Source organism: Gemmatimonadota bacterium, assembly GCA_009841265.1.
In the GTDB taxonomy this organism is placed as follows: Bacteria; JAAXHH01; JAAXHH01; order JAAXHH01; family JAAXHH01; genus JAAXHH01.
The window spans coordinates 1-57,671 of the sequence record VXMB01000007.1; the positions used below are offsets into that span (position 1 = coordinate 1).

At 61.6% G+C, this 57,671-nt stretch carries 54 protein-coding genes and 3 tRNA genes (1 of these 57 running past the window's edge); 9 read left to right on the forward strand and 48 right to left on the reverse strand.

All coding sequences use genetic code 11. The features are described from left to right. From F4X08_01640 to F4X08_01660, 5 genes are all read right to left on the reverse strand, one after another. The coding region (locus tag F4X08_01640; protein ID MYD24504.1) for an ABC transporter ATP-binding protein at window positions 1-116 on the reverse strand (116 nt) is incomplete at its 3' end. Window positions 117-278: 162 nt separating this feature from the next. Beyond that, window positions 279-2,684 (reverse strand): FtsX-like permease family protein, encoded by a 2,406-nt coding sequence (locus F4X08_01645; GenBank protein MYD24505.1) that lies wholly within the window; start codon window positions 2,682-2,684, stop codon window positions 279-281. 241 nt (window positions 2,685-2,925) lie between these two features. Beyond that, window positions 2,926-3,579 (reverse strand): response regulator transcription factor, encoded by a 654-nt coding sequence (locus F4X08_01650; GenBank protein ID MYD24506.1) that lies wholly within the window; start codon window positions 3,577-3,579, stop codon window positions 2,926-2,928. Further along, window positions 3,576-6,239, reverse strand: coding sequence for a PDZ domain-containing protein (locus F4X08_01655; protein ID MYD24507.1), 2,664 nt, complete (start codon window positions 6,237-6,239; stop codon window positions 3,576-3,578). The genes F4X08_01650 and F4X08_01655 overlap by 4 nt, the downstream gene beginning before the upstream one ends. A gap of 272 nt (window positions 6,240-6,511) precedes the next feature. Then, window positions 6,512-9,262: a hypothetical protein gene (locus tag F4X08_01660; protein MYD24508.1), complete on the reverse strand. Its 2,751-nt coding sequence runs from the start codon at window positions 9,260-9,262 to the stop codon at window positions 6,512-6,514. Between the two features lie 127 nt (window positions 9,263-9,389). On the opposite strand from F4X08_01660, the gene F4X08_01665 reads away from it, so the two are divergent. Next, window positions 9,390-10,289 (forward strand): succinylglutamate desuccinylase, encoded by a 900-nt coding sequence (locus F4X08_01665; GenBank protein MYD24509.1) that lies wholly within the window; start codon window positions 9,390-9,392, stop codon window positions 10,287-10,289. Window positions 10,290-10,315: 26 nt separating this feature from the next. On the opposite strand, the gene F4X08_01670 is transcribed toward F4X08_01665, so the two are convergent. Both F4X08_01670 and F4X08_01675 read right to left on the reverse strand, forming a co-directional pair. Beyond that, window positions 10,316-10,552: a hypothetical protein gene (locus F4X08_01670; protein ID MYD24510.1), complete on the reverse strand. Its 237-nt coding sequence runs from the start codon at window positions 10,550-10,552 to the stop codon at window positions 10,316-10,318. Then, a complete protein-coding gene (locus tag F4X08_01675) occupies window positions 10,549-10,743 on the reverse strand; it encodes an addiction module toxin, HicA family (protein MYD24511.1) in 195 nt (64 codons plus the stop codon). Before F4X08_01675 ends, F4X08_01670 begins: the two co-directional genes overlap by 4 nt. Window positions 10,744-10,986: 243 nt before the next feature. On the opposite strand from F4X08_01675, the gene F4X08_01680 reads away from it, so the two are divergent. Continuing rightward, window positions 10,987-12,339, forward strand: a complete 1,353-nt coding sequence (locus F4X08_01680; GenBank protein ID MYD24512.1) for an FAD-binding oxidoreductase — start codon at window positions 10,987-10,989, stop codon at window positions 12,337-12,339. A gap of 31 nt (window positions 12,340-12,370) precedes the next feature. Here the strand turns inward: F4X08_01680 and F4X08_01685 are convergent, their stop codons facing one another. The 13 genes from F4X08_01685 to F4X08_01745 all read right to left on the reverse strand — a co-directional run bounded on the left by F4X08_01685 (window position 12,371) and on the right by F4X08_01745 (window position 27,570). Beyond that, a complete protein-coding gene (locus tag F4X08_01685; GenBank protein MYD24513.1) occupies window positions 12,371-13,270 on the reverse strand; it encodes an amino acid ABC transporter permease in 900 nt (299 codons plus the stop codon). Further along, window positions 13,270-13,974: an amino acid ABC transporter permease gene (locus F4X08_01690; GenBank protein MYD24514.1), complete on the reverse strand. Its 705-nt coding sequence runs from the start codon at window positions 13,972-13,974 to the stop codon at window positions 13,270-13,272. Before F4X08_01690 ends, F4X08_01685 begins: the two co-directional genes overlap by 1 nt. Window positions 13,975-14,063: 89 nt before the next feature. Next, window positions 14,064-14,804, reverse strand: coding sequence for an amino acid ABC transporter ATP-binding protein (locus F4X08_01695; GenBank protein MYD24515.1), 741 nt, complete (start codon window positions 14,802-14,804; stop codon window positions 14,064-14,066). 24 nt (window positions 14,805-14,828) lie between these two features. Beyond that, window positions 14,829-15,578, reverse strand: coding sequence for a creatininase family protein (locus F4X08_01700; protein MYD24516.1), 750 nt, complete (start codon window positions 15,576-15,578; stop codon window positions 14,829-14,831). 76 nt (window positions 15,579-15,654) lie between these two features. Then, complete coding sequence (locus F4X08_01705; GenBank protein ID MYD24517.1) at window positions 15,655-15,978, reverse strand: cupin domain-containing protein; 324 nt, start codon at window positions 15,976-15,978, stop codon at window positions 15,655-15,657. A gap of 74 nt (window positions 15,979-16,052) precedes the next feature. Beyond that, a complete protein-coding gene (locus F4X08_01710; GenBank protein ID MYD24518.1) occupies window positions 16,053-17,249 on the reverse strand; it encodes an alanine--glyoxylate aminotransferase family protein in 1,197 nt (398 codons plus the stop codon). A 19-nt stretch (window positions 17,250-17,268) separates the two neighbouring features. Then, entirely contained in the window at window positions 17,269-17,889 is a 621-nt protein-coding gene (locus tag F4X08_01715; GenBank protein MYD24519.1) for an SPOR domain-containing protein, read from the reverse strand. 40 nt (window positions 17,890-17,929) lie between these two features. Continuing rightward, window positions 17,930-19,165: a tetratricopeptide repeat protein gene (locus tag F4X08_01720; GenBank protein ID MYD24520.1), complete on the reverse strand. Its 1,236-nt coding sequence runs from the start codon at window positions 19,163-19,165 to the stop codon at window positions 17,930-17,932. Window positions 19,166-19,259: 94 nt separating this feature from the next. Continuing rightward, a complete protein-coding gene (locus F4X08_01725; protein MYD24521.1) occupies window positions 19,260-20,597 on the reverse strand; it encodes a dihydroorotase in 1,338 nt (445 codons plus the stop codon). After that, window positions 20,587-21,543, reverse strand: a complete 957-nt coding sequence (locus F4X08_01730) for an aspartate carbamoyltransferase catalytic subunit (GenBank protein MYD24522.1) — start codon at window positions 21,541-21,543, stop codon at window positions 20,587-20,589. Before F4X08_01730 ends, F4X08_01725 begins: the two co-directional genes overlap by 11 nt. Further along, entirely contained in the window at window positions 21,543-22,076 is a 534-nt protein-coding gene (gene pyrR / locus F4X08_01735) for a bifunctional pyr operon transcriptional regulator/uracil phosphoribosyltransferase PyrR (protein MYD24523.1), read from the reverse strand. The genes F4X08_01730 and pyrR overlap by 1 nt, the downstream gene beginning before the upstream one ends. After that, window positions 22,073-22,945, reverse strand: a complete 873-nt coding sequence (locus F4X08_01740; protein MYD24524.1) for a sugar phosphate isomerase/epimerase — start codon at window positions 22,943-22,945, stop codon at window positions 22,073-22,075. Before F4X08_01740 ends, pyrR begins: the two co-directional genes overlap by 4 nt. Then, window positions 22,942-27,570 carry an FtsX-like permease family protein gene (locus F4X08_01745; GenBank protein MYD24525.1) on the reverse strand — a complete coding sequence of 1,543 codons (4,629 nt, stop codon included), beginning with the start codon at window positions 27,568-27,570 and terminating at the stop codon, window positions 22,942-22,944. The genes F4X08_01740 and F4X08_01745 overlap by 4 nt, the downstream gene beginning before the upstream one ends. A gap of 500 nt (window positions 27,571-28,070) precedes the next feature. Between F4X08_01745 and F4X08_01750 the strand changes: the two genes are divergently transcribed. Continuing rightward, on the forward strand, window positions 28,071-30,056 hold the full coding sequence (locus F4X08_01750; GenBank protein MYD24526.1) for a hypothetical protein: 1,986 nt from the start codon (window positions 28,071-28,073) through the stop codon (window positions 30,054-30,056). Window positions 30,057-30,134: 78 nt separating this feature from the next. Here F4X08_01750 and F4X08_01755 read toward each other — a convergent pair whose 3' ends face one another. After that, on the reverse strand, window positions 30,135-31,043 hold the full coding sequence (locus F4X08_01755; GenBank protein MYD24527.1) for a dihydrodipicolinate synthase family protein: 909 nt from the start codon (window positions 31,041-31,043) through the stop codon (window positions 30,135-30,137). 208 nt (window positions 31,044-31,251) lie between these two features. On the opposite strand from F4X08_01755, the gene aceE reads away from it, so the two are divergent. Beyond that, complete coding sequence (aceE, locus tag F4X08_01760) at window positions 31,252-33,924, forward strand: pyruvate dehydrogenase (acetyl-transferring), homodimeric type (protein ID MYD24528.1); 2,673 nt, start codon at window positions 31,252-31,254, stop codon at window positions 33,922-33,924. 86 nt (window positions 33,925-34,010) lie between these two features. Then, the gene (locus F4X08_01765) at window positions 34,011-35,462 is read left to right on the forward strand and encodes a branched-chain alpha-keto acid dehydrogenase subunit E2 (protein ID MYD24529.1); all 1,452 of its coding nucleotides are present in this window, start codon (window positions 34,011-34,013) and stop codon (window positions 35,460-35,462) included. A gap of 185 nt (window positions 35,463-35,647) precedes the next feature. On the opposite strand, the gene F4X08_01770 is transcribed toward F4X08_01765, so the two are convergent. The 4 genes from F4X08_01770 to F4X08_01785 form a co-directional block, all read right to left on the reverse strand. Next, on the reverse strand, window positions 35,648-35,989 hold the full coding sequence (locus F4X08_01770; protein MYD24530.1) for a hypothetical protein: 342 nt from the start codon (window positions 35,987-35,989) through the stop codon (window positions 35,648-35,650). A gap of 42 nt (window positions 35,990-36,031) precedes the next feature. Continuing rightward, a complete protein-coding gene (locus F4X08_01775; protein ID MYD24531.1) occupies window positions 36,032-36,223 on the reverse strand; it encodes a hypothetical protein in 192 nt (63 codons plus the stop codon). Between the two features lie 202 nt (window positions 36,224-36,425). After that, window positions 36,426-37,499, reverse strand: a complete 1,074-nt coding sequence (ychF, locus tag F4X08_01780) for a redox-regulated ATPase YchF (GenBank protein MYD24532.1) — start codon at window positions 37,497-37,499, stop codon at window positions 36,426-36,428. A 15-nt stretch (window positions 37,500-37,514) separates the two neighbouring features. Next, window positions 37,515-38,630: a M20 family metallopeptidase gene (locus tag F4X08_01785; protein MYD24533.1), complete on the reverse strand. Its 1,116-nt coding sequence runs from the start codon at window positions 38,628-38,630 to the stop codon at window positions 37,515-37,517. Window positions 38,631-38,914: 284 nt separating this feature from the next. Between F4X08_01785 and F4X08_01790 the strand changes: the two genes are divergently transcribed. The 4 genes from F4X08_01790 to F4X08_01805 all read left to right on the forward strand — a co-directional run bounded on the left by F4X08_01790 (window position 38,915) and on the right by F4X08_01805 (window position 41,272). Further along, a complete protein-coding gene (locus F4X08_01790; GenBank protein MYD24534.1) occupies window positions 38,915-39,286 on the forward strand; it encodes a hypothetical protein in 372 nt (123 codons plus the stop codon). A gap of 87 nt (window positions 39,287-39,373) precedes the next feature. Beyond that, window positions 39,374-39,583, forward strand: coding sequence for a hypothetical protein (locus F4X08_01795; GenBank protein MYD24535.1), 210 nt, complete (start codon window positions 39,374-39,376; stop codon window positions 39,581-39,583). Window positions 39,584-39,607: 24 nt separating this feature from the next. Further along, window positions 39,608-39,835: a hypothetical protein gene (locus F4X08_01800; GenBank protein ID MYD24536.1), complete on the forward strand. Its 228-nt coding sequence runs from the start codon at window positions 39,608-39,610 to the stop codon at window positions 39,833-39,835. Window positions 39,836-40,969: 1,134 nt separating this feature from the next. Beyond that, window positions 40,970-41,272, forward strand: coding sequence for a hypothetical protein (locus F4X08_01805; protein MYD24537.1), 303 nt, complete (start codon window positions 40,970-40,972; stop codon window positions 41,270-41,272). 445 nt (window positions 41,273-41,717) lie between these two features. Here F4X08_01805 and F4X08_01810 read toward each other — a convergent pair. The 23 genes from F4X08_01810 to dnaX form a co-directional block, all read right to left on the reverse strand. Continuing rightward, window positions 41,718-41,801 (reverse strand) — tRNA-Leu (locus F4X08_01810). 59 nt (window positions 41,802-41,860) lie between these two features. After that, window positions 41,861-41,935, reverse strand: a tRNA-Asp gene (locus F4X08_01815). 11 nt (window positions 41,936-41,946) lie between these two features. Continuing rightward, window positions 41,947-42,021: transfer RNA gene (locus F4X08_01820), tRNA-Val, on the reverse strand. Between the two features lie 15 nt (window positions 42,022-42,036). After that, window positions 42,037-42,327, reverse strand: a complete 291-nt coding sequence (locus F4X08_01825) for a hypothetical protein (protein MYD24538.1) — start codon at window positions 42,325-42,327, stop codon at window positions 42,037-42,039. Window positions 42,328-42,406: 79 nt separating this feature from the next. Then, on the reverse strand, window positions 42,407-42,850 hold the full coding sequence (locus tag F4X08_01830) for a 50S ribosomal protein L9 (GenBank protein ID MYD24539.1): 444 nt from the start codon (window positions 42,848-42,850) through the stop codon (window positions 42,407-42,409). A gap of 32 nt (window positions 42,851-42,882) precedes the next feature. After that, window positions 42,883-43,116: a 30S ribosomal protein S18 gene (rpsR, locus tag F4X08_01835; GenBank protein MYD24540.1), complete on the reverse strand. Its 234-nt coding sequence runs from the start codon at window positions 43,114-43,116 to the stop codon at window positions 42,883-42,885. After that, window positions 43,113-43,532 (reverse strand): 30S ribosomal protein S6, encoded by a 420-nt coding sequence (gene rpsF / locus F4X08_01840; protein ID MYD24541.1) that lies wholly within the window; start codon window positions 43,530-43,532, stop codon window positions 43,113-43,115. Before rpsF ends, rpsR begins: the two co-directional genes overlap by 4 nt. Before the next feature lie 31 nt (window positions 43,533-43,563). Next, window positions 43,564-44,199, reverse strand: a complete 636-nt coding sequence (locus F4X08_01845) for an aminoacyl-tRNA hydrolase (protein ID MYD24542.1) — start codon at window positions 44,197-44,199, stop codon at window positions 43,564-43,566. 12 nt (window positions 44,200-44,211) lie between these two features. Continuing rightward, a complete protein-coding gene (locus F4X08_01850; protein MYD24543.1) occupies window positions 44,212-44,883 on the reverse strand; it encodes a 50S ribosomal protein L25 in 672 nt (223 codons plus the stop codon). Between the two features lie 14 nt (window positions 44,884-44,897). Further along, complete coding sequence (locus F4X08_01855; protein ID MYD24544.1) at window positions 44,898-45,851, reverse strand: ribose-phosphate pyrophosphokinase; 954 nt, start codon at window positions 45,849-45,851, stop codon at window positions 44,898-44,900. A gap of 25 nt (window positions 45,852-45,876) precedes the next feature. Next, window positions 45,877-46,752 carry a 4-(cytidine 5'-diphospho)-2-C-methyl-D-erythritol kinase gene (gene ispE, locus F4X08_01860; GenBank protein MYD24545.1) on the reverse strand — a complete coding sequence of 292 codons (876 nt, stop codon included), beginning with the start codon at window positions 46,750-46,752 and terminating at the stop codon, window positions 45,877-45,879. Next, on the reverse strand, window positions 46,749-47,333 hold the full coding sequence (locus F4X08_01865; protein ID MYD24546.1) for an SIS domain-containing protein: 585 nt from the start codon (window positions 47,331-47,333) through the stop codon (window positions 46,749-46,751). Before F4X08_01865 ends, ispE begins: the two co-directional genes overlap by 4 nt. Window positions 47,334-47,349: 16 nt before the next feature. Continuing rightward, complete coding sequence (locus tag F4X08_01870; GenBank protein ID MYD24547.1) at window positions 47,350-48,336, reverse strand: GHMP kinase; 987 nt, start codon at window positions 48,334-48,336, stop codon at window positions 47,350-47,352. Further along, the gene (gene rfbD, locus F4X08_01875; GenBank protein ID MYD24548.1) at window positions 48,333-49,271 is read right to left on the reverse strand and encodes a dTDP-4-dehydrorhamnose reductase; all 939 of its coding nucleotides are present in this window, start codon (window positions 49,269-49,271) and stop codon (window positions 48,333-48,335) included. Before rfbD ends, F4X08_01870 begins: the two co-directional genes overlap by 4 nt. A 105-nt stretch (window positions 49,272-49,376) precedes the next feature. Further along, on the reverse strand, window positions 49,377-52,013 hold the full coding sequence (gene alaS, locus F4X08_01880; GenBank protein ID MYD24549.1) for an alanine--tRNA ligase: 2,637 nt from the start codon (window positions 52,011-52,013) through the stop codon (window positions 49,377-49,379). Next, window positions 52,010-52,666, reverse strand: coding sequence for a regulatory protein RecX (locus tag F4X08_01885; GenBank protein ID MYD24550.1), 657 nt, complete (start codon window positions 52,664-52,666; stop codon window positions 52,010-52,012). The genes alaS and F4X08_01885 overlap by 4 nt, the downstream gene beginning before the upstream one ends. Further along, on the reverse strand, window positions 52,663-53,217 hold the full coding sequence (thpR, locus tag F4X08_01890; GenBank protein ID MYD24551.1) for an RNA 2',3'-cyclic phosphodiesterase: 555 nt from the start codon (window positions 53,215-53,217) through the stop codon (window positions 52,663-52,665). The genes F4X08_01885 and thpR overlap by 4 nt, the downstream gene beginning before the upstream one ends. 31 nt (window positions 53,218-53,248) lie before the next feature. After that, on the reverse strand, window positions 53,249-54,535 hold the full coding sequence (locus F4X08_01895; protein ID MYD24552.1) for a competence/damage-inducible protein A: 1,287 nt from the start codon (window positions 54,533-54,535) through the stop codon (window positions 53,249-53,251). After that, entirely contained in the window at window positions 54,532-55,098 is a 567-nt protein-coding gene (locus F4X08_01900) for a phosphatidylglycerophosphatase A (protein ID MYD24553.1), read from the reverse strand. Before F4X08_01900 ends, F4X08_01895 begins: the two co-directional genes overlap by 4 nt. Beyond that, window positions 54,990-55,574 carry a CDP-diacylglycerol--glycerol-3-phosphate 3-phosphatidyltransferase gene (pgsA, locus tag F4X08_01905; GenBank protein ID MYD24554.1) on the reverse strand — a complete coding sequence of 195 codons (585 nt, stop codon included), beginning with the start codon at window positions 55,572-55,574 and terminating at the stop codon, window positions 54,990-54,992. Before pgsA ends, F4X08_01900 begins: the two co-directional genes overlap by 109 nt. Window positions 55,575-55,625: 51 nt before the next feature. After that, window positions 55,626-56,228: a recombination protein RecR gene (gene recR, locus F4X08_01910; protein MYD24555.1), complete on the reverse strand. Its 603-nt coding sequence runs from the start codon at window positions 56,226-56,228 to the stop codon at window positions 55,626-55,628. Window positions 56,229-56,310: 82 nt separating this feature from the next. Then, the gene (locus F4X08_01915) at window positions 56,311-56,628 is read right to left on the reverse strand and encodes a YbaB/EbfC family nucleoid-associated protein (protein ID MYD24556.1); all 318 of its coding nucleotides are present in this window, start codon (window positions 56,626-56,628) and stop codon (window positions 56,311-56,313) included. 44 nt (window positions 56,629-56,672) lie between these two features. Beyond that, window positions 56,673-57,671, reverse strand: the 3' portion of a protein-coding gene (gene dnaX / locus F4X08_01920; protein ID MYD24557.1) for a DNA polymerase III subunit gamma/tau. 1,140 nt of this gene lie beyond the right edge of the window; only the last 999 of its 2,139 coding nucleotides appear in the window; its start codon lies beyond the right edge, outside the window; it ends in the stop codon at window positions 56,673-56,675.

Consider the following 57,671-nt stretch of genomic DNA (forward strand, 5'->3'; position numbering starts at 1 on the left):
GGCCCCATGACCGCCACGAACTCGCCCTGGTCCACGGCCATGGTCACGTCGTTCAGCGCCGTCGTCTCCACCTCTTCCGTCGTGTAGAGCTTATTGAGGTTGCTGGTCGTTATCATCATATGCCCCTTTGCGATTCAGATCGGTACTCACTGCTTCTCAATCGTTCGACCTACGAACAATGCGCATTGTTTCGTCCCGACTTTGTGAGCGCTGGTATTGGAAGAACTGGCCGTTCCGCAGTCCGAACTGAGCTGGATTGCACGCCCGGTATCGCCACCTCACTCGTACATCAGCGACTCCACCAGCGGACTCGCGTTTTTCCTGCAAACCTGAAAGGCCACCGTGCCCAGCACAAGTACCAGGGCCGCCGAACCAGCCAATATGAATTCGCCAACGCCCAGAGCGGCATTGAACTCATACATCCCGAGCCAGAAGCTCAGCAGCATATAGGCGGGCGGGCAGGCCAGCAGGATCGCGACCGCCAGGGGCAGCGCGAACTGCCTGCCGATCAGGGCCGTCGTGTCGATCGTCGATGCGCCCAGTACGCTTCGGATACCGATTTCCTTCGTTCTCCGGTTGATGTGCAACAAGCTCAGGCTGTATACGCCCAGCAGGGCGACCAACAGCGTGATGATGGAGATGTATAGCGCCACATCTCCCAGCAACCGTTCTCTTTGATAGAACCGGCCGATATCATCTTCCAGGTAGTAGTACTCAAAGGGCAACCCCCCGGCGATTTGCTCCCAGACCGATTTAACGGTCGACAGGGTCTGCGGCAATCCCTCCGGCCTCGTTCTGATCAGGAGAAACCGGATTCTGTCGGGCACTAGACGCAGGACCACCGGCTCCAATTCGTATTGCAACGACCGGTAATGGTAATCTTCCGTCACGCCGATCACGCGGGCCTCGCCGCCGGGAACAACCGCTCCGATCGGATCTTCCCACCCCATTTGCCTTACCAGCGCTTCATTTACGATCACGCCTTCGGCCTCATCCGTGGCGTGTGTAATTGAAAAGTCGCGTCCTTCCGCCAACGCTATGCCCAGCGTGGACAGATAGTCATAATCCACGAGGTATTCGTAGGCCGAAAACCGCTTCCCCGACCTGTCGGTGTGGCCTATCTGTCCCAAACCCCTCTTCGGTCCGAATGAGCTCGACGCCGCCGAGACATGGGTGATCTGAGGGTAATCGTCCAGCGCCTCTCTCATGGGTGCGAGCAACCCGGCGTCTGGCATGCTTACGACAAGTACATTCGACGTGTCGAAGCCGAGATCCTGGTTGGCGAAGTAATCAAGCTGACGAAGTATGGCAAACAGGCAGATCATCAGGAAGATCGAAAGCGTAAACTGCATGGTGATAAGCACTTTGCTAAGGACCGTCAATGCCCCGGCCTTTACATGATGCGCAAGGATGGAGGTGGGATCGAGGCGGGACATGTAGAGCGCGGGATAGCTTCCGGATACGAGGACGACCAGACCCGTCAGGCCGATCAGTGCCAGGAGGAGCGTCGACCCGTTGTCGAAGTAATCGATTTTGAGGTCTTTGGCGAACAGGCCGTTGAATCCTGGAAGGAGCAGATGGGCTAACGACAAACCCAGTATCAGCGCGGCCACACCCACCAGCAACGCCTCCCCCCAGAATTGACTGATAAGCTGAGCGCGGGTTCCGCCCAGCGTCTTGCGCACGCCGACTTCCTTTCCTCGAAGCGCCGACCTGCCCAGCGTCACGTTGATGAAGTTGATGCACGCGATGAACAGAAGGAGGAAGCCCAGCGTTCCCAGCACATACGAAACGAGAACGTCGCTCTTTGGAAAGAGGTCGAACAATATCGAAGAATCCAGATAGATGCCGGCCAACGGCTGAAGTCCCATTACGCTGGCATCTATCCCCCGAAACCTGGGGAAGTGATTTTCAACGAAGTCCGGAAACTGGGCCTCCAGGGTCCCGGCGACCTCCGGGGTGGTCAATTCCACGAGGGTAGCCGCAACAGACTGGCTCCAGTTCCGATTCCAGTTGTCGCCGGTCTCCGTCAGGGTCTTTATCGAAATCAGAAAGTCGAACTGAAAGATGGTATTGGCGGGAACGCGGACCACGCCGGCCACCTGGTGTCTCCGGTCGTCCATGGTCAGCCAATTTCCTACGGGGTCGGCGTTTCCGAAGTACTTCTCTACGATTTTCTCATTCAGTATTACCTGGGAACTGCTTTCGAGAGCACCTTCGAGATAGCCGGATACGGCCTGAAAGGTAAGTATCTCGAAAAACCCGGGGTCGGCACGGAACACCGTTTCTTCGCGGACGGTCACGTCTCCATGACTCACCAGAACCGGCCCGGTATTGGCATATCGAACGGTTCGGACGATGCCCGCATAGGCGTCTTCCAGCGCTGGTCCAAGGGGAACGGGCGTAATCCCGATCGTGCGATACTCCCCCATGAAGGCCGTTTGGGTGACGCGAAATACGTTAGCGCCCTTTTCATGGAAGCCATCGTAACTCAGTTCCTGCCTGACGAGCAGGAAGATCAGGATGCACAAGGCCATGGCCACGGACAGGCCGAGTACGTTAATGACGCTGTGCCCTTTGCCCCGCATGATGTTTCTCAGGGCGGTTTTCAGGTAGTTCCCGATCATCGTTCTGCTCCTTTCGGCTTCACGCAGGTTGTTTCTGAAGCACAGAGAATGGGCCATGCGATTGTGCAGACGACCCGGCTCGTACCTGCAGCTGTGCCTTCTACCTGCTAAACAATAGGAAGATCAGACCGATTGCCTATAGGGTGATTACCTGATTTGGCGCGGGATTTACCCTTAAACCTCGGAAAAACCGGATATTCGTCGGAATTGACGGGAGGGGATAACAGATCCTGCGGAGGACTTTACTTCAGATCGATCAGGCCCTGTCTGATTGGCAGCGCGTCGGCTATCTTCAGATTCACTCATCGAGGAAAGTAAGGCGGTATTTCAGGGCAATACGGACGAGGTCCGGCAGATTGCGGGCTTCAAGCTTTTTCACCAGATTGGTCCGATGTGTTTCGACTGTTTTGGCGCTGATGTTCAGGATGTTAGCTGCGGCCTGATTTGTATGGCCTTCGGCAATCAATTGCAGAACTTCTCTTTCTCGGGATGAGAGTCGATCTACGGGGCTAAGCGTCCGATCGCCTGTTTCATTCTGAAGGTATCCAGTCAATACGGATCGAGCAACCGCGGGAGACAGGTATACTTCGTCAATGTTGGCAGACCGGATAGCGAGAAGTAGTTCTTCGACTAAAGATCTTTTAAGGAGATACCCTTTCGCACCATTCTTAAGCGCCTGGCGTACCATATCTTCGTCGGAGTACATGGACAGGATGACAACGCGCGTCTCAACTTCCAATGATTGTATTCGGTATGTGGTTTCTATGCCGTTCAATAAAGGCATGGCTATGTCCACCAATGCTACGGCAGGCCTTTTTCGCTGAATCAATTTCAGTGTTTCCTGGCCATCCGACGCTTCGCCGACGACTTCGATATCATCCGTCGTTTCAAGTAATGATTTGATGCTTTCGCGAAACAGATGATGATCGTCGGCAATGACGACTTTAATCATATTTCCTCCAGAGGTATTGAAGCGATCAACCGTGTACCGGTACCTGTATCTGAATGGATATCCAGAACGCCCCCAAACGGTTCCAGGCGTTCCTTCATGTCGATTAAACCGATACCCGGGGCAACCTGGTCCTCGGGTGTCGAATCAGGATCGAATCCCCGGCCGTTATCGAGAATCGACAGTTGTATGGTCCGGTCTGTCTGTTTCAATCCCACTTCGACGTGGGTGGCGTGACCATGTTTAGCGCAATTCGCAAGCCCTTCCTGCAAAATACGATACAGGCAGATATCAATTGTGTTGGAGAACCTGGGACAATCCATGCCATTATACACAACCGTGATACGGGTCCGATGAGCGAAGCTCTTGCACAATCCGTCCAGCGCCGCGTTCAATCCGACCGTATCGAGAATCGGCGGGCGCAGATCGTGGGCGATTGTTCGCAGTTTTTCCAGGGTTTCGTCGGTCATCGTTACCACATCTCGAAGTCGTTCCCGCGTATCTTCGGAAACACCGGTCAGATCTTTCTGCGTAAGTTCCAGACTTGTCTTTAATGCCAAAAGATCCTGACCGGTATCGTCATGCAGGTCTCGTGCTATGCGACGGCGCTCGGATTCCTGCGCGTCGACGAGTCGACGTGAAAGCGCCCTCATTCTATCGGCCTGCACCTTCAGCGATGCGCCCATTTCCAGGTTTTCCATTGCCAGTTCCAGCTCCCCAGCCAGGACAAGCAACTGTTCTTTTTCGTCGTTGCTAAACGGTTCTTCCGACCGCTTTGCTCCCAGTGCCAATGCCCCTTTGTAGCCGGACTCGCCACCCAGTAAGATGATCAGCTCGAAGGGCGGTTCGCCGGGTATCCCACTGGAAACGATATCTCCATATTCGATTGGGGTTCTATCGGCAGCCGTAGTCTTCAAGAGGTGCTCGACTGTACCGGTGGTCTCGATGAAAAAGGATCTGTTGCGGGCCGTGTTTTGCTCGGAACCCTCCTCAACGCCGTACCACGAAAGCGACAGTGGTTTCTCCGAATTTTCCTTGAGATAAATCGCCATGCAGGATAGGTCCAGTCCCTCCAATAGTTCCCGTCCGGTTTTTTCTAGCAGGGAATCCGAATCCTGACACCTCGACAGGGCTCGTCCCAGTTCGAGCAGTCGCTGCCGATTCAGAAGTTCATTTCGTAGGAAGTATCGGTCCAATACCTGGATGACCGGTGTCTTCACCCAGTTCCACCCTCCCATGAGTATCAAAATGAGCCCTGCGACGGCACTCGCTACAACGAGGTCGGAGGCTCTGACAACGAACTCTTCTGATGAAATCATGTAATAGAGTATGACAAACATCGCAATGCTCAGTATGAGAAACACACCCTGATTGGTGATCAGGTACCTAATGCTCTTTCCGAAGACGAATCTCAGGCCGAACACCCGATGTGCAAGAATCGCGTAGGCAAATGCGAGCGCCAACAGACACTGCATTCCCGCCGGGATAATCCGGTCAATGAACCATACGATCAACGGCAGCATCTGACCGTGATCGGGAATCAGCCCCCATGAAGCCAGCATTCTGCCGGGTTGTGCGATCAACCAGGACGGTGCAAGTATGAGTGCCAGGAAGAATCCGGCTTCAATGATGTGCAGCCGTATTCGTTGTTGCCGGCGTGCGACGTAATGTTGTACGATCAGAAGGCATCCAGCCGTCGCCATTAAGACAATCGCCGGAACGGGTGCGGGTACCAGTTGTGCAAAACTGTCAACTACTCCAACCCAATCGTGAGCCCAGTCATAGATCAAACCCAAAAAACTGATGAGCCCCATTACCCCAAAGACAAACATGGGAATGAGGATGAACCAGATCCTCCTTCGGATCCATGATCCGATCTTTGTGGTGGTGGGATAGACGGTTAAAATCAACAGGATCAGGATGGATTGCAGATTAACCGCCGCAAATACAACGCCTAGACTAAGTGGGATCGTCCAGGCCGGCCATGCGGCAATCAGATAGAAGACAGCCGGCGATACCATAGCCATTGTGAGGACAAGCAACGCGCACTGGAATGCCACCGTATTCTTCATACCGTGGTATCCCAACCAGGTGCCAAAGCCCAGAAGGACAATCGAGAAGATCAGGAACGGGCCACGCTGAAGCCAACTCATTAGCTCGCTGCTGATCACTATATCTTGTTGATCACTCCCGCGGGTGTCGCGTGCGTAGTTATTCGGCTCGAGTGTGAGGATGGCCGCGTGTACCTGGTCATCCCGAATCCATGTGAAATTGAGACGGTCTCCGGGTCTGTTCTCCGAGTGCGCCTGAAAGTAGGATGAAGGATTCGACTCCAGGTCCATGCTGTCGATGGACAAAAGTCTATCGCCTGCCCGCAGGCCCGCTTGGTCGGCCGGGCTGTTGGGCGTAACGCGTTCGACGAGAAAACCTCCTGCCCACTTTATGAACATGAGTTGTAACCAGGTGCCTTCGTGAAGACGGCTGACCGCACCTCTCGACGATCCTCCCGTAGGAATCGTCTCACTTCCCCAAAGATGGATACCGGACGACCAGCGGTCGATCTTGGCCAGTCGAATCGTCGACCAGGTAACCATGCCGATGTGTAAACACAACAACATGATCAGCGTACTCAGTATCAGATAACGGTATATAAGCGATTTCAAACAATGCCATCCCGAGATATGATCTCTGAATAAAACCGGCCAGGTGATCGTCAGTCGAAATACAGGATATAAAGGTATACCGGGCAGGGTGGGGTTTTACCAAAAAAGTGCCGCTGAATCGCAGGCGTCAAGGAGAGTTCAGTCAATGCGAGTTCAAGAAAACCGGTGGGTCTTGCAGACACAGTCATAGGCCGAACCGTCACAGTTCAGTCCGCACCCTTGTTCCGGATCCCTGGTCGGGCGAGTTGTCAATGGGGTGCCGACCCGGCCAATCACGAATCGGTTCGCGTCCGCAGTGCCGCCAGCAGGCCCGGCACTCCGAAGAACAGCAGGCTGAAGGTCGAGGGGTTCATGTCGATGGATCCGCGCTTGCGGGGATCGTCGCTCCAGTCCTGCGCGTCGATGAGTTGTTCCAGAATTTCCAAACCAGTCTCCAGGTAGCGGTGGTCGCCCGTCAGGCGATGGGCGTAGCCCAGGTGCCGGCAGAGGATGCCGCCGTAATGTTCCTTGAGTGGCCGGTCGGACGCGAAAGTGTCCGGAAAGCCGCAGAACCAGTCCACAGCCCGGCGGTAAGTCTCGGCAACGTCCTTCCTGCCGGTCATCCGGTGCATCAACTCCAGGCCGATCATCAGGTAATGGGTCTGGTAACCCTTCTGTTCCTCGTAGGGCAGGTCGCGGATCATGCGGGAGAACGGGCCGCCGAGACCCTTGAACTCGTCGTCGGTAAAGGGGTCGGCCGTACCCGTTTCAACGGCCAGCGTCGTGCCTTCCGTGGTCATGCCGTAGGGTAGTTGTTTCGGCAGCCGGTCCGGTGTCGCGACCTGGAATCGCTTGTGCCAGCTCCCGTCCTCGTTCTGGCCCCGAGCGACGATGGCGTACACTTCCTCGGCTCGGTGCAGGAAGCGGTCCTCGCCGGTCGCCTCGTATACGTGAAGCAGTCCGCGCAACACATTGGCGATGGACCGCAGGCTGAAGCTGAAGGCGGAGTCTTCCGTCCACCTGTAACGCAGGAAGAACGCGCCGGCCTCGCGCAGGACTTCCAGCGTCCTGCCGTCGCCGGTGAGATAGTAGTGGTCGATCCAGTTGTCGATGAAGGTATGGGAAGCGCAGGGCTCGTCGCCGAAATGATCGACGCCGTGGCGGTAGCAGCCGCCGACCATGTACGGCCGAAAGGGATGCCAGTGGCACGTATCCACGTCCATCGAATGACGGGTCATGGCCTCGGCCAGCGCGAAGTAACGCGGATCAGCCGTGCGCTGGTACTGGATCCAAACGGCGTGGCGGGGGTCCCACTCGCTGTTGCACCAGCCCCAGCGGCCCTGGTGCTTCCAGTCGTCCTCGGCCTCGTCCCAAGTGGCCCGGACATCGCCGTAGTCGAGGTAACCGTACCAGCGTCCGAGTCGGATGTTACGCGCCAGCCAATCCGCGAAACCGGTCAGCATGCGCTCCGCGGACCGGATCATCTCCGGCGAGATTTGTGGCGTCTGGTCGGATTCCGGTCGACCTTCCCGCTCCGGACTCGACGTCGATCGACTTTCCTGAACGGAACGCGACTCCAGCCGACTTTCCCGCTTACCCTTCGAATCCGCAGGAATGCCCTGTCTACCGCCGTCAACCGTCGTGGAAGCCGCGTAGCCTCCCGCGGCCCCGCATCGGTCCATCCACTCTGGCGAGACCGATACGTGGGGCTGCGACAGAGCGCATCGAAGCGTCTCGACCGCCACTTCGCGGCGATCTTCTTCGAAGTACAGGACGTAGCAATCGGTGGTTTTCGCTATACCGGTCCCGTCGGCATACATCCCTTCTCCCTCGTGCCAGGCGACTTCTTCGGCGTACCGGGCCAGGGAAAGGCGGCCGCCGTCCGGGTCGTGGCGCGCGTACACGGTCAACCGTCCGTCACCGGTCAATTCGATTGCGCGCGGGTATTCCTCGGCCATGTTCCGGTATGCGACGCCCACGCCGGACTTCCCGTCACTGAGGGTCGCCCACCCTTCGCACGCGTCATCTTCGGCGATGATGCTTTCTATCCCCGGCCGACCGTGCATCACCTGCACCTGGTTATCCTTCTTCTGCGAAACGCACAGACGCTCGCCCTGATCGAGCATTCCCGTACCGATCCCGTTCAGTCCGAAGGCGTAGACCGGACTGAATCCTTCGAACAGGGTGGAAACATCCAGGGCGAGGTCTTCGATTTCCACTTCCCGCGGATTGCAGGTGAAGACGTGGGTCTGAAGAATCCGTATAAACGCCTGTCCGGCATAGGTGTAAATCCGGGTGATACACCGTACCGGCCGGTAGCCGCCGTAATGATGCATGGGGATGTCGGCCTCCAGTGCACTTTCCAGCCGGATCACGGTGCGCAGCGGACCGCGTTCTTCGACGGCTACTGAATAGGCGTCGCCGGCCAGCGAGGCTCGGCACAGGCCTCCTGGACCGTACAATCGCCGTGCCAGCCGCCCGTCTGAAGCGCTTTCACTGATCCGGGCCCAGGCATCGCCGGCCTTGCCCCGGCCGCATTCCGCGTGGACCGGCTCGCCGCGCCGCGCATCGCCGCGCCGCGCATCAGCGAGTTGCACATCGCCGAGCGAGACGGCATGGAAAAGCCGGTATCGATGGCGGTCGACACTGAATCGCAGGACGCCCGTGTCCACGTGGAGGTCGTTTTCGGTTTCTTCGACCCGTACGGAAGGGTTGGTGGTGGAATTGCAGGTGGCGGGTTGCCGGGGTGCCGGAGCTTCATCGCCCGTATCATCCGTAAGGTGGTAGATCGCTCTCCCGGCTGAGCCGGTATTCGCCTGGAAATCAACGAGCACCCACTTTACCGATCCGTCCACCCAGCGGCCGAGTACCCGGAACTGGGCCGGGACGCGATCGCCATTGGGATCCAAGACGGCCAGACCTTCCGTTCCGCGCAGCATGCCCTCGGGCATGGGCACGCCTCGCGTAACCGGCCAGTGCGCCGGGTGCCGTTCCGGGTCATGGGAATACGAAAGGGGGATCGATATCATGCCGATTGTGGGCATCGCTTGATCAGGACCTGCCTCATCTCTATATTCTGGCGCACCGAGACGCACCGAGACGCACCGAATTTGGGAAGCCGTCGCGGTCAGGAAACCGGGTTACACTCGAATATAATCCAAGGAGAACGCCATGTCAGGCCCCGTAAAGTTGAAGTCCGTTGCCATATCCGGGAAGGCGCCCGGTCCGAAACTCCTCATACTCGGGGGTATACACGGCGACGAGTTCGAATCCATGTGGGCCATACGGCGGCTGAAGGAGGCCCTGGATCCCGGTGAACTCCGCGGCACGGTCACCCTGGTCCCCGTCGTCAACGAGGCGGCTTACTGGCGCGGCCAGCGTACCGCGGAGGACGGCCTGGACCTGGCCCGGACCTGCCCCGGACGGGCAGACGGCACCATCAGCGAACGGATCGCACACGCGGTCAGCGCGATGATCCGCGAGGCCGACTACCTGATCGACCTGCACAGCGGCGGACTGATCTCGAGGTTTTACCCGACGGTGGGTTACATGCTGCACGCCGACGCCGACGTCCTGGCGCGACAGCGGGAGATGGCCCGGGCTTTCAACATGCCGGTCGTCTGGGGCACCTACGCGGGACACGATGGCCGCACGCTCTCCATCGCCCGGGACGCCGGCATTCCCGCGATCTATTCGGAATGGATGGGTGCGGGGGACTGCGACCCCGAGGGCGTCGACGGTTATTACGAAGGTTGCCTGAACGTCATGGGCGTGCTGGGCATGATCGAACGCGACCAACCGCCGTCGATCATACAGCACACGGTGGAGGACGACCGTAAAGGCGCGGGACACATCCAGCTGAACTACCCGGCGCCCTTTTCAGGCTTCTTCGAACCCTGGGTCGAACTGATGGACCGCGTCGAGCCCGGTGATGGATTCGGGGTGGTTACCGACCTTCTGGGGGACCGGCGGGAAGAGATCGTTTCCACACAATCCGGCCACGTGCTGGTGCTGCGCACCTTCAACCGCGTCCACGAGGGCGAGACGATCGCGGCGGTGCTGGAGGTTTGAGCGATCAGATTAGAGGAGAGATTGAGTCAAACAGCCATCAATAGCTCAGTAAGGTTACGCCCTATTGTAGGGGGAGGCAGTTCCTTGTTTTCTTGCTGTGCGATCTCAAGCCATTCGTCGACGATTTGGCAGAGTTGGCGGTAAACTTCGGTTTCTTCCTCACCGTGGCAGCAGGGACCAATGATTCCAGGGCAATAGCCGACAAAACACTCATCCTCATTCGACCACTCGACGATTTTGATGTAGCGCGCGCTCTTAGTCATTTGAGCGACTCCTCGATGTTTCTCATTACCACCTTTTCCTGGTAGGGTTTGACGTCATCGCCCGGATTCCCTGAAACTACCACTCTCATCCCTCTAGGATGTTCGAAATTCCTGTGGTTACCTTTCCCGCCTCTGTCGATGAATCCAGCCTTTTCCAGGTCTCGGATTAGTTCCCTGATCTTTCTCGGCATGAGTGGAAACCAATTCTGTTGAGTAACGTAGCGTAGACTGCCGCCACATGTCAATATCAATCCAAACGGCTTGAAATCGTGTTCCTACGAGCGTATACCATTCGTCGTGCTTGACGCGTTACACATCGTAGTCATATCCTTAGTAGTCTGGATACAATGAAGATTCTCGACGGTACTCCCTTGTTTTGCGGACTTGATTTCTGATACGAACTGCCTTGGCATCGACTCATACTGGAAAACTCCATGATCCGTGACTCCTACTGGCTGGACATGCCCTACACACCCTCCGATCCCCTGTCCGGGGACCTGGACGTGGACGTCGTCGTGATCGGCGGCGGCGTGACGGGGGTGACCGGCGCCCTGTTCCTGGCCGAGGGCGGCGCGCGCGTGGCGGTACTCGAGCGGCGCGAGATCGCCTCGGGAGCGACGGGCCGCAACGGCGGGTTCATGCTGGCCGGGACCCACGAGTACTACGCCGAGGCTGTGGAGGAACTGACGGACCTGTACGGTCCGGACGGCAGGAGGCTGGCCCGGGAGGCGTGGACCATCGCCCTCGAGAACCACGATCTCATGGCCGGTCTCATGAAGAAGTACGAGATACAATGCGACTACTTCCGGCACGGCAGTTACGTGATTGCGATGAAACGGCCGGACCGCGGTTCTCACAAGAACCCGCTGGAACGCATCGCCCAGTCGTACCGCCTACTCCTGGAGGATGGATTCGAGGTCGCGTACCTGGGCGAGGAGGAACTCTACGAGATCAAGCGAAGTCCGATCCTGGCAGGCGCCTTCTGCAACAAGTTCGACGGCGAACTACACCCGGTAAAATACGTGCGCGGTCTCGCGGCCGCCGCGCGGGGGCTGGGCGTCCAATTCTTCGAAAACACGCCGGTCACCGGGATCGAGCGGAAAGACCGCGGGCTGCTCGTGCAGACGCCGGGTGGAAGGATCCGGACACAGCAGGTACTCCTCGGGATGAATGCCTACACACCACAACTCGATGCGCGGTACGAGCGGCGCATCATCCCCCACCGGGGGCAGGTCTTCACGACGGAACCCGTTTCCGAGCGGCTGTTCAACGGCGTCTTCTACGCCAACGATGGCTGGGAATTCTGGCGGCAGCTGCACGACGGGCCCGGGGAGGGCGGCCGACTGCTGTTCGGCGGGGGCCGGAATCACCACATCCGCGCCGAGCGGGGATTCCACTTCCTGAGGCGCCGAAGCCGGCCGGGCCGCCCGGTCCGGACGTACCGGGGGTACAAGGAGCGTCCCACGCGGGCGGTGCAGCGGACGAACGACCGGGCGTTCAACGGGGCCTTCCCGCACCTGGCCAACCTCGGACGCTCCCACCGCTGGGGCGGCGTCATGGGCTTCTCCTACGACAGCAGCCCCTTCGTCGGCGAGACGGAAACGCCGGGCGTCCACATCGTCGCCGGATTCACGGGCCGGGGCAACGCCTACGCCACGGTAGCGGCGCGCATGCTCAGCGACCGGCTGCTGGGCAGGCTCCCAACCCTGGAACGCCGGTTCGAGACGGTGAAGCGGGTTTTCGATCCATTGCGCGGAGGGATCGACGCGGAAAACCGGCGCCGGTAAGCCCCGGCCGGGCATCAGCGTAAGCCTGCGGTTACGCGAACTGGTGAAAATGCCGGGTCATGCGCCGTTCCACCTGTCTGAGCAGGATGGAGAGGGACAGGCAGAGCAGGAAGTACACGAAGGCCACCAGCAGCCATACCTCGAAGAGCAGCCCACTCGAATTGGCGATTTCCGAGCCGACGAAGGTCAGTTCCTGGACGGAGATGAGGGAGACGATGGACGAATCCTTCACCAGGGAGATGTACTGGCCCGTCAGCGGCGGCGCGATGCGGGCCAGCGCCTGGGGGAAGATGACGAACCGGTAGCGGTCCAGCACCGGTATGCCCAGACTCTCCCCGGCCTCCCACTGGCCGCGGGGTATGGCGGCCAGGCCGGCGCGGACGACTTCGGCGATGTACGCGGCGCTGATGAAGGATATGCACAGCACGCCCGAGACCAGGTTCTCCCAGAGCTCCGGGGGGCCGAAGAGGAAACGCTGCCATCCCGAAGCTTCCTCCGCGGGGCGGCTGAACAAGGCGTCCAGGCCCAGGAGGGGCATCAGCTGACTGCTGATGAAGAAGTAGAATATGAAGATGAACACCAGGGGCGGGATGTTGCGCAGGATCTGGATGTAGGTCCCGCAGAACATGCGCAGCGTGCGCCCTCCGGCGTACCTGCCCACACCGATCAGCACGCCCAGTATGCTGGCCAGCACCGCCCCCCACAGGCTGAGCCGCAGGGTCGCGTAGATCCCTGTCAGGAAAAAGGGCGTTTCGCCGGCGTCGCCGGCGGCAAAGACCGTCGAAAGCGCCTGGGGCCAGTCCCAGCGGTACGCCACGCCGATGGCCGAACGGTACCACATCCAGCCGGCCGCCGCGACCAATCCTACCAGTAGTATCCCGTCGAGCCGGGTGGGCCGGAACCGGCCTGTCCTTTGACGGATCGTCGACATCAAGCACCCGCCCTTCGCCGTTCGGCCATGGCCGCCGCGGTGGAAAGGGCCAGGGTCACGGCCAGGTAGATCGCGGCCACGGTGAGCCAGATCTCGAAGGTCAGGAAGGTGTCCGCGATGAGGTTCCGGCTCTGCGTGGTGAGGTCGAAGATGGCGATGACGCTGACGATCGAGGAGTTCTTCACGAGCGATACCGCCTCGTTGGTGAGCGGCGGCAGCATGTTCCGGAGCACCTGTGGCAAGATGACGTACCGGTAGTTGTCGAGGCGCTTCAGGCCCAGGCTCTCCCCCGCCTCGACCTGCCCCCGTGGGATGGCCCGCAGGCCGGCCCGGAAGATCTCCGACGTATAGGCGCCCTGAAACGCGGCAAGACACGCGATCGCCGTCGTGGTCTGTCCCCAGCCGAGGATCGGGCCGAGAACGAAGTAAATCACGTAGAGCTGGATCAACAGGGGGGTGTTGCGGATCAGTTCCAGGTACCCGCGGGCGAGTCCGCGCCCGACCATGGAGGAAGACAGCCGCAGGAGCGCGGTCGCGAGCCCGATGACGAGGGTCAGGAATAGGCTGAGGACGGATATTTCGAGGGTGACGAAGAGGCCCTGCACCAGCGGGCCGGCGGCCCAGGCGCCGTTTTCGGACGTGAACAGGAAGTCGTCCACCCGGTACCACTGCCACCGGTAGTTGATGTTCTCGGCGCCGCGCATGACCGCGAAGACGAGGATGCCGGCGATGGCCGCCGGCTGGATCCAGTTCGACAGCGCACGCCTGACCCAAGGCCTGCGGAATAGCCTGATCACGCCGAAGCCTCGTAATGGAGGATCTGGTTGAGGAAGGCCCGGGTCCGTTCTTCCCTGGGCGCGTCGAAGAAGGCGTCCGGCGCGGCGCTCTCGACGATCTCGCCGTGGTCCATGAAGACGACCCGGTCGGACACCTTGCGGGCGAAACCCATTTCGTGGGTCACGCAGACCATGGTGATGCCGCTGTCCGTGAGTTCGAAGATCACGTCGAGGACCTCCCGGATCATCTCCGGATCGAGCGACGACGTGGGTTCGTCGAAGAGCAGGATATCGGGCCGCATGCACAGCGCCCGGGCGATCGCCACGCGTTGCTGCTGCCCGCCGGAGAGCTGGTCGGGGTACTTCTCGGCCTGGTCCCCGATGTGCACACGCTCGAGATAGGACAGGGCGGTTTCTTCCGCCTTCTCCTTGTCCATCCCGAGATTGCGCATGGGGGCGAGGGCCAGGTTCCGCAGGACGGTCATGTGGGGGAACAGGTTGAAGCTCTGGAACACCATGCCGATCTTCCCGCGCAGTTCGCGGGGAAGCCGCTCACCCGGTCCCAGCGGGACGCCGTGGACCCGGACCACGCCCCGGTCGTGGGTTTCCAGCCGGTTGATGCAGCGGATCAGCGTGGACTTGCCCGAACCGGACGGACCGCAGACGACGACGCACTCGCCTTCGCCGATGCTCAGGTCCACGTCCCGGAGCACCTGGAACGTCCCGAACCACTTGCTTACGTCTTCAAACGCGATAATGGATGGGGTATCGTCAGACACGGATCAGGTGCCCTCGATCATCGCTTTCATCCTGGCCGCGACCCAGTCGACCGCCACGTCGATCATGCCTTGGCCCTTCACGGCGTCTGCGAGCTTGGCCTCGTGGTGGAATTCCCGGTCCTGGGCCGCCCGGTCGGCCTGGGAAATGGTCAGCCTGGCCGAGTCGTAGTCGACGCCTTCCCAGTGGACATGCCGGGGGAAGGCCGCGTAGGCGAAGGAGGTCTCGAATTCGCTGGCGTGACCGGGACAGTTGTTCGAGTCCATGTACTTCCGGACGATTTCCGGGGTATAGGCTTCCCAGTAGCTGCAAAAGGCGAAATTGACGCCCAGGCGGGACCGGATGTCCTCCAGTGCGGCGTTGACGGGACCGGCGTTCCCGGCGTGGCCGTTGACGGCCAGGATATGGTCGATCCCGCCCCTCTTCATGCTGTCGGCCACGTCGTAGAGCAGCTCCGTGAAGATCTCGGGCCGGGTCGTCAGCGTACCCTTGTGGTCCATCCAGTGCTCCGACACGCCGATGGCCAGCGGCGTGGTGACGACGACCTCGGGATAGAGTGCCTGCGCGGCGCGTTCGGACACGTGGACGGCGCTGGCGGTATCGTGGGACATCTCCAGGTGCTCGTTGTGCTGTTCCGTACTGCCCGTGGGAATGATCGCTCCCTTGAGGTTGCCGTCGTAGATCCCCTCTCGGAACTGCCTTCGGGTCATTTTCCAGAGTTGTACGGGCCGGTCTTGGGGTAGGGCGTCGGACATGGAAGACTCCTGACTGGATGGATATTGACCGCGTCGGGTCTCGCGGGTTGATCGGCGCGGATGCGGTTTTTCTCGTCTAGGCGTAATCCTCCCGGGGCGGGCTGAATATGTCCAGGGCGACGGATCGGGTTATGACCTCGGTCACGCCGTGCTGGACCCCGCCGGGAATCACGTACTTGTCGCCCGTCCGGATGGTCCGGCTTTCCCCGCCGATGACCATGACGAATTCACCTTCCAGCACCACGCCCAGCTGTTCGTGGGGATGGTCGTGCATCGGCACCTGCGATCCCGGCGTAAGCGTTACGAAGGACATCTGGGCCCGGTCGCCTCCAGCCACGGCGATGCTGACGCCCGGGGCGATGGACTTTTGGGACATGTTTTCCTCTTCGACGAAATACATATGCTCCTCCGGCTATGGGCAGGATGCCCGGTGAAAACGGTCGTGCGCAATCCGGTCGGGCCAGGCCGTCCCGGCTATGCCGTCCCGGCGTCGGCGTATACGGCACTCGCCGCCGCCACGCCGCTCCCGGAGACCGCGTGGCCTTCCGCGCGCAAAGCCTGTTCGAGGGCGCCCAGGCACAGGATGACGTGATCGCGCTGGGAGGACTGGCCCATGAGCCCCACGCGCCAGGCCTTGCCCTTCAACGCGCCGAGGCCGCCGCCGAGTTCGAGGCCGTAGTCCTTCAGCAGCCGGCTTCGCACGCCGGCCTCGTCGATCCCTTCCGGGGCCAGGACGGGGTTGATGGTCGGGGCGCGGTGCGGCGGATCGACGAAGAACGCGAGGTCCATGGCGTCGATCCCCGCCCTGAACGCTTCGTAGTTCACGGCATGCCGCCGGTGGCCGTTTTCCAGCCCCTCCTCGTGGATGAGCACAAGGGCTTCCCGCAAGGCGTAGAACAGGCTCACCGGCGCGGTATGGTGATAGGTCCGGTCGCCGTCCCAGTACGCGTTGATCAGAGAGAGATCCATATACCAGTTGTCGACCGGTGTCTTGCGTGCGGCAATGGCCTCGAGCGCGCGATCGTTGAGCGTAAGGGGCGCCAGGCCCGGCGGGGCGCTCAGGCACTTCTGGCTGCCGGTATAGCAGACGTCGATGCCCCATGTGTCGACCTCGACCGGCGTACCACCCAGGGAGGCCACGGTGTCGACGAGGACGAGGGCGCCGTGCTCGTGGATGACGGGGATGATTTCCTCGAGGGGTTGCAGCACGCCCGTGGACGTTTCCGCATGTACCAGGCCCACGACCTTGGGACGGCATCCATCCAGCGCCTGCCGGACCTGTTCCGCCGTGAACGGCCGCCCCGGTTCGCCTTCGAGACGTATCAACCTCCCGCCGTGGCGCTCGGCCATCTGGGCCATGCGGTCTCCGAAGACGCCGCCCACGCAGATGAGTACCTCGTCACCCGGCTCCACGAGATTGCAGATGCAGGTCTCCATGCCGGCGGAACCCGTGGCGGAGATGGCCAGCGTCATGGCGTTTTCGGTCTGGAACACGTACCGCAGCAGCGTCTTGGTATCGTCCATGACCCCGATGAAATACGGGTCCAGGTGTCCGGTCAGCGGAGCCCCCATGGCCTGGTAGATCCTGGGGTGCATGTCGCTCGGTCCGGGCCCCATGAGGACGCGCCGGCCGGGGTCCAGGGGTGCGAATGAGTCATGATACGGAGGCATGCGGTGGTGTTCCCTTCGGTCAGCGTGTCTGAATCAAGGTCTCGGCCGTCCAGGCGTCGACAAAACCTCTGTTTCTCAGCCAGTCGCGCAAGATGTCGGCATCGGCCTTTTCCTTGAAGTCGCCCACGCGCACCTTGAAGCTGTTGGATTCCTCTTCCACGTAGATGCGATACGACCATTCCGACAGCGTTCGCTCCACCTGCAGCAACGCGGCTTCGGCCGCTTCTCGCCTCGTAAACGAATAGAGCTGGACTCTGTATCCCGGGGTGGGCTCCGCTACCGTGGCGGGGACGGGGGTATCGGAAGCCGATTCGGCCGGATCATCGATCAACGCCTCATCGGATCGTGACGCGTCGTCTTCGAGCGCCGGAGCTTCGGGCGCCGGAGCTTCGGGTTGAGGCGCCGGTGGTACCGCGGCGGGTGCCCGCTTCCCGAGCAGCCACGTGCAGCCCGTCGCATTGATGCCGAACAGGAGACAACATACTATCAACGCAATCTGGAACGGCATTTTCAGCGGAAATCCATATCGCATGATCGGCACCCATATGGCAACGGCGCCAGGCGGAAGGCATGGGTCAGGGCAACGGTAACAAAAGAGGATTCCGAAAAATCCCGGAATCCTCTTCATAACCACTTGCATTTCTCTTCGGCCGACCACCGTCAGGAACCATCCCCGGAACCTACATGCCTGCTCCCGAGGTGATCAGTTCCATCTTCTTCTTCTGGAGTTCGTCTCCCTTGGTAAACAACTCCATCTTCCTGGCATCGTCCGTTTCGATACTGGCCAGTCCGACGTAGGTATCGCCGAGTATATCGTGGCCTTCGATACTGTTCGGCTCTAAAGCCAGCAGCTTGTTCATGCTCTCGACAGCGCCATTGAACGCCGCCGAGGCCGCTTCCACGTTTCCGGCATCCCGGTCGGACAGACCCTTGTTGTAGTAGTAAGTTCCCAGGTATCGCAGCAGATCCTGGTCCTCCGGGAGGGCGGCGTGTCCCTTTTCCAACGCTTCGATCGCCATACCCAGGTTATCCCTGGAGGCCTGGATGGAACTGAGGTCGCGGTACAGCACCTTTTCAGCCGGAAACGCTTCGATCGCCCGCTCGTACGTGGTGATCACGCCGGCCGTGTCGGCGACTTCGGAGTACGCCTGGCGCATGATGAGGTAGGTGTTGAGATCGACCTCTTCCGACAGTTCGATGATCCTGTCGCAGGCCATGATCGCCTTGTCCCAGGCCTGGGTGTAGTAGTACACGTTGACCAGGCCGTCCCAGGCTTCGAATCTGTCCGGATCCGCTTCGATGAGCGTCTCGAGGGCCATCCTGGAATTTTCATAATCTTCCGAGTTCAGGGCGGCGTAACCCCAGTACAGGTACCCCTGCTGCTTGGCGGCTTCCAATTCGTCCGCCTCCCTGGCCTCGTTCTTCTTGCCGATGGAGCGCAGTATGTCCTGGAGCAACGAGGTCGCGTTGACGGAGCGGTCGTAGAATTGGGCGGCGTCCGCGTACTTCTCTTGTTCATAGCTTTGCTGGCCCCTCTGGTAGTTCTGACGGATCATGGAGCCCAGGGTGTTCCTGAACTGTTCCTTGTCCTTCTTGTCCAGGTCATTGAAGGTAACCGCTTCCCAGTTCTGGAACATCAGGTCGAAGTTGCCCTTGCGGTAATGAATGAGCCCGAGGAGATAGTGGGCGTCGTTGTTGCCCGGGTCCTTCTCCAGGGCGGTCTCGAGCAGCGCCATGGCCTTGTCGGTCTGAGGCGGGATTTCGCGGATGTAGATCTTCGCGGAACGAAGCTCGATTTTCTGCGCGTCTGCGGCGACCGGTATCAACATGGCGAAGCCGAGGGCAAACAATACGCAGACGGCAACCTTTCTTAAAAACATTACGGACTCCTTTCGACAGGTACGCCGATGACGCATCTACAGGACCTGTCATGGCTATGCATCTTCATGATCGCGTCCGATGGATCCTTTTTAGACAGTCACGTAAAACTAAGTGATTCGCACCGGTCCGTCAAGGTGATTCGGGCGCGTCGCGCCGGTAGCTGACCCGGCCGCCGGCGATGGTCATGGTAACACATCCTTCCAGCGTGCGGCCGGTGAATGGCGAGTTTGCGGATCTTGACCTGAAGGACGCGGGATCCACGGTCCAGGTTCCATCCGGATCGAAGAGAAAGAGGTCGGCGGGGCCGCCGGATGCCAGGCTGCCTCCTTCTACCCCCAGGATGCCCGCGGGGGATGCGGACAGGACCTTTACCGCGTCGCCCAGGGATAGCAGGCCGGGCCTGACCAGCTCGGTATACACGACGGCCAGCATGGTCTCGAGACCCGTTGCGCCGGGCAGCGCTTCCTGGAACTCCGTGTTTTTCTCGTCCACGGACCGCGGCGTGTGATCCGAAGCGACGGCGTCGATCGTTCCGTCCGCCAGGCCCGCGCGAAGCGCCTCCACGTCCACTTTGCTGCGCAGGGGCGGATTGGTCTTCAGGTGCGTATCGTAGGTTGAAAGGGATTCGTCGGTCAACACCAGGTGGTGGGGACTGGCATCGGCGGTTACCCGCACGCCCCGCTGCTTCGCCGACCGGATGAGATCCACCGTCACGGCCGTGCTGGCGTGGATGACGTGGATCCGTCCGCCCGTCCACTCGGCCAGCATGAGGTCCCGGGCGGCGACGGTTTCTTCCGCGATGGAGGGTATGCCCTTCAGGCCCAGCCGTGTGGCGTGGCTTCCCTCGTGCATGTGTCCGCCGGCAGATAGCGACGGGTCTTCGCAGTGCACGAAAATGGGCAGGTCGAACATCCGGCTGTATTCGAGGGCGCGGCGCAGGATGGCCGGATTCCGGATGGACCGGCCGGCATCGGACAGCGCCACGGCGCCGGCCTCGGCCAGTTCGCCGGCCTCGGTCAGACGTTCGCCCCGGCATCCCTCGGTGACCGCGGCGATGGGATGGATCTTCGCCGCCGCGCCGGCCGCCCTTTCCCGTACGAATTCCACCGTAGGCGCGTCGTCGATGACCGGGTCGGTGTCCGGCATGCACGCCACGGCGGTGACACCGCCCACGGCGGCGGCGAGCGCGCCGCTCTCAAGAGTCTCCCTGTACTCGAACCCGGGTTCGCAGAGATGGGCGTGCAGATCGACCAGGCCCGGCAGGACGAGCAGACCGGCCGCATCGATGACCACGGCGCCTTTCGCCTCGTCGTCCGCCGGCCGGTCGATGATCCGCCCGTCGCGCATCCAGAGATCGCCCTGCTCGTCGCGGCCGGAAGAGGGGTCGACGATGCGTCCGTTGCGGACCACCGCAAGCCCGGCGATTCCAGTTGCGCCGCCGATGGTATCCGGTCCGTCAGGCCGCATCGCGCTCACCTCCGCCGTTGAGGAGATAGAGGACTGCCATGCGCACCGCGACGCCGTTGGTCACCTGGTCCAGAATGACCGATCTCCCGCTGTCCGCCACGCGGCTGTCGAGTTCTACGCCGCGGTTGATGGGGCCGGGGTGCATGACGATGGCTTCGGGTTTGGCGAGTTCCAGCCGTTCTGGGTCGATGCCGAACAGCCGCGTGTACTCGCGCTGGGACGGAAAGAAGGCTTCCTGTTGCCGTTCAAGCTGTATCCGCAGAGCGTAGATTACGTCGGCGTCGCGGAGGGCGTCGCCGATCCGGTAGCTGACCTCCACGCCCATCTCCTCGATGTCGACGGGAATCAGCGTGGGCGGCCCGCATACGACCACGTCGGCGCCCATTTTCCGGAGTCCCCAGATATTGGAGCGTGCCACCCGGCTGTGGGCGATGTCGCCGATGAGCGCCACCTTCAGACCCTCCAGCTGGCCCAGTGCGTCCCGCATGGTGAGGAGGTCCAGCAGTCCCTGCGTGGGATGTTCGTGGGCGCCGTCGCCCGCGTTGATGACGACCGCGCTCGACAGGCACTGCGAGAGGAAGAGGGGCGCGCCGGCGGCGGCATGGCGCACCACCACGCAGTCCACCTGCATGGCTTCGATGTTCCGCGCCGTGTCGCTCAAGGATTCTCCCTTGGACACGCTGCTGCCGGTGGACGCGAAGTTCAGGGTGTCTGCGGAGAGTTGCTTCTCGGCGAGTTCGAAGGAAAGCCGCGTGCGGGTGCTCGATTCGAAGAAGAGATTTACGACGTTCTTCCCGCGGAGGGCGGGGACCTTGCGGATGGGCCGCCGGATCACTTCCTTGAAGGAGTCCGCCGTATCCAGGATCAGTCCGACCTCCTCGCGGGAGTAGTCCTCGAGGCCGATCAGGTGGCGGTGGCGCAGCGCGCGAAGCCTGTTCTTCGCCATCAGGCCACCTCCTCCACCGCGACGTTGTCGTCCCGGTCCAGCTCATGGACGTGGACGACGACGGTCCGGCCGGGACCCACTTCGATGGTCTCCCCGATGTAATCCGCCTGGATGGGCAGTTCCCGTCCCTCCCGCTCGATCAGGACGGCGAGTTCGATCCGCCTTGCCCGGCCGAAATCCCTCAATTCGTCCAGCGCCGCGCGGATCGTGCGGCCCGTGTAAAGGACGTCGTCCACCAGGATGACGGTGCGCCCCTCGATGTCGAAGGGGATGTCGGTCGTGCGGACGACGGGGTAGTCCGCGCGGACCTGGAGGTCGTCGCGGTACAGGTTGATGTCCAGCACGCCCACGGGTACGGCCGTGTCTTCCGCCTCCCGTATGGCCTCGGCCAGCCGCCGCGCCAGCCAGTCGCCGCGTCGCTGGATACCAACGATGGCGATGCCGGAAGCACCCTGGTTGCGTTCCAGGATCTGGCGGGCGATGCGGGACAGCGCCCGGGCGATGCCTTCCCTGTCGAGGACCTGCTCGCTCATCCGGCCGCCCCCTCACGAGGCGCGCCAGTCGCCGCCCCCTCGCCCGCCGCGCTCGCCGCCGACCAGGCCGCCTTCAGCGTCTCCAGGCTCTTCCGGGCGATGTGCTCCGCACCGTGCGAATAGTCGAACACCTCCACCGATCCGTATCCGTCGTATCCGGTTTCCCGGAGCGCCCGCAGGATGGGGACGAAATCGGTATCTCCGAATCCCGGCCCGTTGCCGGTGGCGTCGTTGAAGTGGATGTAGGCCGTGATATCCCGGTGTTCGTGGATCGCCGCCGCGACGTCCAGCCCCTGGCACAGGGTCGCCCGGACGTCGATGATCAGGCGGAAATTGGGATGGTCGATCTCACGGACCATCCGCGCGGCTTCGTCCGGGGTGTTGATGAAGTTGGTCTGGGCGCTGTCCAGGGGCTCGAGGCAGATGGTGACCCCGTTTTCCTCCGCCGTGGGCAGGCATTCCTGGTACGCCTGGCGGGTACGGTCCCACGTCGCCTCGTAGGTCTGGTCCGGCAGCACGTTGCGTTGCTTCGGCGAACCGGCCACCATGACCCGGCCGCCGATGTCGCCGCAGAACCGGATCAGGTCGCAGAGGTACAAGCGGGTGCAGTACCGGATGCCGTCGTCGGGGTGGTTGAGGTAGAGGCCTTCAGGGCTGAGCAGAAGCCAGTGCAGCCCGGTGATTTCGAGGCCGTATTCCGCCGCGTCGTCGCGTATCGCCTTCCGGGCGTCGGGACCGACCTCGTTCACCGATCGCGCCACCGTAAAGGGGGCGATTTCCACGCCGTCATATCCGATTTCCGCGGCGGTCTGGAAGATCCGCCGGAGGGGGACGTCCTGGAACATCTCGTTGCAGAAGGCGAACTTCATACGGGTTGTCCCGCCTCTTCCATCCTTTCCGTCATTTCCCGGCCGGTCGCGGCGTAATCGTTCTTGAGATCCTGCGGGAGGGTGCGCCAGACCAGGAAGCGCTTGCGCAGCACGCTCAGGAAGCGCCGGTTGATGCGCTGCCAGGACGCCACGTCGCCGCTCTCGCGGTGGATGTCCACCCACACGGCGTAGAGGTCTCTTTCATTCTCCGCCGGCGCGGCGCTGAGCGAGACCTTCTGGCTGATGCCCAGGTCGTAGGGGGCGAGCCAGGTCATCATCGAGATATGGTACATGGGCTGCTCCGTGGCGCCTTCCACGGCTGTAAGCTGGACATTCTCCGTGACGAAGGCGCCCAGTGAACCCTCCTCGTAGGATTCGAAGACCCGCGTGAGATAGGCGTACATGCCCAGCACCTCGACGCTGCCGATGGTGAAGGGGAAATCGAAGCTCCAGTCGTCCCCGTCGGGCTCGGGGAACTTCCACTCCCGGCCCACGTCAGGCACGGCCATGTCCGCCGCCTTCTTGGCCGGGTAGGCCGTCGACAGGAACACCGTGGCCATGACCACGACCACCGACCAGACGGCCGACAGGGAGGAATAGTTCAGCGACAGGCCCGCGAGGATGTCGTAATTCGACAGCACGAGGGTGATGGTCTGTCCGCCCAGGTAGCCCAGCACGGCGCCCACCGTGGCGAAGACGGAGGACTCGGCCAGGAACAGCGCCGCGATGTGGCTCGGTGCCAGGCCGACCGAGCTGTAGACGCCGATTTCCCGGAAGCGCTCGTGGACCGCGCCCATCATCGTGTTCAGGACGATCATGGCGGCGACGAGGATGGGAATCAGGAAGTTGCCGAGGCCCCCGATGGAGGTGGAACCGATGGAACTGTAGACGTTGACCGTGCCGTCCTTCCCCACGAACATGGTCATGGCGACCCGGGACAGGAAGTCCTCGATATCGCGGTCGAAGGCGGGGTTCGGCTGTCCGCTTTCGTCCACGAAGTCCGCGATGGCGACCGAATACATCTTCCCGTCGAGGTCCATGACCGTCTCGTAGGGCAGGATCATGACGTTGTTGGACTCGAGATGGATGAAGGCCTCCGGCGGCGACTCGGCCTGCAGCCGGGGGTCTTCGCCGATACGCTGCGCGATCTTGCCCTTTTCCTGGACCAGGTCGACCGGCGTGAGCTTCTCGTCGTCCAGGTCCTTGAGCTGGTTGAACCGTCTTGAATCGATCACGCCGACGACCTGCAGCCGCATGCCGAACATGTCGATGTAGGCGGAACCGGCGTCTTCGGGACTGATGCCCACCACCGCGGCCACGTCGTCGGGCAGGATGGCCGCGTCCCGTTCCCCGGGCTCGAACCACCTGCCGCCGAGGAGGTATTCGTCGAGGCGGGTCGCCCTGGGCTCGTCCGGGGTCAGGCCCAGAATGCTGTTCACGTAGCTTTCATGGGAAGACCGGGGCGACGAGAAAGAGAAGAACCCCTTTTCGCCCTTGACCTGGGACATGTACCAGGCCCGCGGAATCAGCGTGGCCTTGTCCTCGAAGGTGCTCTTGAGATAGTCGTAGACGGAGGGCTGCAATCCTTTCCAGTTACGGTCCCGGACCAGCGTTCCCTCGTAGGTCGGTTCGTTGTACCGCTCCAGCTTGTAGTACCTGAGGGACGTGGTGATGGACGTGAAGGACAGCACGGTGAAGGTCAGCAAGGTGATGGTCGCCGCCGTGAGGGCCGTGCGAACTTTACGTTTCCTCAGGTTGGAAACACCCAGCGAAAGGGCGACGGCCGTGGCGCTCAACCGGCCGATGTCGGCCTCGTGCATGCCGGTCTGCGCCCGCTTGATCTTCTGCACTTCCTGGTTGAACTTGGACAGGACGATGATCAGCACGGTCGTACCCAGCGCGAAGATGACGAAAGCCAGGAAGATCACGTAGGGCGACGTGCTGAGCTTGAAGGCGGGATGCACCTGCTGCAGCACGAGGAAGACTGCGATGAAGAAGGTGGCGAACCCGAAGATCCGCTTGTTGATCGTCGGAAACCCGAAGACCAGGCGCTCCATGAAGAAGGAGAAGGGGATGAGCAGGATGAAATAGAAGATCACGCCCTTGACCGTGTCGTCCGCCGTGGACTTGACCTCCGGGTATCCCCGCGCTTCGAGACCCCAGGCTTCCCGAGACTTGGAAATGAAGGCGTCGTATTCCCGGTTCGCCAGGTGCTCCTCCGCCTCGAGGAGCGTGACGCGCGCCTGTTCGTGGAGTTGCTCGATGCGCTGGTTCTCCACGCCGAAGCGGGCGAGTTGCTTGAGCCTTACGTCATCCACGACCCACATGTCCCGCGTGCCCTGGTAGGACGGATTCACGATGAGGCCCATATCGACCGGGTAGCCCTGGCCCTGGGCCTCTTCCAGAAGTTCCAGGGTCACCTCGTTCGGTTCGACGGGATCCTTCAGGAAGGTATCCGGCGCGTTGGTCAGCAGGTACTTGACGCCGAAGAGGCTGGTACTCATGAGCAGCTTGACGCGCTGGCCCGGTTTGGCAAAGACGACCGCCGCGGGTATGGTGCGGCCCTCCGAGCCGCTTTGCTTTTCTATGTAGCTGTGGCCGTACCACTGGGGTTCGGCGTCGTTTTGCGCCAGGACGGTCAACTGGTCCAGCGCCGTGAGGTACCGGGAGTCGATGATCTCGTACACGTCCAGGGCTTCGGCCCGGAACACGATCTGCAGGGTGGTGTTTTCATTCGCGCCGCTCGCGGCGTCCAGCGGGAAGGTCTTGTCGCCCTCCTGGCCCAGGTCGGGCGCGTAGATGATTTCGCCATCCTCGTCCAGCGCGTACGTCCGCAACTTGATCGGCCCTTTCTGCTGTTTCAACGGACGGAATTCGAAGCGTCCCAGGGAATCGGCCTTGGTGATGAGGATGCCGCGCACGCCTGTATTGGTCAGCCCCTTGTAATAGGTGACCAGCGCGCCGGGGATGGGCTTCTTGGGCACGAAGAAGTTGACGTCCCGGTCGAACTCGTAGACCGTGCCCGACAAGTCGTGTGCCGTGTCCTGGATCTTGAGCTTAGTCTCTTCGAAGAGCTCGCCGTCGGTGGTGGCCCGGGCGAGCATGACCGCGAGCGACCGCGCCTGCTCGGTGACATTGGCGATGTTGACCGATTCGAAGCGGTCGTTGGGCGTGTCCACCAGTCCCCGCGTCCCGTTCGGCGTGACGAAGGACATGCCCTTCTTGCCCATGTAGGTGACGGCCTCGCTGTCCAGTCCGATCTTGACGGGCATGAAGTCCTTCCAGGTCCGCTGCGGCGGCACGATGGCGTTGACATACCGGGCTGAATCGGCGCCGGCGCCGAAGGCTTCCTGGATATAGCTTGCGAATTTCCGTGAATAGGGGGCGAAGATGTTTTTGATGTAGTGGTTGGTCGCCCAGGCGGCGTTGTCGAAGGTGCCGAAGGCGAAGCTGCCGACGCGGGACTCGTGGCTGGAGAGGTCGATGCCGAAGAACATGTCGAAATCGATCTTGTCCGCCTCGGGGATCCTCGACATGAAGTAACCACTCGCCCGGCCGTGCCGGTACAGCCAGTTGTGCGCCCCTTCCAGGCCGATGAAGTGGGCGGAAGTGGCCAGGATGACCACGGAGTACTTCGGGTTATAGCGCTTGACCGCCCGGGCGACCTCGAGCAGCGCGGCGACGCCCGAGGCGCTTTCGGCTCCGGGCGCGACGCCCGGGACCACCGACATGGCGTCGTAGAAGGACGAAATGACGATCGTGTAGTCTTTCCACTTCGTGCGGGTCTCGTCCCTGGCGTTCGGCATTTCCTCGTCGAGGCCGGGTATCCACCCGAAGATGTTCTTCCCTTCCACCTCCTCCCAGTCCATGCGGGCCTGGACGTTCACGTGGTTCGTACCTGGTTCGGCCAGGGCCATCAGGCCAGGCGCGTGCGTCTTATCGACCCAGTAACGGGGCACGTTGAGCGGAAGCCCCATGAATTTGAGTTCCGCCTCACTCCGGGTCACCCGCCCGTTGTCGAAGAAGATGACCGCACTGGCGCCGAGCATCCGGGCATTGATGAAACGGTCCTGGGAGTCGAAGTCCATGAGCACGACGCTGCCCTGCATCTCGTACCCGTTGAAGTCGGCGAATTCCCCCTTGCCGCCATAGACGATCGGACCTGAAATACCCTCGCCGGGCGTGGTGGGCGTGCGCACGTGGTTGGGCCAGAGGGCATGGAGGGGGATCTCCTCGCCCGTCTCCATCACCGTCAGTTTCGATCCCTTGTCGATGGGCACCGTAACCGGGAACGTCTCGGTACGGATGTCCTGCAGGCCGATCTCTTCGAACTGATCCCGTACGTACGCGTAGGCCGAATCGGCGCCGGCGTAGCCCACCACACGGGAAGGATGGGAGGACAGGGTACGCACCGTGTTTTCGATCGACTCCGCGCTGACCGACTCCAGGGCTTCCTCGAGGTCGCGGTCGTGGCCCAGGAAAGGCTGAACCTCCTGAGGTTCCGGCAGCGAGATCAGCTTCATCAGGATATTTTCGGTAATATCCTCGGGATGGAAGATGGTGACCGAGGACAGCATCAGCACCGCGATGGTGATGCCTATGCCCGTTTTTATCTTCGACCACATGTGCGTTTATCCCTGATTTACGGCCGCGCAGTCATGCCGCGCCGCAGTTCTTCCGCCGCTGCCGCAGTCCGAATGCGGAATGCATTCCGAATGTGGAAGCGGCGGTTTCGTACGCTGGAAGCCGCGCAGAACCGCCGCCTCCGCGTCATTCATTGCCGGGGAACATGGGTATGCCCGGGACTGCCGAGAGGCCCTTCCAGTCGCATTCATCCCGAGCGTAGTGAGTTGTCGCATACTTGAACAAAGCAATATAAAAAAGATGATACGACGGTTCAAGCAAAAACCTGACGGCCCCTTGACGGCCTCAGGGTCGCGCGCTCGGGACGTAATACGGGTGCACGAACCGGCACATGGTTACGCGCTCATGGTTGCACGATGGTAACACGCCGGTTAAAACTAGGGTTGTGCCACCTGACGGAGACCGGATATATTGATTGGCGTACAGTATCCAGATCTTTTCCCCCTATAAAACCTGTTTTCCTGTTTCGGCGCACCGAATCATGACATCCCTTACGCGAATCGGTATACCGCGACCCGGCATACTGCGATCGGCCGGCATTTCCCGCCGCGCCGTGGTCCTGGGGCTGGCACTCGCCGTCCTGATCAACATCTGGGTGCCCTTCGGTTCCTTCATCCTGCAGTCCTCCCGCATGACGGTAGGACACCTGCCGATCTCGGTCCTCATACCTTTCTTCTTCCTGCTCTTCATCGTCAACCCCGCCCTGCGAACGTGGCGGCCGACCTGGGTGCTGACCGGAAACGAACTGGCCCTGGTCTTCGTGATGATGTTCGTTTCCTCCCTCGTGCCGGGCAAGGTACTGGTCGCCTATCTCATGGGGGTCATCGCGACGCCGTACTATTTCGCGCGGCCCGAAAACCAGTGGGCGGTCACCTTTTTCGAGTACCTGCCCGACTGGCTGCTGGTGAGCGGCCAGGGCAATACGCTGGTGTGGTTCTACGAAGGGATCCCGGAGGGGGCCGGCGACGTCATCTGGGGACCCTGGCTCCCGCCCCTCTTCTGGTGGCTGACCTTCTTCGTGATGCTCTTCTTCATGGGCGCCTGCATGTCCACCATCATGCGGAGGACGTGGGTGGCCCACGAGCGACTGACCTTTCCGCTCGTCCGGATGGCGGTCGACCTGATCCGCCACGACGACCGGACGGAACGGACTTTTCCGGGTTTCGCCTACGACCGATTGTTCCAGATGGGCTTCGGCCTCACGCTGGCCCTCATGATCTGGAACATCGCCGCGTTCTGGGGGGCCATCTCGCCCATTCCCATCGGGGCACTTTACCGAACCACGATGATACTGGTGGAAGGCACCGATGCCATCCGGGTCAGCGTCAACATATATGCCCTGTGCTTCGCCTTCCTGGCGCCGCTCGAGATTACCTTCAGCCTGTGGTTCTTCGCCCTGTGCGGCGTGCTGGAAGGCGGCCTGCTCGACCGCGTCGGACTCCAGTTTTCCGACAGCCCGGTGGGGGTGAACGCCGTGGTGAAGGCCCAGTTCTTCGGCGGGTTCATCGTCTTCGTCTTCTGGCACCTGTGGACGGCCCGCGCGCAGATCGCCGACGTCTTTCGGCAGGCCCTGCGTGGCGGTGAGCAACCGCCCACGGAGTTGATGTCCTATCGCGTCGCCGTGCTCGGCCTGGCGGGCAGCGTAGTGTACCTGGTGGCCTGGCTGGTGGGTTCGGGGCTGTCCTGGCAGGTGGTGCCCGTATTCCTGTTTTTCCTCTTCGTGCTGTACCTGGGCACGGCGCGGATCATCGCCCAGACGGGCCTGGCCTTCCTGGATCTGCCGGTCAACGCCCACCATTTCACCATTCTGACCCTGGGATCGGGGAACATCGACCACCAGAGTCTCACCACCCTCGGCCTGGGATCCGCCTATGCCCGAAACTGGCGGGGCATGGGCATCGGCACCATCGCCCAGTCGGACAAGGTGATGTCCGACCTGCGGCAGGACAAGCGGGGGATCCTCGCCCTCATGATCGCCACCTTCGTTATCAGCCTGCTCACCTCCGTGCTGTACACGGTCTACATCGGGAATACGACCGTAGGCGCGTACAACTTCGGCGAGCGCGACGCCTTCGGCGGCATCAACGAGACCTACTACGACGACATTGTGCGCTGGATCCGGAACGCCAGCCAGCTGCAGCCGCCCGAGTTCCTGTTCATGGCCCTCGGCGGCGTCATCATGCTCGTCATGACGGCCCTGACCTACCGGTTTCCCGGCTGGCCCCTGGCGCCGGTGGGTTTCACCGTGGCCTTCGCCGACGTGACCCGGCTCCTCATGTTCTCGCTGTTCCTGGCCTGGCTGATCAAGATGCTGCTGCTGCGGATCGGCGGGGTGACGTTCTACCGCCGGGCCCAGCCCTTTGCCTGGGGCGTGCTCGTGGGGTACACTACGGGGGTTTTTCTCGGGTTCGTCGTGGACTGGATCTGGTTTCCTGGGCAGGGGCACGCCCTGCATGAATGGACGTAGCCTTGCGCGGGCTCCCGGTCAGGGGCACGCCCTGCACGAATGGACGTAGCCGGGGCCGACTGCGGTCAGTGATTACATTTAGCGTATATACAATGGCTCTACGTCCCGCAAGAGCCGGTCGATCTCGGCGAGGTCGTGCCGGTCCAGCCTCCCAGGCGCCCGCGTGAACGTCGATGCGATCAGGCCCCGCCGTTTCAGGATCTCCTTGCAGAAGATCACGCCTTGCAGGCTTTCGATGTTGATGAGCGGCAATAGCCGGGTGTGGATCTCCCGCGCGCCTTCCACGTCGTCGGACCGGTAACGCTCGTAGAGGCGGACCAGTACGTCGGTGAACTCGCAGGCCGGCATGGTGCCGCTCGCACCGCGGTTCAGCTCGTCGATGAACCAGCGTCCGCCGAACCCGGTGAAGACGCCGTGCAGTTCGTCCCCGCAGGTCTCCAGCAGCGCCGTCACCGAATGGCCCGGCGGCATCATCTCTTCCTTGATGTACTTCACGTGCGGAATGTCCAGCAGCAACTCACGGATGACGGCCGGTGGGAGGCTGGAACCCAGTGGCGGATCGAAGTTCTGGATGAAAACGGGTTTCCCCATGGCTTCCGCGACCCGGCGGTAGTAGTCGACCAGGCCGTCCAGCCCGGGCTTGAGCACGTAGGGCGGCAGGGCGATGGCGCCGTCGGCGCCGGCCTCGCGCGCGTGGCGGCTGAACATCACGGCGACCTCGGTACTCACCCCGGCCACGCCCGCGATCATGGGGATGCGCCCGTCCACCTGCTCCACGGCCACGTCCACGACCCGCTTCCGCTCGTCGTCCGAGAGCAGCCAGAACTCGCTCACCATGACGGGATAGACGATGCCGTGGGTGCCTGTATCCACGCAGAAATCGATTTGCCTCCGCAGTCCCTCCTCGTCCAGTGCGCCGTCGTCGGTAAAGGGCGTCTGCGGTATGGTGAATATGCCGTGCCAGCCATGCCGGCCGTCGCTTGTCATGCCAACCTCCCGTGATCGCTAAGGTTTAATCCGTGATTGTGCGGCGCTTCCAGGGGCATCCCGGACGCCTTTGCGGAAGGGGTCCGGGTCGGGTCCGTAAACCAATATAATGATTGACAGAAAGGGTGCCACGCCCCTATTTTGTGTCGTTGTTTTTGAATGGATAAAAGGCTCGCAGCCGACGTGCAGAATACCCCGGGGAAGCTTGATGACAACGGACGTGGAACCCGATGTAGCATCGCTGGAACTTCACGAATGGCTCGAATCGATTGAGTACGTCATTTCGCAGGGCGACCCGGAACGCACCCGCCGCATCCTGGCGGCGCTGGAGTCCCGGGCCGCCGAGTCCGGCGTACGCCTTCCCTTCTCCGCCAACACGCCCTACGTCAACACCTTTCCCGTCGAACTGCAGGAACCTTATCCCGGCGACCGCGACCTGGAACGGCGCATCAAGAACATCGTGCGCTGGAACGCCCTCGCCATGGTGGTCCGCGCCAACCGGGCCGACGCATCCATCGGCGGGCACATCTCCACCTACGCGTCTTCCGCGACGCTCTACGAGGTGGGGTTCAATCACTTTTTCCGCAACCGGAACGGAAGCCACGAGGGCGACCTCCTCTTCGTCCAGGGCCACGCCGCGCCCGGCATCTACGCGCGGGCCTACCTGGAAGGCCGCGTCACCGAAGAGCAGCTCAAGCACTTCCGCCACGAGGTGAATACGCCCGGCCTGTCGTCCTATCCCCACCCCTGGCTGATGCCGGACTTCTGGGAGTTCCCCACGGTGTCCATGGGCCTCGGCGCCATCACCGGCATCTACCAGGCCCGTTTCATGAAATACCTCGAAAACCGGGGGATCAAGAATCCGAGCGACTCCAAGGTGTGGGTCATGATGGGCGACGGGGAGATGGACGAGCCCGAGTCCCTCGGCGCCATTACCGTGCCGGTCGTCGAAAACCTCGACAACCTCATCTTCGTAATCAACTGCAACCTGCAGCGGCTCGACGGCCCCGTCCGGGGCAATCACAAGATCATCCAGGAACTCGAGGCCATCTTCCGGGGCGCGGGATGGAACGTCATCAAGTGCATCTGGGGCAGCGACTGGGATCCCCTCCTGGAAAAGGACGGCGACGGACTCCTCGTGAACCGCATGCACGAGACGGTGGACGGCCAGTACCAGAAGTACAGCATGGCGTCCGGCGAATACATCCGGAACAAGTTCTTCGGCGTCCATCCGGATTTGAAGAAGATGGTGGAACACCTGTCCGATTCGCAGCTGCAGCACCTGCGGCGCGGCGGCCACGATCCGCTCAAGGTCTACCACGCGTACAAGGCGGCCGTGGAAACCGAAGGGGCACCGACGGTCATCCTGATGAAGACGATCAAGGGATACGGCATGGGCGACAGCGGGCAGGGCGCCAACAGCACCCACCAGATCAAGAAGATGGAGGACAGCGACCTGCTGGCCTTCCGGGACCGGTTTCGGATCCCGATTTCCGATGAAGACGTGGCCGAAGTGCCCTTCTACAAGCCGCCCGAGGACAGCGAGGAGATCCAGTATCTTCACGAGCGGCGCAGGGCCCTCGGCGGCTACGTGCCCTCCCGGCGGACGACCTTCACGCCGCTGCACGCGCCGAAGCAGGACAAGTACCGCAAGTACTACGAGGGGACCGACCGGCAGGTGTCGACGACCATGGCCTTCGTCAACATCCTGTCGGACCTGATGCGCGACAAGGAAATCGGCAACCTGATCGTGCCCATCGTCCCCGACGAGGCCCGGACTTTCGGCATGGAGGCCCTGTTCCGGCAGTCCGGCATCTACTCCCCGGTGGGGCAGCTCTACGACCCGGTGGACAGCGAAACGCTCCTGTATTACCGCGAATCGAAAGACGGCCAGTTGCTGGAAGAAGGCATTTCGGAAGCGGGCGCCATGTCGTCCTTCATCGCCGCCGGCACGGCCTACGCCACCTACGACATCAACACCATCCCCTTCTTCATCTACTATTCCATGTTCGGCCTGCAGCGCGTCGGCGACCTGGTGTGGTCCGCGGGCGACATGCGCTGCAAGGGATTCCTCGTCGGCGCCACGTCGGGGCGGACCACGCTGGCAGGCGAAGGACTTCAGCACCAGGACGGCAACAGCCACCTGCTGGCCTACCCGGTTCCGAACCTGCTGGCCTACGATCCGGCCTACGGCTACGAACTGGCGGTGATCATCGAAGAAGGCATCCGGCGCATGTACGAGGATCAGGAGGACGTGTTCTACTACCTGACCGTGCACAACGAGAACTACGCCATGCCGCCCATGCCCGGCGACCCCGAGGCGACCCGGGAGGGCATCCTCAAGGGGATGTACCTCTTCCGCGAATCGGAAATGGAGGACGGCGACCTGCGCGTCCAGCTCTTCGGAAGCGGCGCCATCCTGAACGAAGTGCTCAAGGCCGGCCGGATCCTGGAGGAACAGTACGGCGTGGCCGCGGACGTCTGGAGCATCACCAGCTACAAGGCGCTGCACAACGAGGCGGTGGACGTGGAGCGGTGGAACATCATGCACCCCGAGGAAACGCCGCGCGTGCCCTACGTGACCTCCTGCGTGGCCGACGTGCCGGGACCCTACGTGGCGGCCTGCGATTACGTGAAAGCGCTGCCGGACACGGTATCCGCCTGGTTCCCGGGCCACCTGATCACGCTCGGGGCCGATGGATTCGGACGCAGCGACAGCCGCGCCGCCCTGCGGGATTTTTTCGAAGTGGACGCCCGGTATATCGCGCTGTCCGCGCTCTACGGCCTGATGCGCGACGGCAAACTGCCGGCTTCCACACTGAAGCAGGCGATGGCCGACCTGGAGATCGACGCCGACAAGCCGAATCCGCTCATGCTGTGACGGGCCGAAGCAGGCGATGGCCGATCCGGAGATCGACGCCGACAGGCCGACTCCACACAAACTAATGGCAGAGGGACGCAAGACCTATGGCGACGCCTTTCAATCTTCCGGCGCTGGGTGAGAACGTCGACGCGGGCACCGTGGTAGGTATCCTGGTGGCCGTCGGAGATCAAGTCGAAGAAAACCAGCCCGTCCTGGAGATCGAGACCGACAAGGCCAACCTCGAGGTGCCGTCGGGATTCAGCGGAGTGGTGACTGAAATCCTCGTGGAGAACGGCGCGACGGCCGAGGTAGGCGCGCCCGTGCTCATGTATGAAGAAGGGGCGGGAGAGGGTGCGGCAGCCGGCGGGGACGCGGCAGTCGTCGAGGCCGAGATCGAGGACGCCAGCGAGGCCGACGCTGCAGAAGCGGAAGTAGAGGCGGAGGCTGTAGCGCCTGCTGCCGGTGCGCCTGACGCCGAAACCCGGGAGCCGGCCCCACAGGCCCCACAGACGCCGCCGCCGCCGGAACCGAGTGTTTCGCAAGAACCGAGCGCGCCACCTGCCGCGGACGCTGGTCCAGCGGAGATAACCGCAGCTCCACCACCCCCTTCGCCGCCGGCCCCGGTCGTTCCCGCAGCTACTTCCACTTCAGGCGCGCCTGTACCGGCAGCGCCTTCCGTACGCCGCTTCGCCCGGGAGATCGGGCTCGACATCGGCCAGGTACCGGGAACCGGTCCCGACGGCCGCATATCCGTCGAAGACGTCAAGTCTCATTCCAGGCAGTTGAGCGCCGGTCAAGGGGCTGCCGGTCCCAGACCATCCGCTCCGGCTTCTCTGCCGGACTTCGCGAAATGGGGTCCGGTGGAGACCGAGCCCATGAGCAACCTGCGCCGCGCCGCCGCGGAACACCTGTCCGCCGCGTGGTCGAACATCCCCCACGTCACCTATGCCGACAAGGCCGACGTCACCGACATGGAAGCCCTGCGCAAGCAGTTCGGCCCCGCGGCCGAAGCCGCCGGCGGCAAGCTGACCATGACGGCCATCGCACTGAAGATCGTGGCCGCGGCGCTCAAGCGATTTCCGCTCTTCAACGCCAGCGTCGACATGGCCGGGCAGGAGATCATCCACAAGAAGTACTACCACGTGGGCGTGGCGGTCGATACGGACCGCGGCCTGGTCGTGCCGGTCATCCGGGACGTGGACCGGAAGAACATGGTCGAGTTGTCTGTCGAACTTTCCGAGGTCGCCGCCCGGGCGCGGGACAGGAAGCTCTCGCCGGACGACATGCAGGGGAACACCTTCACGATCTCAAATCTGGGCGGGTTCGGCGGTACCTTCTTCGCGCCGATCATCAATGCGCCCGACGTGGCCATCCTGGGGCTGGCGCGAAGCCGCATGGAACAGATATACGTGGATGGCGCGTTCCAGCCGCGCCTCATGCTGCCGCTGATGATTTCCTACGACCACCGGCTCATAGACGGCGCGGACGGCGCCCGCTTCACGCAGTGGCTGGTCCAGGCCTTCGAGGAACCCTTCCTGCTCAGCCTGGAGGGTTGACGTACCGGACCAGACTTGCCGGATCGTACCTGCCGAATCCCCCAGTCCGGACTGAAGCCTGACGTGCCAGCCGGACCACATCCCCAAAAGAAAACGAGGCGGTCCTTGTCGAACCGCCCCGTCCAATTGATCTTCGTCGTACTGTAGTTGAACCCTGAATTCCAGGGTGCCCCGCTACCGGGAGATCAGTCCACGGTCTCCATCGTCGTTGCCACCGATTTCAAGAGCCTGTCTTTCATATTCCACACCGTGTAACCGGTGTCGATCAGCCCGGTAGGCGCGTCCTTCCACTCGGCATCCTTGCCGTAGAGGAAATAGGCGTCCCAGACCATGGGGTCCTTGTGTTCCAGTTCCCCCGACTTCTTGTACCAGAATCCCAGTGCGTTCGCGGGGTCCCACATCTGGCTGACCCGTTTGTCGCTGAACACCTGCTCCGCCGCGATCTTGGCCGTATTGACCGCGTCGTTTCGGAGTATACGCTGCCAGACCACGTAGACCCGGAGGTCATCGGAGGGAAACTTATTCAATATCTCTTGCTGCACCGCCCCGGCGCCGCTTATGCAGTGGCCTCAGGTAGGCGAGAACATCACGACGAGGCGGACTTTTCCGGTATCGCCGTTGAACGCCTTCTTGAAATCCACGAGGCTGAGCGGTTCCGGGTTGAAGCTGGTGTTGGTGTTGAGTTGAGCGCCGGCCTGCGAAGCCCACGACAGGGCTCCGGCCAAGATCAGCGCGGTGACCAAGCGAATTCGGTTTGTCATTTGCATCGATCCATTTTCAGGTGGTGGACTAAAACCCCGGTCGTCCCGGGCCGGTCGGGTTAACTATGATATCGACTATGCGTATAGATTGACAAGTGAAATCTTAAGCCTTTTGGACGGCGCAACTAGACCGGGACGATGCGACTAGACCGGGACGGCGTGGTCAGATCAGGTCCGCACTGTCAGACGTTGAAGCGTGCTTTCAGACGCTGAACCGGACGTTGATCACGTCCCCGTCCGCGACGACGTACTGCTTGCCTTCCACGCGCAGCGTGCCTTTCTCCTTCGCGGCCTGCCATCCACCGAGATCGAGCATCGCCTGCCAGTCCAGCGTTTCCGCCCGGATGAATCCCCGTTCCATGTCCGAGTGCACCGTCCCGGCCGCTTCGGGCGCCGTAACGCCCCTTGTGACGGTCCAGGCCCTGACTTCGTTTTCGCCCACGGTAAAGAACGAGATCAGGTTAAGGAGCCGGTACGATGCGGTGATCATGCGGTTCAGGGCCGATTCCTCGATGCCCAGATCGTCCAAGAAAGCGCCGGCGTCGTCCTCGTCGAGCTGGGCGATCTCCATTTCGACCTTCGCACAGAACGCCAGCGAATCCAGCCCTTCGGTAATTTCATCCAACTCTTCCAGTCTGCTCGCTTCCTTGCCCAGATCTTCTTCGGGGATATTCAGCGCAAGTAGCACCGGCTTCTGCGAGAGGAACCGGTAGCCTCGAAGTCTCTTCTCGTCCTCCGGCGAAAACTGGAGATTCCGGATCAACCCACCGCCCTCGATCTCCTGCTTGCACTGTTCGAGCAACTCCCATTCCCGCACCAGGTCGGGCTGTTTCGTGGACCGGGCCTCTTTGGAGAGGCGGGTCAGCCGGCGCTCGATGATCTCGAGGTCGGCGATGGCGAGTTCCAACTCCACCGTCTCGAAATCCGCGCCCGGTGTAACGGACGTACCGGCCAGATCCGGGAAGCCACGGAGGACGTGCACGAGTACGTCCATAGTGCGCAGGTCGGCGAGTCCTCCGGCACCCTGCTGTTCCTCCTGCCTTCCCGAACCGGACGTGATGCCGCCTACATCGAGGTATTCAACGGTGGCGAAAGTGGTCTTGCGTGGATTGAACAGACTGGAAAGGCGTTCCAGTCGCGGGTCCGGGACCCGGATCGTCCCCCGGTTGGCCGTGTTCTGCCCACCGTAACCGCCGGTATCCGCGTTGGCCCTGACCAGCGCGTTGAACAACGTGGTCTTCCCGGAACCGGGCAGCCCGACGAGGCCGATCTGCAAAGCGGTGTCCTCCCATCAAACACAAAACGCGCGGATCATCGCCTTGTACGCGTCGATCGCAAGGTCGAACTGGTCCAGGGCCATCCATTCGTCCACCGTGTGGGCCTGGCGGATGTCTCCGGGACCGAGCAGGATCAGCTCCATTGTCCTGCCAAAGACCAGTCCGTCGGTGCCGTAGGGAACCGTGTGGGCCTTCTCCGTGCCGGTGATCCCCAGGGCCGTCCGGACAAGCTCCGAGTCCGCGGGCGTACTGAAGGGGTCCCCGATCTTCTGGATCGTCAGTTCAACGCCGTTCCGTTCTGCCGCTTTTCGGGTGCGGTCCAGGAGGGCTTCCTGGTCCTGCCCGGGCATCGATCGGTAGTAGACCGTGCATGTGCTTTTGGGCGCCGTCATGTTGAGGGCGACGCCGCCGTCGTTGACCCCGATGTTCCAGTCGGAAAAGGGCGGATCGAACTCGTCGTTCAGATGTCGGGGTTCCGACCTGAGCTCGTCGTGGATGGCCTTCATCTCCACGAGAAAGGGGATCATGGCGTGATGGGCGTTGACGCCTCTGCCGGTGCTGCTGTGGGCCGCCCGCCCCTCCGTCTCGCCCCGCATGAAAACCGCGCCCTTGTGCGCTCGTACGACCTCCATGCGCGTCGGCTCGCAGATGATCCCGTAGCGCAGCCCGCTGCCGTTCAGGAGTTCGGACCGCTCGCTGACTTCGGCCGCGCCCCAGCACCCGACTTCCTCGTCGGCGGTGAACACGAGATAGATCGGCGCGGAGAGTTCCGACGCCTCGAAGGCCGCCCCCGCCGCGAGCATGGTGGACAGGGCGCCCTTCATGTCGCAGCTTCCGCGGCCGTATATCCGGTTGTCCCGGATCTCTGCCTTAAAGGGGTCCGTTTCCCAACCGTCTACCGGGACGGTGTCCGAATGGCCCAGCAGCGCGAGGCCGCCCTTCCCCTCGCCCTTGCGGCCGACGAGGTTGACCTTCTCCACGCCGTTGTCGTCATGGTACGTAATGCGTTCGACCTGAAAACCCACGCGGTCGAGCTGGTCCTGGAGGTAATCGGATACGGCGGCGTTGCTGTTGGCGCTGATCGAATTGAACGCGATCAACTCCCTGGTGACCTGGAGGGGATCGAACATCGCTTAAAGCCTGCTTTCTTTGGTTGGAGGATGCCAATGGGAGGATGCCGGAGGTCGGAAAAACACGTCGCCCGTAATCAATTGTCTACCTTGGGGTTACAGATTCGATAACCCCATGTTGTAAATTTCCTTGGGCCGTCGAATTAGCTTGGCCTCATATAGGCAAATGTAACCTGTTGGGCGGCGTGAGGCAAGTCTGCGAAAAAAGATTTGACATACCGAATCAAATTTGATATAATGATATCCAGATAACATATTATCATCGTTCATCAATGGAGATTTCCATGAATGCCAGCAAAGAGATTCCTAAGGATACTACTCTCGAAGTACGCGATCCAGGGCGCCGGAAGAAGGGCGACAAGAAAAAAACGCGGCAGGTTTTGATGCGGCTGGATGAAGCGGAGGTCGAGTCTCTTCAGTTTTATTGGGAGATTACCGGAATGAGCTTCAGCCGGATTCTCAAGTTCTCTGCAATCTTGGGGAGTCTGGCGTTCCCATACGCATACCTGTTGGCCAAGCTGGACAAGCGGCCAGACAACGAGTTTTCGAGCTATCTGACTGGGTTGTGCCAGGAAGCAGCTCGCGAATTTGGTACGATTATGCAGGAGAAATACGACGCAGCAAAGGCTAAGGCTGAAAAGGTCAACGATGTTTAGCACCCAATTCTTGAACCGGGTAACCGTCCAGGAAGTGCTCAGTGTCAATCGGCGTCTGGCTCACGAAGGCAAAGCAGGATCTCCCGGTTGTCAGAAGACTACGGGCGGGTCTGCACAATATCAGGCATGGAGGAAGTGGGCAGGCGGCTCGCTGAGTTAAGTGGCATACAGAAACGCCTGCACGAGGGAGCGGCCGCCACTCTCAAGAAGGCGAAGGAACTGGCCACTTGTAAAGAGGAGAGCGCTAACCGCAGGCGGCAGATTCGGAAGGTCGAAGCGCAGATCAAAGCAGCATGACTATCATCACAAGGAGGGATTTTCATGACAAAAGAAATCTCGCTGATCCAGTTTAACGGCGGACGGACATTATCGGTCCGAGATCAGTTTTGGCTGTTTAGTCGCGAATTCGTGGTGTCAGCCATCGTTCTAAGCAAGCGCGGCCGATGCATCGATGTCCAGACGTCCAACGGTCCCATACTGCGGTACGACGTGGATGACCTTGAAGAGATCCGTTTCCGCGAGCAGCGGGATACTACAACGGAGGAGTGACGATGTACCCCAAGACAACCGAGTCCCATCACTTTGCTTTACAGCATTTAGTACTTTGGATCATGAAGTTGATTAAAGAGAAAAGGTATCGTAGTGACTTGGTGATACTTGAACACACGTACGTGTATAGTGCAGCGCATGACGCTTATATAGATATATTCCCACTGGGCGATTCTGAAAGCAATGCCGAGCTCTTGAAAATGGCCCACGAAAGAGCGAGAAAGGCTATCGCGGATTTCGAGACTAACAACCCAAACAGAAAGGACTAGCTCGTTGCCGCATAGGCGCGGCAACCCGACCGCCGCGCCTCAATTCATTCTTATAATACCCCACGCTACTTCATATCGTTTCAACTCCTTACTAACAATTACTTAACTTGAAAATACCGCAGCCTACATCTTGACCGGGCGGATCGCGACGCTTGGGTGACCTGCATTTGAAACATGAACCCGGTTCGGAACCCGCTGCTCCTTAACCAGTCCACGGTCTTCAAGAACCTAGCGGGCGGAAACGTACCCGAAGACGAGGCGCTGAGGATCGCGAATCAGTCGTGATTTCGGAGCGTATTTGTCTGGACGTCCTAATGCGACATACTGCATCCCATGCAGGGTATAACGGAACAGGCCCTACCGGCGTCAGTACATGCGAAATTGGCGCTATCGGAACTCGGCGAAAGTCAAGGCGGATCGCGACGCCTGGAGGGCGAAACACAGCAAGCATGAAGGAGCAACACGAGGAGTTAGCTTAATATGCCAGACAATTCCGCTGCCGCTTTATCGGCAGGCCCGGTTAACCCTCATCGGAGCCGAAACTGGATATCTGGTTGGGTTTCAAGGTCCCAGATACTTGAAATAAATCGAGCCTGCAGAACTTAACCTGACTAAAACCTAACAGGCGGGGGTATTGCCGGGCCGTACGTTAATGAATACGTTGCCTAAGACCGTTATCATGATGCCCTCACGTTTGTTTAGGATTGTCAAGGAAAAATGAAAAAGAGTAACAAAATGTATGTGTTTTTACTGTTGACCGTTCTGACGCGTTGCGTCAAATTGCATCAAGAAGCAACTTTGAGGAGTATATAGAAGTATATAGTTATATTACTCCCCATATTACCATATTTCAGAGGGTATTACCATGACTATTCGGGTTACAGTAGGGTATAAGCCTGATGGAAACGGCTACTATTTCTTTTGCCCGGCTTTCCCGGAGATTCTCATAGGAAGTATGACAGAGGAGGAAGGATTTGATTCGATACCAGACGCTATCGGGTTAGCTATCGAGCATCGGATTGTGCATAACATACCATTGCCGGTAGGTCCGAATTTCAGTTTTGTATTAGAGCGAGAAGAAGTCGTGTCAGAACCTGAAATGATAGATGAAGATTACAGGAGTCTTGAATTACATGGCGATTTCTCGCTTAGCGTGGGAACAACTTAAGTCAGTCCATGTTGAAAAGTTAATGACTGCCCTTGTAAAAGATGGATGGGTGAAAGTCGTACGTAGGAACAACATGGCTCGTTATGTGAAAGATGGCATGCCCCTACCTATCATCATACACATTCATCCCAAGAAAACCTTCGGGGAAGACCTCCTGAGAGACATTCTTGGCAGGACAATGTGGACTGATGACGATTTGCTACGGTTGAAATTGATTAAGCGTAAACCCAAGTCGCGTTAATCAGCCCGGAAAGTCACCCCACCGTTGCATAAGCAAACCCCGTCTTCTACAATTCGTTTTTTGAATTAGCCTGTTCAACTGTGTTACCAACGTTGCACACAGGGCTATTTCGTGTATTTCGCGAGGAACGTGAATCCCCTTCGTGTCGGGGGATTTGCGGCACAATGTGATATTATAGGGGATATTACGGAGTTGAGGTTGGAATGCCGGAGGTCGGACTCGAACCGACACGACCTTGCGGTCAAGGGATTTTGAGTCCCTCGCGTCTACCAATTCCACCACTCCGGCACAATCAAGATAGCCCGCCGGAGACATGCGCGTCAGGCGGGCTATCGGTCAATATAAAACGGGGACGACGGGACTCGAACCCGCAACTTCTGCCGTGACAGGGCAGTGCTCTAACCAGATTGAACTACGCCCCCGATTTGATGCATGGGCGATACTGGATTCGAACCAGTGACCTCATGCTTGTAAGGCATGCGCTCTGAACCAACTGAGCTAATCGCCCGCAGGTGTATCCACGCTACGGTCGACGCGATTCCCGGTCGCTGGCCGAACCGGTTCGCGGGAACTTCCCTCTCCAGATCAAGATCACGGGAATGCCCACGCAGTAACCGGAAACCATAAGCAACGGCGCCAGGGTGATCGATTCATAGGCCAGCGCGATGAAACCCGCCAGTATGACGCCGAGTACGATGGCGAGGAGACGAAGGTGACTTCCACGGAACGGCAGGACATAAGCCTGGGGTGCCGTGGCGCGCCGCCGTCCGGAAGACCGGTTTGAACCGGACGCTGACTGCGATCTTCTTCCCATTTCTCCTTAAGCCTCCACGACCGGCCAATATAGGTAAAAAGGCGCTTCGCGTCAAGTCCAAATCAAGGCGGAAAGGCCCTTATTCCTTGACCACCCAGAGCTTCACGCCGGCCTCTACCTGGGCGTGCAGCGCGATGGGAATCGTGTATATGCCTAGCGCCTTGATGGGCTCGTCGAGATGGATCTTCCGCCGGTCGATATCGTAGCCCTTCTCCTTCAGCAGATCGGCGACGTGCTGATGGGTGACGGAACCGAACATGCGGTCTTCTTCGCCGACCTGGACGACGGCGGTGAGGGAGACCTCTTCCAGGACGCCTGCGAGTTCCTCGGCCTGTTCCCGCGTTTTGGCTTCCAGGGCCAGTTGCCGCTTCAATTTGCCCTGGAGCATCTTCAGGTTTCCGGGCGTTGCCGGAATGGCCTTCTTCGTCAGCATCAGGTAGTTCCTGCCGAACCCGTTGGAAACGTCCACGATTTCACCGACGCTTCCCACGTTCCGCACCGACTCGGTCAAAATGAGCTTCACGTCCGACTCCTCGGCTACTTGTAGGTTTCTGGCTACTTGTAGGTTTCTTCGATAAAGGGGAGCAGGCCGATGGCCCGGGCCCGCTTGATGGCCTTTGCCAGGCGCCGCTGGCATAACGCGCTCGCGCCGGAAATCCGGCTCGGCACGATCTTGCCCCGTTCGGTGACGAAGCGCCGGAGCGCCTTCGGGTCCTTGTAATCGATGTTCTTGATGCGGCCCGGTATGCGTTTCTGCTTTCTCCCCCTGGTCATTCTGGATTGGTTCATGCTTCCGCTCCCGTTTTCTTATCGGCCTGTTCCGCCTTCTCGGCCTGCTCGGTTTTCTCGGCCTGTTCCGCCTTCTCGTATACATGGGCCGGATGCTTCCTGACCCGCTTCGTCATGTGCCTGAGCACGCGACCGTTCAACTTGAACGACCGGTCCAGCACGTCCACCAGGGCCGGTTCGCCGTCGAATCGGATCAGCGTGAAATTGCCCTGATGGGCGTCGTTAATCTCGTAGCTGAGCTTTCGGCTTCCCCAACGTTCCGTGTCGATGACTTCTCCCTGGTTCGACGCGATAAGCCCCTCGATGGCGGAGATTTCTTCCTCGAGCGGTGCTTCTTCGAGCTTGGAATCGATAATCACCACTGTTTCATAAGACCGCACGTGCATGCTCCTTAAGTTGTTTGCGGGTTCGCTCAAGCCGGACGGCCTTCAGTCCGTGAACGACGGTTCAGTCCGTGAACGACGGACCGTTATACCGGTTCGCGGCCTCGCCGCAACCTTCGCTTACGAACACCTCCAGCTGGTCGCAGGCCCGGTCGAGGACGATGGGCAGATCCGTTGCTTCCTCTTTGGTAAACACCTCCAGCACGTAATCGACCAGCGTATCGGCGTCCCGGGGGACGTCGATGCCGATGCGCTGGCGGGCGAATGCTTCCGTGCCCAGCGCCTCGATAATGGACTCCAGGCCCCGGTGGCCGCCATGACTGCCTTTCGCCCTGAGGCGCAGCGTACCGAAGGGCAGGTTGACGTCATCGCAGACGACCACGATGCGATCGACGTCGAGTTCGTAATGTCCCACCGCCTCCCGGACCGCGTAACCGCTGCGGTTCATGAAGGTCACCGGCTTGACCAGCGCCACGGGCAGTCCGCAGATCTTCGCGACGGCGCCGTGAAACCGCTCGCTGACCGGGGCGAGCTCAAGACCGAGGCGCCGAAGCCAGGTGTCGATCACGTCGAAACCGGCGTTGTGGCGCGTGTCCGCGTACCGGACACCGGGATTGCCAAGGCCGATGAAGGCATGCATGGACGGATCGTCAGGCCGCTCTGCGGGCCGCAAGGAACCGGAATCGGCATGCTGACACATATCCGGGCTGCCTTAGTCTTCTTGCTCGTCCTCGGTCCCGTCTTCTTCCTCGCCGTCTTCCCGGGCCTGGCCGATGATTTCCGGCTCTTCCTGCTCCAGGTCGACTTCCTCTTCCTCCGGCTCCTCGGCCATCGGCGTCAGTACCGATACCACGGCGACCTCTCCGTCGGTGACGATTTCGACGTTCTCGAAGGAAAGATCGCTGATGTGGATCGTATCGCCCATGCTCAGTTCGCTGATATCCACTTCCAGGTGCTCTGGAATCTCGGAAGCCACGCAACTGATTTCGACCACCCGCAGGGACTGGTCGAGCACGCCGCCGTCTCTCGTCACGCCGATGGGCTCACCGATCATCACGAGCGAAACCTCCGTGGTGATCCGGTCGCTCATCCTGATCTGCTGGAAATCGGCGTGGAGCAACTGGTTTCTCAGGTAGTCCCGCTGGATATCCCGCAACAGGGCTTTCTTGTCCTCCATGCCCTCGATTTCCAGGTTGATGACGACGCTCTCGCCCCGGGTCTTTCTGAGGAAGCCCTCGAACTCGCGATAGTCGAGGGTCAGCGGCGTGGAAGATTCCCCGCTGCCGTAGACCACGGCGGGTAGCGCGCCGTCCCGCCGAAGCGACTTGGCGACCTGTTTGCCGGTGTCCGTCCGCTGACGGGCTTTTAACGATACCTGGTTCATCTACTTCTCCTGTTTCAAGTCTGATCCGACGATTCGAAGAGCGAACTGACGGATTTTTCTTCGTGTATGCGCTTGATCGCCTCGCCGAACAGGGACGCCACGGACAACTGTTCCAGCTTGCCCCGACACATGTCCTCGTTCAGGCGTATCGAATCCGAGACGATCAGGCAGTCCAGTACGGAATCCTCCACCTTCTGCATGGCGTTTCCGGAGAGCAACGCGTGGGTGCACGCCGCGTAGATCGTCTCCGCGCCGTTCTTCTTCAGGGCCTCGGCCGCGCCGGTCAGGCTCCCCCCGGTGTCGATCATGTCGTCGCGGATGATCACGTTCTTTCCTTCCACTTCGCCGATCACGTTGACGACCTCGGACACGTTGGGTCTCGGCCGACGCTTGTCCACCAAGGCCAGCGGGCAGTTCAGCCGCCTGCCGTAGGACCGGGCCATGGCCATGCCCCCGGCGTCCGGGGACGCGATCACCAGGTCATCCGAAGTACCCAGTTCCCTGAGCCGGCGGGTAAATACCGGCGCCGAATACAGGTGGTCCAGGGGGATGTCGAAGAACCCCTGGATCTGGGGCGCGTGCAGGTCCATGGTCAGCACGCGGTCCGCTCCGGCCGCGGCGATCAGGTTCGCCATGACCTTTGCCGAAATGGGTACCCGGGGTCCCGCCTTGCGGTCCTGGCGGGCGTAGCCGTAGTAGGGGATCACCGCGGTGGCCCTTCGCGCCGATGCCCGTTTGGCCGCGTCCAGCAGCAACAGAAGTTCGACGAGGTTCTCCGCCGGCGAGTTGGTCGACTGGACTACGAACACGTCGGTGCCGCGGATGTCCTCGTTGATGTGGATCCGGATCTCGTCGTCGCTGAAACGGGAAACGGCGGCGTTGCCCAGGGGTACGCCGAGATATTCGCAGATGTCTTGTGCAAGCGGTGCGTTTGAATTCCCACTCAGAATCTTCAAACCGACCGCCACGTGCCGCCCTCCTCTAGTACCTCGATTAAACCGCGGCATCCCGCCGGGATGACGAGGAGACCGCGAAGACCCGCCAGGACGGTTCAACCCGTCCCCGCAAGTCCTGTGCTATCCGTTCCGCCTCCGCCCGGCCGGGTGCCAGTCCGAAGACCGACGGGCCGCTGCCGGACATCAGCATACCCTTCAGTCCGGCGCCCGCAAGCAGGTCCCTCGCCCTTTCGATTTCGGGGTGGGCTGCCCGGACCGCCGGTTCCAGGTCGTTATGCAGACAGGAGGCCAGTCTATCGGCATCCCCGGCCTGCATGACAGAAGAGATTAAGTTAATACAGGACGCGTCTTTTGTCAATTCCATTTTCCACTGGCTGTAGGCCCATCCGCTCGCGACTTCGAGGGGCGGGCAGACCAGGACGTAGTGGCGCGGTCCGGGCGCATCCAGCCAGGCGACCTTTTCCCCCCGTCCGGAAGCTACGGCCACACCGCCATGGAGGCAGAAGGGCACGTCGGATCCGAGCTCCGCGGCGAGGTCCGCCAGGTCTTCTTCCCCCAACCCCAGCGACCAGAGCGCGTTGAGCCCGTGCAGCGTCATGGCCGCGTTGCCGCTCCCGCCGGCGAGTCCCGCGGCCACGGGGATGCGCTTCTCGATGTGGATCCGCGCGCCCCGTTCGCCGAGTCCGCAGCGCTCACGCACGAGTCCGGCCGCCCTGTGGACCAGGTTGCGCCCGTCCGTCGGTACGGCCGGATCGGAACAGGAGACGGTCGTTCCCTGCTCCTGTGCGGACACTTCCAGTTCATCGGCCAGGTCCACGGTCTCCATCAGTGTGACGATCTCGTGGTAGCCGTCGGCCCGCTTGCCGAGCAGGTGAATGGCGAGATTGATCTTGGCAAAGGAACGAAGGGTCATTCGCCGTCCGCAATGCGGGAGGTAGTCTGCGTGATGATGATGTGGACGATGATCATGTGCATGTTTTCCGCCATGCCGTAGTCGTCCACGGGGACGTGGACCGAGTGATCGGCCATTTCCTTCAGCTTCCCGCCGGAGAACCCTGTCACCGCGACCGTTATCATCCCGGCGGAACGGGCGAACTCCATGGCGCGGATCACGTTGGGGCTGTTCCCCGACGCGCTGATGCCGATGACTACGTCTCCAGGCGCGCCGAGATTGCGCAGCTGCTGCTCGAAGACCAGGTCGTAGTCGAAGTCGTTGGCCCATGCCGTGACGTAGGGCAGGTTGTCGGTGAGGCTGTTGACCCGGAAGCGGGACGCGTCCTCCGTGCCGCGGAGCGTGCCCTTGCCCAGGTCCACGGCGAAGTGGGAAGCCGTGGCCGCGCTGCCGCCGTTGCCGATGACGAAGATCCCCCGCCCGTTCTTCCGCGCGTCCATCAGGAGATCGATGAGCGCCTGCACTTCGCCGGGTTCGATCCGGCCGAGGACCTCCTTTGTCCATTCGAGGTACTCGCGGATCATCGGACCACCCCCGTCCATTCGAGGTATTCGCGGATCATTTCGATACCTGCCTTCGCATGTTGAAGATCACCTTGGTGCCGTCGCGTTCCAGGTTGAAGGGCAGTTCCCGGTAGTCGGACAGCGCGTCGCGCACCCGGTATTGGGTAGACTCCGGGCAGCACAGGAGCAGGAAGCCGCCGCCGCCCGCGCCGCACACCTTGCCGCCCGTGGCGCCGGCGTCCCTGGCCTTCCGGTACATGGTGTCGATCTCGTCGTTGCTCACGAGTCCGGACATTTTGTACTTCCAGGTCCAGCCCCGGTCCAGTAGCTCGCCCATGCGGTCGATCTCCCCTGCCGCGAGGGCTGATCGCGCGCTTTGCGCCACGGACTTGATCTCTTTCACCAGGGCGAACTTGTCGGTCATGTTCGCTTTCTGCTCGCGCAGGATGGTCTCCGCCTTGCGGGTCTTGTTGGTGTAGAACAGCATCAGGCTTTCGCTCAACCGTTCCGCGTGGCCGTCGGCGAGGCCGAGGCGTTCCACCTCCACGCCGCCGGGCCGGAACGTGAACCCGCACAGTCCGCCGTAGGCCGCGATGTACTGGTCCTGCTTCCCGATGGGCTGGCCGCACCGTTCGATCTCGATCTCGCAGGCGTCCCGCGCCAGTTTCTCGGTCGGCTGCGGGTTGCCGCAATAGGTATACAGGGCATTCAGCAGGCCTACCGTGATACTGCTCGAGGACCCCAGGCCCGATCCCTCGGAAGGGATGTCCGTCAGCGTCGTGATCTCCACGCCCCGGGTCACGCCGGTGAGCCGCAGCGCCTCCCGGATCAGGTCGTGCTCGATCTCATCCGGATGATCGACGGCCTCCCGCTTCGAGTAGTTGATGTAGATGCGGTCGTCGAACCGTTCGTTGATGATGACGAAGATGTACTTGTCGATGGCCGCGCTGACGACCAGACCGTCCTCCCGTTCGTAGAAATCGGCGAAATCCGTGAGGCCGCCGGCGAAGCTGATGCGCAGGGGCGTCTGGGTGATGATCATGGATTCCCGCCGGTGGTTTCGTCGGTGGCGTCCGGGTGCGCCCCCCGCGCGTCGGTCGGGCCAGCCAATTGCGAATCGCCGCGGCCTGCCCGCCGCGCCAGGTATCCGTCCAGGGCGTCCTCCCAGGCAGGTAATTCCGCGATGCCCATGGACCTGATCCGGCCGTTGTCCAGCACCGTGTACAGGGGCCGGGCGGCGGGAGCGCCGTACGCTTCGGTGGTCGTGGGCTTCAAGGCCGCTTCGATGCCCGTTTTTCGAAATATGGTCCGTGCAAAGTCATAGTAGGAACACGCGCCTGCGCCGGTCACATGGTACGTGCCGAAGGCGTCGGTGGTCACCAGTTCCGCAAGGGCGCGGGCCAGGTCGGCCGTCCCCGTGGGCGACATCACCTGGTCGCTGACCACGACCACTTCTCGTCTTTCGGTGCCGGCACGGATCATGGCCTCGACGAAATTGTATCCTTTCCCGCCCCCGCCGGAGTGGCCGAACAGACCGGTGGTGCGGATGATGAAATGACGGTCCCAGGTCGAACGCACTAGGTGTTCACCGGAGAGCTTGGCCGTGCCGTAGACATTCAGGGGCAGGGGCAGGTCATCCTCTCGGTAAGGTCGGTCCGCCGTGCCGTCGAAGACGAAATTCGTGCTGACGTGCACCAGTTTCGCCCCGTACATGCGGCAGGCCATGGCAAGGTGCCAGGGGCCGAAGGCATTGACGGCGAAGGTCTTGTCGGGATGGGACTCGCATTCGTCGACGCGGTGGTACGCCGCGGTATTGATCACCGCTTCGGGCCGGTGGTCCTTCAGCAGGCCGTAAACGCGGTGTTTCTCGGTGACGTCGAGTTCACCGTGCGTGCACGGAATCAGTTCGTGATCCACCAGCGAACGCTGCAGGTCCGTACCCAGTTGTCCCCGGGCCCCGGTTATGAGGATGCTCATTTTCTTGTGTTCATCTGGTCCAGGTCGTCGTCGACGGTTGCGGCCGGGCTACGCGGAACTCTGGCGGCCGGGCTACGCGGAATCCAGGAGCCGGCGGGTTGCCGGTCAGGCGTCCCGCAGGTGTTGCTCGACAACCCCCGGCGCCTGATCCACGGCTTCGTCGATCCGGGACGCGTCCTTCCCCCCGGCCTGCGCCATATGCGCCTTGCCCCCGCCGCCGCCCCCGATGAAGGCGGCCACGTCCCGCGCCAGCTTGCCCGCGTGGAGGCCGCGCCCGGAAATCGCGCCGTCGGTCACCACGACGATGCATACGGGGCGTTCCTCGAAGCTGGCGAACAGCACGCCGACCGCTGCGCCGGAAAGTCGTTCGCGCAGCGTGTCTCCCATGGCGCGGAGGGTGTCCACGTCCGGGCAATCCACCCGGCCCGCGGCGACGGCGACGCCGTCCGCGTCCACGGCGCCGTCTACGAGTTCATCGGCCCAGTTCCCCGCCGAGGACCGGCCCATTTCGCGGACGTGCCGTTCCAGTTCGCGGACCCGCGCGGTCAGGTCACCGGCCCTTTTCACCAGGTCCTCCGGATCGCCCTTGAGGGCTTCCGCGGCCCCCGCGACGAGTCCTTCGTCCCGCTTGACGGTTTCGTACGCGCCGGCGCCGGTCAGGGCCTCCACCCGCCGCACGCCGGCGGCGATGCCCGACTCCCGGACCAGCCGGAACAACCCGATCTCGCCCGTGGCGCCGAGGTGGGTGCCGCCGCACAGCTCCAGGCTTACCTCGCCGATGCGCACCACGCGCACCCGGTCCTCGTACTTTTCCGTAAAAAGCGCCATAGCGCCCTGGCGCTTCGCGTCTTCCAGGTCGGTTTCGAACGGTTCCACGCCGATGTTCTCCCAGACGAGCTCGTTGACCCGGCGTTCGATCGCGTTCTGTTCTTCGGGCGTGACCGCGCTGAAATGCGAGAAATCGAAACGCAGGCGGTCGGGCGCGACCACGGAACCCCGCTGTTCCACGTGGGCGCCCAGGGTTTCCCGAAGCACGGCGTGCAGGAGGTGGGTCGCCGTATGGTTCCGCATGATGGCCTGCCTGCGGGCTGCGTCGACCCGCGCGGTGACGGTCATGCCGGGCTTGAGATCGGCGGCGCTTTCGGGGTCGCAGTGGTGGATGATGGTGTCACCGTCCCGCGTGGTGTCCAGCACGGCGATCCGACCGCACGATTCCGTCTCCAGCCAGCCGGCGTCGCCCACCTGTCCGCCCGATTCGGCGTAGAAGGGGGTTTGGGTGAGGATGACGTAATCACCCTCAGCAGTTACGACCTCGGCATCTTCGACGGCGAGCTTATCGTATCCCAGAAATATGGTAGGGTTCACAACCTTGACATCAACCGTGATTGATGGCGTACCGCTCGTGATCCTCGCTTTTGTTGACCGCTCCCGCTGCCCCTCCATCTCCGCCTCGAAGCCGGCCATATCCACGGTCATGTCCTTCTCATCGGCCATCAGCTGTGTCAGGTCCACCGGGAAACCGTAGGTATCGTACAGCTTGAAGGCCTCTTCGCCCCGGATTTTATTTCGACCTTCGGCGCCTGCCCGTTCGACGATATCCTCGAAGAGTTCGATGCCGTGATCGAGCGTGCGCCCGAAGCTTTCCTCTTCGGACCGGATCACCTGCTCCACCTTTTCCTGCGCGGTACGGAGTTCCGGGTAGGCTGCGCCCATCTCTTCGGTGAGCGTCGGCACGAGCCGGTAGAGGAAGGGATCAGACAGGCCGAGATTGCGGCCAAACCTTGCCGCGCGCCGGAGTATGCGCCTGAGGACGTAGCCCCGCCCTTCGTTGGAAGGCAGAGCGCCGTCGGTTATTGCGAACGCCAGGGCCCGGATATGATCGGCGACGACGCGGTAGGCCACGTCCGTATCCCCTTCCGCGTAGGGATGTTGCGACAGTTCGCCGATGTGGTCCATCAGTGGGCGGAACACGTCGGTCTCGTAGTTCGAATCCACGCCCTGAAGGATGCTGAGCATGCGTTCGAACCCCATGCCCGTGTCGACGTGGCGGGACGGCAGGGGCGTCAACGCGCCATCGGCGCCTCGGTCGTACTGGATGAAGACCAGGTTCCAGATTTCCACCAAGCGTGTAGGGTCTTCAAGTGCTTGGTCTCCGTTGGCCCCGCCGACATGGCCGGGATCTTCATTCCGACCTGTCCGCTCCGGACCCAGGTCGTAGTGGATTTCCGAGTTGGGACCGCAGGGCCCGGTCTCGCCCATTTCCCAGAAGTTGTCCTTCTCGTCGAATCGGAGTATGCGGTCGGCGGGCACGCCGGTGTGACGCTGCCAGAGCAGCTCGGCCTCGTCATCCTCGCGGAACACGGTAACCCACAGTCGTTCGGCGGGGAGTTTCAGCCTCTCCGTGAGCAGTTCCCAGGCCCAGGTGATGGCTTCTTCCTTGTAGTAGTCGCCGAAGGACCAGTTCCCGAGCATTTCGAAGAAGGTCTGGTGGATGGGCGACCGGCCCACGTCTTCGAGGTCGTTGTGCTTTCCGCCGGCGCGAATGCACTTTTGGAAATCCACCGCGCGCACGTATTCGCGGGTGCTCTTCCCAAGGAAAACGTCCTTGAACTGGTTCATCCCCGCGTTGGTGAAGAGCAACGTGGGATCATCCCAGGGCACCACGCTGGCGCTCGGCACGATCGTATGGCCACGGTCGGCGAAAAACTCGATAAAGGACTTTCGCAGTTCGGCTCCGGTCAATTTCGGGACTCCTCTATCTCGTCCAGCACGCGATGGACGACCTGGTAGATGACGGCCTGCCCGAACCCGCGCCTGCCCAGGAAGGCGACCATGCGGCGGTGTGCCGCATCGCGGTCGAGCCGGGCATATCGATAGGACTGGCGGCGCAGCGCCTCGTAGGCCCGTTCGGTTTCCCCTTCGCGGGATGCACTTTCCTCGAGGGCGGTATCGACGACTTCGGCGTCAATCCCCTTCTGACGCAACTCGCGGCGCAGCAGGGACAGGCCGGCCGGCCTTCTTCGAAGCCGTTCGTCGATCCACAGCCGGGCGAAGCGCCCGTCGTCGATCAGCCCCGCGTGTTCCAGCCGGTCCAGCACCTGGTCGATCACCTCGTCCGTCCGGCCCCTGGACTTGAGTTTCACCGCCAGCTCGCGGCGGGTCCGCATGCGGTGGTCGATGAGCCGGTGGGCTTCGGTCATGGCCCGGGAGACGCCGTCGGCCAGTTCCACTTCCTGCAGCCGTTCCGGGTCCATCGCCTGACCGTCGAATAGTCCGAACCGGAGGAAGGTCTCTTCCGTAATCGTCAGGATGCGTTCCCCGTCGATCGTGACCTTGCGTTCCCGTCGACCTCCACTCCCCCGCGGCGTGATATCCGTTATGGTCGGCATGGTCATTCCAGTTCGACATGATCGATGACCGTGTACAAGGGCCCGTCCGGTTTCAGATCGCTCTTCACCACGGCCGCGCGCTTCACCGCAAATGGTTCGGTCTCGAAGGCCATGTCTCCGATCAGATCCGTCAGCTTGGTCAGGCCCCGCGGCGATCGCACCCGACCGATAGTCAGGTGCGGCGAAAAGGGCCGTTCCTCGCGAACGAAGCCGCGGGCGTGCAGTTCGGCCTCGATGCGTTGCTGCATGGCGACCAGTTCGTCCCGTCCTTCTACGATCGAAACCCAGAAAACGCGCGGGCGGTTCATATCCGGGAAGGCGCCGATGCGTCCCAGTTTCAGGTCGAAGGCGCCCGCCGAATCGAGCGCCGCGCTCAGCCCATCGCGAATGACCGCCGGCTGGTCCGTACCAATGTTACCGAGGAATTTCAGCGTGACGTGGATGTTGTCCGGTTCGACCCACTTGATGTCGGTCCCCGTCGTATTCAGGTGATTGATCAGTTGCGCGATCCGGTCCTTTGCGGAATCCGGGACTTCCACGGCGATGAACGTTCGCATCGAATACCTTTCTACGTGGCCTGCGGGTTGTCTACGTGGCCTGCGGGTTGCGGTTCCCGGGGATCCGGTTCGTGCCGGCCGCGCGGGTAAGCGCTTGCCGCAGCAGGTTCAGGGCGGCCAGCGCGGCCCGGGTCTTGTTGACCTGCCGGTCCGGACCCAGCATGAGTTTTCGCGTCTCGACGCCGTCCGCCGAGGCGAGACCCAGGTAGACCAGTCCCACCGGCTTCTCGGGCGTCCCGCCGCCGGGGCCCGCCACGCCGGTCGTGGACAGTCCGTAAGTGGCGCCGCTGGTATGCCGGACACCCTGGGCCATGGCGGCCGCCGTTTCCTCGCTGACGGCGCCGTGACGATCGATCGTGCTCACCGGCACCTCCAGCCGCGCCATTTTCGCGGCATTGCTGTAGGACACGACCCCTTCCAGCAGGTAATCGGAACTGCCCGGCACGTCGGTCATGCGGGAAGACACGAGGCCGCCGGTGCAGGATTCGGCGATCGCCACCGTCGCATCTGCCTCCCGGAGCAGGCTCCCCACCACCTCTTCGAGGGTATCGTCGTCCACGCCGTAGATATGCTCACCGGCCCGGGCGACCATCCTGGACTCGACGGCTTCGATGCGCCGCCGGGCTTCCTCCCCGGTGCGGCCCTCGGCCGTGAGCCGCAGGTTCACCCCGGACTCCTGGGGCAGGGAGGCGATCTTGACATCCTCCGCGGCTTCGATGACATCGCCGATGATCTGGGAGAGATTCGATTCGCCGATGCCCGTGGTGCGGATCCACCGGTGCAGGATGACCCTCCCCGCGCCCTGGTCCTTCAGCCGCGGCAGCACCTGTTCGTTCAGCATCTTCATCATCTCGCGGGGCACGCCCGGCATGACGAACACGGCGGCGGCGTGGTGGCGAACCAGGAAGCCGGGCGCCGTGCCCACGGGATTGTCGAGCACCTCGGCGTGCCGGGGCATATAGGCCTGGATGCGGTTCGATTCCGGCATGGTCATGCCCCGTTGGGTGAACATCCGCTCCACGGTCTCCATGATTTCGGGATGAAAGACCAGGTCCTGCCCGATCGCCTCGGCGATGACGGTCTTGGTCACGTCGTCGTGCGTCGGACCGAGTCCGCCCGTGACGAGCACCACGTCCGCCTGACGGCACACGGTTTCCAGGGCCCGGCCGATGCCTGGTCCCTCGTCTCCGACGGTCATGGAACAGACCGGCTCGATACCCGTTTCCGTCAGGCGCCGGCCGATATAGGCGGCGTTGGTATCGACCACGGAACCGTAGAGCAGTTCGTCGCCGATCGTGATTATCGCGGCGGACTTCATGACAAGAACCCCGTTACGATCCGCAAGAGGAGATGGGCGTAGACCGCGGCCACGGCATCGTCCATCATGACCCCCAGCCCGCCGGGGAGGCGCTGCGCCCGGTCGCAGGGAAAGGGTTTCCAGATATCCAGGACGCGAAACAGGACGAACCCCGCGACTACGGTCAAAAGATCGAAGGGCATGGCGGCGAAGACGATCAGGACGCCGGCGATTTCGTCAATGACGATCCTGGGCCCGTCGTGGCCGAACAGGGGTTCCGCCCGGCTCGATACCCAGATGCCCAATACGAAAAAGAGCGCGGTGGCCAGCAGGTAATAGGATACGGTTAGCCCGAGCGGACCGGTCAGCGCCCAGACCAGCCCGAGCCCCAGAATGCTGCCCGCCGTGCCGGGCGCGAGGGGCGTGTAGCCGACGTAACATCCGGTCGACAGCAAGGTGATCAAGGTGCGCATGCCTACCTCAGCAGACTGGTGATGATGGACCGGTTCTTGACCACGTAGTCCAGGCCGGAACTGACCGTGAGGACCATGGAGACGAAGACCATGCCGTTGAGCACCCACCATGCGATATCGTCGAACTCACCGTTCCACTGGCCGAAGGCGATCATGGTCGTCTGGACGTTGATATAGAGCAGGATGATCACGATGACCACCATCTGCGAAGCGGTCTTCCACTTGGCCACCTGGGTCGGCAGGATGAGGAGGCCCCGGTAGGCCGCGATGCACCGCAGGCCGGTCACGATGAAGTCCCTTCCGATGATGACCAGGACCATCCAGGTGTAGATGTAGCCGAGGGACGCGAAGCAGATCAGCGCGGTGGACGTGAGGATTTTGTCCGCGAGGGGGTCCATGAACTTTCCGAAACTGGTGATCACCCCGGTCTTGCGCGCCAGGTAGCCGTCGTACAGGTCCGTCAGCGCCGCGATCATGAAGATGACCAGCGCGATATACCGTGTATACAATGTATCTACCAAGAAAAAGACCATGAAGATGGGACTCAGGATGATGCGGAATATGGTCAGCTTGTTGGGCAGGTTCATGGCGGCATGGGGATCGCCGGATCGGTCCGGCGGTCTTGATTCAGTTCCGTGTTACAACTCCGTGCGGCCTTCCAGGGCGCGTGCGAGGGTCACTTCGTCGGCGTACTCCAGGTCGCCGCCCATGGGAAGACCCCTGGCGAGGCGGGTAACCCGCACGCCCAGAGGCTTGATCAGGCGGCTGAGGTAGAGCGCGGTGGCTTCTCCCTCGATATTGGGATTGGTCGCGATGATGACCTCTTCCACCGATTCGCTCATCCGGTCCACGAGCTCCCGGGCGCGTATGTCGTCCGGAGTGATGTTGTCGAGGGGCGAAAGCGCGCCGTGGAGCACGTGGTACAGGCCGCGGTATTCTCCCGTGCTCTCGAGCGTGATCACGTCGCGAGGCTCTTCCACCACGCAGATGGTCTCCGGTTTTCGCCGGGCGTCGTGACAGATCCCGCAGGTCTCGGACTCGGTGATGTTCCAGCATACACTGCAGTACCGGACTTTTTCCTTTACCGCGCGGATGGCGTCGGACAACGAAAAGGCACGTTCGGCGGGCCCCTTCAGGATATGGAAGGCCAGCCGCTGGGCCGTCACCCTGCCGATATTGGGCAGGCGGCTCAACTCGTCCACCAGGATGGCCAGGGCCTCAGAACTGTATTTGCGCACCATGGGTTTACATCCAGTACGACCGGATAATACGACCGGGCAGAAAGACCGGACCGGAATCGGCGAATCGTAAAGGGTTGGCGTGTTACGGACCCAGGCCGGGGATGTTCAGTCCGCCGGTGATCTGGCCCATCTCCTGGTTCACCAGTTCCTGCGCCTTTTGCTGGCCCTGGTTGACGGCGGCCACTATGAGATCTTCGAGCATTTCCACGTCATCGGCGTCCACCACGGCCGGATCGATCCTGATCTCCACGACGCTGAGCCTGCCGTCGACCACCGCGGTCACCATCCCGCCGCCCGCCGTGCCTTCGACCCGCTTCCCGGCCATTTCTTCCTGGATCTGCATCATCTTCTTCTGCATCCGCTGGACGCGCTTCATCATGCCCGACATGCCTTTGGCCATATCCTTTTCCTTTCCTGCCCGCCTTCGCTAGCCGCGACCCGGACTCAGTCCGTCACGATCCGGCCGTCGAAGGCCTTCACGATTTTCTGGACGGCCGGATCTTTCGCGGCGCCCGCGCGGGTGTTTGCCGCCTGGCCGCCTGTTTTGCCGGCCGTAGAGGTGTCCTGCGCTTCTCTGACGATTTCTTCGGCTTCACCGGGATATTCGGCCGAACCGGGATATTCATCCAGACCGGCACCTGCGTCATCGGCCGGGTCGGTGCCGCCGGCCATCTCCTCTTCGGCGTCATCCACCCGATCGCCGTCGGTCATCTCCGCACCGGCGTCAACCGCCCGGTCGATGTCGCCGGCGATCTCCACACCGGCGTCTTCGGTTTTCGGTGTGTTGACCTCCGCCGCTGCGCTTTCGTCGATCTCGCATTCGATACGTACTGGGATTCCCAGCACTTCTTTGCATACCGACTGTATCATTTGCGAGTTCTCACGTTTTTCGACCCGTTCCTTTACAAAGACCTGTCCTGTCTCGAACCCGAGCGTAATCGTGGCGGGACCTCCCGACCCTTCTTCATCTGGCGGCGAAAAACTCTTTATCTCGACTTCCTTCAACTGCCTGCCCAGGAAGCCTGGTTGCCTGGCGATCTCTTCCACGATGGCAGGCCATCGGTTGCGGGCCGTCTGGAGATCCAGTTTCGGCGAAGCCGGGGCGCCCGCCGATGACTCGGAGGATGCCGTCGAAGTCGGTGTGGCCGTCGATGACTCGGAGGATGCCGCCGAAGTCGGTGTGGCCGTCGATGACTCGGAGGATGCCGCCGATGATTCGGTGGATGCCGCGGGACTTCGGTCCGCATCATCGGCTGGTGCAGGTCCCGATGGGGTTGCTACCGATGGGGGAGGTGAAGGTACGGGTGCGGAGTCAGACGATGGATCGGCTGCCTGAGAGGCCGGGGCTTCGGAAGCCTCCGTGTTGGAAGCCTCCGTGTTGGAAGCCTCTGTGCCAGAACCTTCGCCCCCCTCTTCCGTTCCCACGCGCTGGGCCATTTCGGA

Bases quoted from the DNA above. Each gene is read 5' to 3' on its own strand.
- F4X08_01645 (MYD24505.1), bottom strand. From the start codon at position 2,684: ATGGCCCATTCTCTGTGCTTCAGAAACAACCTGCGTGAAGCCGAAAGG.
- F4X08_01650 (MYD24506.1), bottom strand. From the start codon at position 3,579: ATGATTAAAGTCGTCATTGCCGACGATCATCATCTGTTTCGCGAAAGC.
- F4X08_01660 (MYD24508.1), bottom strand. From the start codon at position 9,262: ATGCCCACAATCGGCATGATATCGATCCCCCTTTCGTATTCCCATGAC.
- F4X08_01665 (MYD24509.1), top strand. From the start codon at position 9,390: ATGTCAGGCCCCGTAAAGTTGAAGTCCGTTGCCATATCCGGGAAGGCG.
- F4X08_01670 (MYD24510.1), bottom strand. From the start codon at position 10,552: ATGACTAAGAGCGCGCGCTACATCAAAATCGTCGAGTGGTCGAATGAG.
- F4X08_01675 (MYD24511.1), bottom strand. From the start codon at position 10,743: ATGCCGAGAAAGATCAGGGAACTAATCCGAGACCTGGAAAAGGCTGGA.
- F4X08_01680 (MYD24512.1), top strand. From the start codon at position 10,987: ATGATCCGTGACTCCTACTGGCTGGACATGCCCTACACACCCTCCGAT.
- F4X08_01685 (MYD24513.1), bottom strand. From the start codon at position 13,270: ATGTCGACGATCCGTCAAAGGACAGGCCGGTTCCGGCCCACCCGGCTC.
- F4X08_01690 (MYD24514.1), bottom strand. From the start codon at position 13,974: ATGCGCGGCGCCGAGAACATCAACTACCGGTGGCAGTGGTACCGGGTG.
- F4X08_01700 (MYD24516.1), bottom strand. From the start codon at position 15,578: ATGTCCGACGCCCTACCCCAAGACCGGCCCGTACAACTCTGGAAAATG.
- F4X08_01705 (MYD24517.1), bottom strand. From the start codon at position 15,978: ATGTATTTCGTCGAAGAGGAAAACATGTCCCAAAAGTCCATCGCCCCG.
- F4X08_01710 (MYD24518.1), bottom strand. From the start codon at position 17,249: ATGCCTCCGTATCATGACTCATTCGCACCCCTGGACCCCGGCCGGCGC.
- F4X08_01715 (MYD24519.1), bottom strand. From the start codon at position 17,889: ATGCAAGTGGTTATGAAGAGGATTCCGGGATTTTTCGGAATCCTCTTT.
- F4X08_01720 (MYD24520.1), bottom strand. From the start codon at position 19,165: ATGCGTCATCGGCGTACCTGTCGAAAGGAGTCCGTAATGTTTTTAAGA.
- F4X08_01725 (MYD24521.1), bottom strand. From the start codon at position 20,597: ATGCGGCCTGACGGACCGGATACCATCGGCGGCGCAACTGGAATCGCC.
- F4X08_01730 (MYD24522.1), bottom strand. From the start codon at position 21,543: ATGGCGAAGAACAGGCTTCGCGCGCTGCGCCACCGCCACCTGATCGGC.
- pyrR (MYD24523.1), bottom strand. From the start codon at position 22,076: ATGAGCGAGCAGGTCCTCGACAGGGAAGGCATCGCCCGGGCGCTGTCC.
- F4X08_01740 (MYD24524.1), bottom strand. From the start codon at position 22,945: ATGAAGTTCGCCTTCTGCAACGAGATGTTCCAGGACGTCCCCCTCCGG.
- F4X08_01745 (MYD24525.1), bottom strand. From the start codon at position 27,570: ATGTGGTCGAAGATAAAAACGGGCATAGGCATCACCATCGCGGTGCTG.
- F4X08_01750 (MYD24526.1), top strand. From the start codon at position 28,071: ATGACATCCCTTACGCGAATCGGTATACCGCGACCCGGCATACTGCGA.
- F4X08_01755 (MYD24527.1), bottom strand. From the start codon at position 31,043: ATGACAAGCGACGGCCGGCATGGCTGGCACGGCATATTCACCATACCG.
- aceE (MYD24528.1), top strand. From the start codon at position 31,252: ATGACAACGGACGTGGAACCCGATGTAGCATCGCTGGAACTTCACGAA.
- F4X08_01765 (MYD24529.1), top strand. From the start codon at position 34,011: ATGGCGACGCCTTTCAATCTTCCGGCGCTGGGTGAGAACGTCGACGCG.
- F4X08_01775 (MYD24531.1), bottom strand. From the start codon at position 36,223: ATGACAAACCGAATTCGCTTGGTCACCGCGCTGATCTTGGCCGGAGCC.
- F4X08_01785 (MYD24533.1), bottom strand. From the start codon at position 38,630: ATGTTCGATCCCCTCCAGGTCACCAGGGAGTTGATCGCGTTCAATTCG.
- F4X08_01790 (MYD24534.1), top strand. From the start codon at position 38,915: ATGAATGCCAGCAAAGAGATTCCTAAGGATACTACTCTCGAAGTACGC.
- F4X08_01800 (MYD24536.1), top strand. From the start codon at position 39,608: ATGACAAAAGAAATCTCGCTGATCCAGTTTAACGGCGGACGGACATTA.
- F4X08_01805 (MYD24537.1), top strand. From the start codon at position 40,970: ATGACTATTCGGGTTACAGTAGGGTATAAGCCTGATGGAAACGGCTAC.
- F4X08_01825 (MYD24538.1), bottom strand. From the start codon at position 42,327: ATGGGAAGAAGATCGCAGTCAGCGTCCGGTTCAAACCGGTCTTCCGGA.
- rpsR (MYD24540.1), bottom strand. From the start codon at position 43,116: ATGAACCAATCCAGAATGACCAGGGGGAGAAAGCAGAAACGCATACCG.
- F4X08_01845 (MYD24542.1), bottom strand. From the start codon at position 44,199: ATGTGTCAGCATGCCGATTCCGGTTCCTTGCGGCCCGCAGAGCGGCCT.
- F4X08_01850 (MYD24543.1), bottom strand. From the start codon at position 44,883: ATGAACCAGGTATCGTTAAAAGCCCGTCAGCGGACGGACACCGGCAAA.
- ispE (MYD24545.1), bottom strand. From the start codon at position 46,752: ATGACCCTTCGTTCCTTTGCCAAGATCAATCTCGCCATTCACCTGCTC.
- F4X08_01865 (MYD24546.1), bottom strand. From the start codon at position 47,333: ATGGACGGGGGTGGTCCGATGATCCGCGAGTACCTCGAATGGACAAAG.
- F4X08_01870 (MYD24547.1), bottom strand. From the start codon at position 48,336: ATGATCATCACCCAGACGCCCCTGCGCATCAGCTTCGCCGGCGGCCTC.
- rfbD (MYD24548.1), bottom strand. From the start codon at position 49,271: ATGAGCATCCTCATAACCGGGGCCCGGGGACAACTGGGTACGGACCTG.
- F4X08_01885 (MYD24550.1), bottom strand. From the start codon at position 52,666: ATGACCATGCCGACCATAACGGATATCACGCCGCGGGGGAGTGGAGGT.
- thpR (MYD24551.1), bottom strand. From the start codon at position 53,217: ATGCGAACGTTCATCGCCGTGGAAGTCCCGGATTCCGCAAAGGACCGG.
- F4X08_01895 (MYD24552.1), bottom strand. From the start codon at position 54,535: ATGAAGTCCGCCGCGATAATCACGATCGGCGACGAACTGCTCTACGGT.
- F4X08_01900 (MYD24553.1), bottom strand. From the start codon at position 55,098: ATGGTGGGTGCTCAACGGCATGGTCTTCGTCTCCATGGTCCTCACGGT.
- pgsA (MYD24554.1), bottom strand. From the start codon at position 55,574: ATGAACCTGCCCAACAAGCTGACCATATTCCGCATCATCCTGAGTCCC.
- recR (MYD24555.1), bottom strand. From the start codon at position 56,228: ATGGTGCGCAAATACAGTTCTGAGGCCCTGGCCATCCTGGTGGACGAG.
- F4X08_01915 (MYD24556.1), bottom strand. From the start codon at position 56,628: ATGGCCAAAGGCATGTCGGGCATGATGAAGCGCGTCCAGCGGATGCAG.